Annotated in this window: 48 protein-coding genes (1 of these 48 only partly in view); 31 read left to right on the top strand and 17 right to left on the bottom strand. The window is 73.1% G+C overall.

Going from position 1 to position 57,303, the window contains the following annotated elements:
* Both ACWD4U_RS00240 and ACWD4U_RS00235 read right to left on the bottom strand, forming a co-directional pair.
* On the bottom strand, nt 1–1,149 hold the 5' portion of the coding sequence (locus ACWD4U_RS00240) for an N-6 DNA methylase (RefSeq protein ID WP_363461963.1). It extends 429 nt beyond the left edge of the window; 1,149 of the gene's 1,578 nt are visible here — the first part of the coding sequence; it begins with the start codon at nt 1,147–1,149; its stop codon lies off the left edge, out of view.
* Nucleotides 1,150–1,177: 28 nt separating this feature from the next.
* Complete coding sequence (locus tag ACWD4U_RS00235; protein WP_363461961.1) at nt 1,178–1,837, bottom strand: hypothetical protein; 660 nt, start codon at nt 1,835–1,837, stop codon at nt 1,178–1,180.
* Between the two features lie 381 nt (nt 1,838–2,218).
* On the opposite strand from ACWD4U_RS00235, the gene hutU reads away from it, so the two are divergent.
* From hutU to hutI, 4 genes are all read left to right on the top strand, one after another.
* Nucleotides 2,219–3,874 (top strand): urocanate hydratase, encoded by a 1,656-nt coding sequence (gene hutU / locus ACWD4U_RS00230; protein WP_363461979.1) that lies wholly within the window; start codon nt 2,219–2,221, stop codon nt 3,872–3,874.
* 17 nt (nt 3,875–3,891) lie between these two features.
* The gene (locus ACWD4U_RS00225) at nt 3,892–5,079 is read left to right on the top strand and encodes an allantoate amidohydrolase (protein WP_449787064.1); all 1,188 of its coding nucleotides are present in this window, start codon (nt 3,892–3,894) and stop codon (nt 5,077–5,079) included.
* Nucleotides 5,064–6,416, top strand: coding sequence for a formimidoylglutamate deiminase (locus ACWD4U_RS00220; RefSeq protein ID WP_363459698.1), 1,353 nt, complete (start codon nt 5,064–5,066; stop codon nt 6,414–6,416). The genes ACWD4U_RS00225 and ACWD4U_RS00220 overlap by 16 nt, the downstream gene beginning before the upstream one ends.
* Before the next feature lie 103 nt (nt 6,417–6,519).
* Nucleotides 6,520–7,686 (top strand): imidazolonepropionase, encoded by a 1,167-nt coding sequence (gene hutI / locus ACWD4U_RS00215; protein ID WP_363459697.1) that lies wholly within the window; start codon nt 6,520–6,522, stop codon nt 7,684–7,686.
* Nucleotides 7,687–7,693: 7 nt separating this feature from the next.
* Here the strand turns inward: hutI and ACWD4U_RS00210 are convergent, their stop codons facing one another.
* Entirely contained in the window at nt 7,694–9,202 is a 1,509-nt protein-coding gene (locus tag ACWD4U_RS00210; protein ID WP_363459696.1) for a peptide MFS transporter, read from the bottom strand.
* 318 nt (nt 9,203–9,520) lie between these two features.
* Between ACWD4U_RS00210 and ACWD4U_RS00205 the strand changes: the two genes are divergently transcribed.
* Together ACWD4U_RS00205 and ACWD4U_RS00200 are read left to right on the top strand one after the other, a co-directional pair.
* Nucleotides 9,521–10,195 (top strand): response regulator transcription factor, encoded by a 675-nt coding sequence (locus ACWD4U_RS00205; RefSeq protein ID WP_253797838.1) that lies wholly within the window; start codon nt 9,521–9,523, stop codon nt 10,193–10,195.
* A gap of 13 nt (nt 10,196–10,208) precedes the next feature.
* Nucleotides 10,209–11,447 carry an ATP-binding protein gene (locus tag ACWD4U_RS00200; protein WP_363459695.1) on the top strand — a complete coding sequence of 413 codons (1,239 nt, stop codon included), beginning with the start codon at nt 10,209–10,211 and terminating at the stop codon, nt 11,445–11,447.
* Between the two features lie 7 nt (nt 11,448–11,454).
* Here the strand turns inward: ACWD4U_RS00200 and ACWD4U_RS00195 are convergent, their stop codons facing one another.
* On the bottom strand, nt 11,455–11,952 hold the full coding sequence (locus ACWD4U_RS00195) for a GtrA family protein (protein ID WP_363459694.1): 498 nt from the start codon (nt 11,950–11,952) through the stop codon (nt 11,455–11,457).
* Between the two features lie 151 nt (nt 11,953–12,103).
* Here ACWD4U_RS00195 and ACWD4U_RS00190 point away from each other — a divergent pair, with 151 nt between their 5' ends.
* The 4 genes from ACWD4U_RS00190 to ACWD4U_RS00175 are packed head-to-tail and all read left to right on the top strand — an operon-like array spanning nt 12,104 to nt 15,873.
* Nucleotides 12,104–13,270, top strand: coding sequence for a 5-(carboxyamino)imidazole ribonucleotide synthase (locus ACWD4U_RS00190; RefSeq protein WP_449787063.1), 1,167 nt, complete (start codon nt 12,104–12,106; stop codon nt 13,268–13,270).
* Entirely contained in the window at nt 13,267–13,791 is a 525-nt protein-coding gene (gene purE, locus ACWD4U_RS00185) for a 5-(carboxyamino)imidazole ribonucleotide mutase (RefSeq protein WP_363459693.1), read from the top strand. Before ACWD4U_RS00190 ends, purE begins: the two co-directional genes overlap by 4 nt.
* Nucleotides 13,792–13,804: 13 nt before the next feature.
* Nucleotides 13,805–14,998, top strand: coding sequence for a dipeptidase (locus ACWD4U_RS00180; RefSeq protein WP_363459692.1), 1,194 nt, complete (start codon nt 13,805–13,807; stop codon nt 14,996–14,998).
* A gap of 47 nt (nt 14,999–15,045) precedes the next feature.
* Nucleotides 15,046–15,873 (top strand): MerR family transcriptional regulator, encoded by an 828-nt coding sequence (locus tag ACWD4U_RS00175; RefSeq protein WP_363459691.1) that lies wholly within the window; start codon nt 15,046–15,048, stop codon nt 15,871–15,873.
* Nucleotides 15,874–15,916: 43 nt separating this feature from the next.
* Here ACWD4U_RS00175 and ACWD4U_RS00170 read toward each other — a convergent pair whose 3' ends face one another.
* Nucleotides 15,917–16,339: a CoA-binding protein gene (locus tag ACWD4U_RS00170; RefSeq protein WP_363459690.1), complete on the bottom strand. Its 423-nt coding sequence runs from the start codon at nt 16,337–16,339 to the stop codon at nt 15,917–15,919.
* 28 nt (nt 16,340–16,367) lie between these two features.
* Nucleotides 16,368–17,711 (bottom strand): UDP-glucose dehydrogenase family protein, encoded by a 1,344-nt coding sequence (locus ACWD4U_RS00165; protein ID WP_363459689.1) that lies wholly within the window; start codon nt 17,709–17,711, stop codon nt 16,368–16,370.
* A 172-nt stretch (nt 17,712–17,883) separates the two neighbouring features.
* Between ACWD4U_RS00165 and ACWD4U_RS00160 the strand changes: the two genes are divergently transcribed.
* The gene (locus ACWD4U_RS00160; RefSeq protein WP_363459688.1) at nt 17,884–19,035 is read left to right on the top strand and encodes an LCP family protein; all 1,152 of its coding nucleotides are present in this window, start codon (nt 17,884–17,886) and stop codon (nt 19,033–19,035) included.
* 60 nt (nt 19,036–19,095) lie between these two features.
* Entirely contained in the window at nt 19,096–20,259 is a 1,164-nt protein-coding gene (locus ACWD4U_RS00155) for an acyl-CoA dehydrogenase family protein (RefSeq protein WP_363459687.1), read from the top strand.
* A 60-nt stretch (nt 20,260–20,319) separates the two neighbouring features.
* Here the strand turns inward: ACWD4U_RS00155 and ACWD4U_RS00150 are convergent, their stop codons facing one another.
* Nucleotides 20,320–21,636, bottom strand: coding sequence for an LCP family protein (locus tag ACWD4U_RS00150; RefSeq protein WP_363459686.1), 1,317 nt, complete (start codon nt 21,634–21,636; stop codon nt 20,320–20,322).
* A 399-nt stretch (nt 21,637–22,035) separates the two neighbouring features.
* Between ACWD4U_RS00150 and ssuE the strand changes: the two genes are divergently transcribed.
* The 5 genes from ssuE to ACWD4U_RS00125 all read left to right on the top strand — a co-directional run bounded on the left by ssuE (nt 22,036) and on the right by ACWD4U_RS00125 (nt 28,404).
* Entirely contained in the window at nt 22,036–22,590 is a 555-nt protein-coding gene (gene ssuE, locus ACWD4U_RS00145) for an NADPH-dependent FMN reductase (RefSeq protein ID WP_363459685.1), read from the top strand.
* A 290-nt stretch (nt 22,591–22,880) separates the two neighbouring features.
* Nucleotides 22,881–23,666: an ABC transporter ATP-binding protein gene (locus tag ACWD4U_RS00140; RefSeq protein ID WP_363459684.1), complete on the top strand. Its 786-nt coding sequence runs from the start codon at nt 22,881–22,883 to the stop codon at nt 23,664–23,666.
* Nucleotides 23,667–23,683: 17 nt separating this feature from the next.
* A complete protein-coding gene (locus ACWD4U_RS00135) occupies nt 23,684–26,245 on the top strand; it encodes an ABC transporter permease (protein WP_363459683.1) in 2,562 nt (853 codons plus the stop codon).
* A 101-nt stretch (nt 26,246–26,346) separates the two neighbouring features.
* Nucleotides 26,347–28,263 carry a hypothetical protein gene (locus ACWD4U_RS00130; RefSeq protein ID WP_363459682.1) on the top strand — a complete coding sequence of 639 codons (1,917 nt, stop codon included), beginning with the start codon at nt 26,347–26,349 and terminating at the stop codon, nt 28,261–28,263.
* 6 nt (nt 28,264–28,269) lie between these two features.
* Nucleotides 28,270–28,404 (top strand): hypothetical protein, encoded by a 135-nt coding sequence (locus ACWD4U_RS00125; protein ID WP_363459681.1) that lies wholly within the window; start codon nt 28,270–28,272, stop codon nt 28,402–28,404.
* 34 nt (nt 28,405–28,438) lie between these two features.
* On the opposite strand, the gene ACWD4U_RS00120 is transcribed toward ACWD4U_RS00125, so the two are convergent.
* A complete protein-coding gene (locus tag ACWD4U_RS00120) occupies nt 28,439–29,944 on the bottom strand; it encodes an LCP family protein (RefSeq protein ID WP_363459680.1) in 1,506 nt (501 codons plus the stop codon).
* Nucleotides 29,945–30,048: 104 nt separating this feature from the next.
* Here ACWD4U_RS00120 and ACWD4U_RS00115 point away from each other — a divergent pair, with 104 nt between their 5' ends.
* Both ACWD4U_RS00115 and ACWD4U_RS00110 read left to right on the top strand, forming a co-directional pair.
* The gene (locus ACWD4U_RS00115; protein WP_363459679.1) at nt 30,049–31,080 is read left to right on the top strand and encodes a glycosyltransferase family 2 protein; all 1,032 of its coding nucleotides are present in this window, start codon (nt 30,049–30,051) and stop codon (nt 31,078–31,080) included.
* Nucleotides 31,081–31,145: 65 nt separating this feature from the next.
* Nucleotides 31,146–31,769 carry an acyltransferase gene (locus tag ACWD4U_RS00110; RefSeq protein WP_363459678.1) on the top strand — a complete coding sequence of 208 codons (624 nt, stop codon included), beginning with the start codon at nt 31,146–31,148 and terminating at the stop codon, nt 31,767–31,769.
* A 16-nt stretch (nt 31,770–31,785) separates the two neighbouring features.
* On the opposite strand, the gene ACWD4U_RS00105 is transcribed toward ACWD4U_RS00110, so the two are convergent.
* Nucleotides 31,786–33,486: an LCP family protein gene (locus tag ACWD4U_RS00105; RefSeq protein ID WP_363459677.1), complete on the bottom strand. Its 1,701-nt coding sequence runs from the start codon at nt 33,484–33,486 to the stop codon at nt 31,786–31,788.
* Nucleotides 33,487–33,664: 178 nt separating this feature from the next.
* Nucleotides 33,665–34,459 carry a TIGR03089 family protein gene (locus tag ACWD4U_RS00100; RefSeq protein ID WP_363459676.1) on the bottom strand — a complete coding sequence of 265 codons (795 nt, stop codon included), beginning with the start codon at nt 34,457–34,459 and terminating at the stop codon, nt 33,665–33,667.
* A 116-nt stretch (nt 34,460–34,575) separates the two neighbouring features.
* On the opposite strand from ACWD4U_RS00100, the gene ACWD4U_RS00095 reads away from it, so the two are divergent.
* Nucleotides 34,576–35,499, top strand: coding sequence for a DNA-3-methyladenine glycosylase family protein (locus ACWD4U_RS00095; protein ID WP_363459675.1), 924 nt, complete (start codon nt 34,576–34,578; stop codon nt 35,497–35,499).
* Between the two features lie 185 nt (nt 35,500–35,684).
* Here the strand turns inward: ACWD4U_RS00095 and ACWD4U_RS00090 are convergent, their stop codons facing one another.
* Genes ACWD4U_RS00090 through ACWD4U_RS00080 form a run of 3 tightly spaced genes read right to left on the bottom strand, consistent with a single transcriptional unit; the run spans nt 35,685 to nt 38,584 of the window.
* Nucleotides 35,685–36,983: a coenzyme F420-0:L-glutamate ligase gene (locus ACWD4U_RS00090; RefSeq protein ID WP_363459674.1), complete on the bottom strand. Its 1,299-nt coding sequence runs from the start codon at nt 36,981–36,983 to the stop codon at nt 35,685–35,687.
* Entirely contained in the window at nt 36,980–37,951 is a 972-nt protein-coding gene (cofD, locus tag ACWD4U_RS00085; protein ID WP_363459673.1) for a 2-phospho-L-lactate transferase, read from the bottom strand. The genes ACWD4U_RS00090 and cofD overlap by 4 nt, the downstream gene beginning before the upstream one ends.
* An 18-nt stretch (nt 37,952–37,969) precedes the next feature.
* Nucleotides 37,970–38,584 (bottom strand): cysteine dioxygenase, encoded by a 615-nt coding sequence (locus ACWD4U_RS00080; protein WP_363459672.1) that lies wholly within the window; start codon nt 38,582–38,584, stop codon nt 37,970–37,972.
* Between the two features lie 602 nt (nt 38,585–39,186).
* On the opposite strand from ACWD4U_RS00080, the gene ACWD4U_RS00075 reads away from it, so the two are divergent.
* The 3 genes from ACWD4U_RS00075 (at nt 39,187) to ACWD4U_RS00065 (ending at nt 45,174) form a co-directional block, all read left to right on the top strand.
* A complete protein-coding gene (locus ACWD4U_RS00075; protein ID WP_014136066.1) occupies nt 39,187–39,459 on the top strand; it encodes a WhiB family transcriptional regulator in 273 nt (90 codons plus the stop codon).
* Nucleotides 39,460–39,681: 222 nt separating this feature from the next.
* Nucleotides 39,682–43,566 (top strand): glycosyltransferase family 2 protein, encoded by a 3,885-nt coding sequence (locus ACWD4U_RS00070; protein ID WP_363459671.1) that lies wholly within the window; start codon nt 39,682–39,684, stop codon nt 43,564–43,566.
* A gap of 6 nt (nt 43,567–43,572) precedes the next feature.
* Nucleotides 43,573–45,174, top strand: coding sequence for a DUF5719 family protein (locus ACWD4U_RS00065; protein WP_363459670.1), 1,602 nt, complete (start codon nt 43,573–43,575; stop codon nt 45,172–45,174).
* Between the two features lie 151 nt (nt 45,175–45,325).
* Here the strand turns inward: ACWD4U_RS00065 and ACWD4U_RS00060 are convergent, their stop codons facing one another.
* A complete protein-coding gene (locus ACWD4U_RS00060; RefSeq protein WP_363459669.1) occupies nt 45,326–45,775 on the bottom strand; it encodes a metallopeptidase family protein in 450 nt (149 codons plus the stop codon).
* A gap of 142 nt (nt 45,776–45,917) precedes the next feature.
* Here ACWD4U_RS00060 and ACWD4U_RS00055 point away from each other — a divergent pair, with 142 nt between their 5' ends.
* The 6 genes from ACWD4U_RS00055 (at nt 45,918) to ahcY (ending at nt 51,987) form a co-directional block, all read left to right on the top strand.
* On the top strand, nt 45,918–46,280 hold the full coding sequence (locus tag ACWD4U_RS00055) for a DUF3499 domain-containing protein (RefSeq protein ID WP_363459668.1): 363 nt from the start codon (nt 45,918–45,920) through the stop codon (nt 46,278–46,280).
* Between the two features lie 115 nt (nt 46,281–46,395).
* Nucleotides 46,396–47,781: a phosphomannomutase/phosphoglucomutase gene (locus ACWD4U_RS00050; RefSeq protein WP_363459667.1), complete on the top strand. Its 1,386-nt coding sequence runs from the start codon at nt 46,396–46,398 to the stop codon at nt 47,779–47,781.
* A gap of 128 nt (nt 47,782–47,909) precedes the next feature.
* On the top strand, nt 47,910–48,101 hold the full coding sequence (locus ACWD4U_RS00045) for a Trm112 family protein (RefSeq protein WP_363459666.1): 192 nt from the start codon (nt 47,910–47,912) through the stop codon (nt 48,099–48,101).
* A gap of 44 nt (nt 48,102–48,145) precedes the next feature.
* Nucleotides 48,146–49,312, top strand: a complete 1,167-nt coding sequence (locus ACWD4U_RS00040; protein WP_363459665.1) for an SIS domain-containing protein — start codon at nt 48,146–48,148, stop codon at nt 49,310–49,312.
* Nucleotides 49,313–49,376: 64 nt separating this feature from the next.
* Entirely contained in the window at nt 49,377–50,351 is a 975-nt protein-coding gene (locus ACWD4U_RS00035; RefSeq protein WP_363459664.1) for a cation diffusion facilitator family transporter, read from the top strand.
* A gap of 187 nt (nt 50,352–50,538) precedes the next feature.
* Entirely contained in the window at nt 50,539–51,987 is a 1,449-nt protein-coding gene (ahcY, locus tag ACWD4U_RS00030; protein WP_363459663.1) for an adenosylhomocysteinase, read from the top strand.
* A gap of 54 nt (nt 51,988–52,041) precedes the next feature.
* On the opposite strand, the gene ACWD4U_RS00025 is transcribed toward ahcY, so the two are convergent.
* Both ACWD4U_RS00025 and ACWD4U_RS00020 read right to left on the bottom strand, forming a co-directional pair.
* Nucleotides 52,042–53,157, bottom strand: a complete 1,116-nt coding sequence (locus ACWD4U_RS00025) for a hypothetical protein (protein ID WP_363459662.1) — start codon at nt 53,155–53,157, stop codon at nt 52,042–52,044.
* Nucleotides 53,154–53,666, bottom strand: a complete 513-nt coding sequence (locus ACWD4U_RS00020; protein ID WP_363459661.1) for a SigE family RNA polymerase sigma factor — start codon at nt 53,664–53,666, stop codon at nt 53,154–53,156. The genes ACWD4U_RS00025 and ACWD4U_RS00020 overlap by 4 nt, the downstream gene beginning before the upstream one ends.
* A gap of 102 nt (nt 53,667–53,768) precedes the next feature.
* Between ACWD4U_RS00020 and ACWD4U_RS00015 the strand changes: the two genes are divergently transcribed.
* Nucleotides 53,769–54,389 carry a hypothetical protein gene (locus ACWD4U_RS00015; protein ID WP_363459660.1) on the top strand — a complete coding sequence of 207 codons (621 nt, stop codon included), beginning with the start codon at nt 53,769–53,771 and terminating at the stop codon, nt 54,387–54,389.
* A 13-nt stretch (nt 54,390–54,402) separates the two neighbouring features.
* Here the strand turns inward: ACWD4U_RS00015 and ACWD4U_RS00010 are convergent, their stop codons facing one another.
* Nucleotides 54,403–55,461, bottom strand: coding sequence for an RDD family protein (locus tag ACWD4U_RS00010; RefSeq protein WP_363459659.1), 1,059 nt, complete (start codon nt 55,459–55,461; stop codon nt 54,403–54,405).
* 252 nt (nt 55,462–55,713) lie between these two features.
* Here ACWD4U_RS00010 and ACWD4U_RS00005 point away from each other — a divergent pair, with 252 nt between their 5' ends.
* Entirely contained in the window at nt 55,714–56,718 is a 1,005-nt protein-coding gene (locus ACWD4U_RS00005; RefSeq protein ID WP_363459658.1) for a stage II sporulation protein M, read from the top strand.
* The last annotated feature ends 585 nt before the right edge of the window (nt 56,719–57,303 follow it).

Raw genomic sequence — 57,303 nt, 5'->3', positions numbered from 1 at the left:
GATCGCGCCGGATTCGACCAGGGCCGCCCGGATGTCCCGTTCCCTGCCGGACCGGAAGGCCGCACCGTGCGGCATCACCAGCGCGCCGCGTCCGCCTGGTGCCAGCGACAGCACGACGTGCTGGACCCACGCCAGATCGAGGTTGCGCGCGGGCGGCGGACCGAACGGCCAGCCGCGCTCGACGATCGCCGGGTCGTGCGCCTTGAGACTGAACGGAGGATTGCCGAGCACGACGTCATACCGGTGGGCCGCATCAGGTTCCGGGAGCTCGTTGACCACGGCCACCGAGGCGGGGACGGAGTGGATCGCGAGGTTCAGCTCGCTCGACCGGGCGTCGCTCGGCCGGGTGGTCGCGCCCCGCACCACGGGTGGGGTTCCGAGGGACCTGGCCGCGTCGACCAGCAGTTCACCCGAGCGGCAGTAGGGGTCGTAGAGGCTGGCGGGTGGCGGGCCCTGCGCCAGCACGGCGAGCATGGCCTGCCGGACGGCGGTCGGCGTGTAGAAGCTGCCGCTGCGGGCGCCCTGCTGCGCTGCGGACTCCCGGAGGAGCGCGTCATAGGCGTCCGCGACCTCATGCCCGGGCGTCAGCAGGTTGATGGTCCGTACCGTGTCGTCGAGCACGCTGTCGGGACAGCGCCGGATCAACTGGGCGAGCTGGTCCGGGTCTTCAGCGAGTTCGGCGGTCCATCGCTCGATCACCCGTGCGAGCGGGAGCGGTTCGTCGAGGATCGCCGCCCAGGCGTCCGGCCGACAGGCGCGGAGGTACAGCAGGAACCGCAGCAGCGAGTCGTAGCCGGGGTTCCAGCCGGCCCGGAGGTACCAGGCTCCCGCTTCGCCCAGCAGCTCGGCGACGATGCGCTCGACCTTTCCGGAGTCGGCCGGTGGCTTCCCCGCCGACGCGGCGAACCGGTCCGCGTAGGTGAGGCCGTGGGTCTCGCCGGGGCGGAGCTGGTTGCGCGGCACCACGCGGCCGGAGAGCCACCGGCGGATCTCCTCGGCGTGGAACAGCTCCTCGGTGCCGACCCGGACGGGCTCCGGATAGTCCGGGTGCCGGCGCTGCCAGTTCGTCACCGCCGGGCGTTCCACCCCCGCCCGCTGGGCGATGTCGGCGCGTGAGAGCAGGCCGCCGGTCTCTGCGGGGTCGGTCATCCTGGCCTCCATCGGTGCCGTCGCCGGTTCAGAACCGCGGAGGCCGCAAGCCCCCGCAGGTGTCCTCGCGGGTGCTCAGGACCTCCGGAACGCGGTCCATCGCACGGGCCGCGGCCGCCATGTCCGGGCTGAGGTATTCAAGCAGGCGGTAGATCTTCGCGTGGTCGGCCGCCAGGTGCCGGTGGTGGATCGGCTCGTGGTGCCCGATCCGGTTGCGGAAGAGCTGCATCGAGTAGAAGTCCTCGTGGAGCAGCCGACGGCGACCCGAGTAGTGCGGAAACGCGCGGTGCAGGAACGGCACCCACAGTGCACGGTCGTACGCGGTGCTGAGCAGCGACACCCAGAATCCGAACGAGAGCTCCGCGACGACGTCGTCGGACGAGGTGACCCCGTGCCGGCGACCGCCCTTGCGCCGGGCCTCGTCGATCAGCTTCCGCCCGTTCGGGCTGAGTGGGGCGGCCTCCCACCAGTCGGCTCGACCGAAGCCGGCGCCGAGTCGATCGTGCAAGGCGTTGCGCAGGGTGAGCTCCAAGCAGTGCAGCGGGCCGAGGAACGCCCCGGAGGCTTCGGCGTTCCACCAGTACAGGAGCCGCGCCTGCCCCTCGTCGCCGCCCGTCGCCTTCACGTAGGGCACGAGCCGCTGCTCGGACAGCGCAGTGCGCATCCACCGAGGCAGTGCGTTCGTCACGACGGGTTCCTCCGGTCTGGATTCCTTGTTGCGGTCCACGGGGCCGCTGCTACGCTGGCCGGGTAAGCCCCGGGTCCGCCTCTGCTGAGCATGCCGCCCGGGGCACTGCTTTTTCCTCGGGCTTCTCCTCGGCCGAGTCCGTGCGGTGGACAGGCCGGTGCAGCACCCCGAAGGTCTTCTGACGCCTCATCAGCTTGCGACGACAGTAGGGCACCGCGAGGTGGCCTCGCAAGCGCATTGTGGTGCGCTCGAATCTGTTAACCCCTTCGGGCCCCACTCGCGGGGCCGGAACTCTGGCCAGCCTGGTTCTGTTTGGATATATTCAGTCTGCTTGATCGTGAATGAATTCATCCGCAAGGAGGCTGGGCCATGGCAGAGCAGGTGAGCGGGCCGCGCGAGGTTCGGGCGGCGCGGGGTACCGGGCTGAGTGCGCAGGGCTGGCAGCAGGAGGCCGCCCTGCGGATGCTGATGAACAACCTGGACCCGGAGGTCGCGGAGCACCCGTCGAAGCTGGTGGTCTACGGCGGCACCGGCAAGGCGGCCCGGGACTGGCGGTCGTTCGACGCCATGGTGCGGACGCTGCAGGGGCTGAAGCAGGACGAGACCATGCTGGTGCAGTCCGGCCGGCCGGTCGGCGTGATGCAGACCCACGAGTGGGCGCCGCGCGTGCTGATCGCCAACTCCAACCTGGTCGGGGACTGGGCGAACTGGGAGGAGTTCCGGCGGCTGGAGTCGCTCGGCCTCACCATGTACGGCCAGATGACCGCCGGGTCGTGGATCTACATCGGCACCCAGGGCATCCTGCAGGGCACCTACGAGACCTTCGCGGCCGTCGCCAACAAGCGCTTCAACGGCACGCTCGAGGGCACCATCACCCTCACCGCCGGCCTCGGCGGCATGGGCGGCGCCCAGCCGCTCGCCGTCACCATGAACGGCGGCGTGGCGATCTGCGTCGACTGCGACCCGTCCCGGATCGCCCGCCGGATCGAGCACCGGTACCTGGACGTCGAGGCCACGAACCTCGACCACGCGCTGCAGCTGGCCACCGAGGCCCGCGACAAGCGGCAGCCGCTCTCCATCGGCCTGCTCGGCAACGCCGCCGAGCTGTTCCCGCAGCTGCTCGCGATGGACGCGCCGATCGACATCGTCACCGACCAGACCAGCGCCCACGACCCGCTGAGCTACCTGCCGATCGGCGTCGCCTTCGACGACATGGCCGACTACGCGGCCGCCAAGCCCGCCGAGTTCACCCAGCGCTCGCGCGAGTCGATGGCCCGGCACGTCGAGGCGATGGTCGGCTTCCAGGACCGCGGCGCCGAGGTCTTCGACTACGGCAACTCGATCCGCGGCGAGGCCCAACTGGCGGGCTACGACCGGGCGTTCGCCTTCCCCGGGTTCGTCCCGGCGTACATCCGGCCGCTGTTCTGCGAGGGCAAGGGCCCGTTCCGGTGGGCTGCGCTCTCCGGTGACCCGCAGGACATCCACAAGACCGACAAGGCGGTGCTCGACCTCTTCCCGGAGAACGAGTCGCTGCACCGCTGGATCAAGATGGCCCAGGAGAAGGTGCACTTCCAGGGCCTGCCCGCGCGGATCTGCTGGCTCGGCTACGGCGAGCGCGACAAGGCGGGCGAGCGGTTCAACGACATGGTCGCCTCCGGTGAGCTCTCCGCCCCGATCGTGATCGGCCGCGACCACCTGGACTGCGGCTCGGTCGCCTCCCCGTACCGCGAGACCGAGGCGATGCTCGACGGCTCCGACGCGATCGCCGACTGGCCGCTGCTCAACGCCATGGTCAACGTCGCCTCCGGCGCGTCCTGGGTCTCCATCCACCACGGCGGCGGCGTCGGCATCGGCCGCTCCATCCACGCCGGCCAGGTGACGGTCGCCGACGGCACCGCGCTGGCCGGCGAGAAGATCCGCCGCGTCCTCACCAACGACCCCGGCATGGGCGTCATCCGGCACGTCGACGCCGGCTACGACCGGGCCTCCGAGGTCGCCGACGAGCGGGGCGTGCGCGTGCCGATGGCGGAGCTGTGACCGCCGACTTCGACGCGATGTGGGCGGAGCTGCTCCCCGTGGGCCGCTCCGCCTCCTCCGGCGGCTACCGGCGGCACGCCTGGAACTCCGCCGACACCGAGTGCCGCGCCTGGTTCGAGGACCAGGCGCGGGCCCGGGGGCTGCGGTACGAGACGGACCGCAACGGCAACCAGTGGGCCTGGCTCGGCGACCCGGCCCGCGGGGACGCCGTGGTCACCGGCTCGCACCTGGACTCCGTTCCGGACGGCGGCGCGTACGACGGGCCGCTCGGCGTGGTGTCCTCCTTCGCCGCGCTCGACGAACTGCGTTCCAGGGGCGTCGGGTTCACGCGGCCGCTGGGCATCGTCAACTTCGGCGACGAGGAGGGTGCCCGGTTCGGCGTCGCCTGCGTCGGCAGCCGGCTGGCCACCGGCGTCCTCGACCGGGAGGCCGCGTACGCGCTGCGCGACGCCGACGGGGTGCGGCTGCCGGACGCCATGGAGCGGGCCGGGCGCGACCCGTCGCTGATCGGCGCCGACCCCGAACTGCTCGGCCGGATCGGCGCGTTCGTCGAACTCCACATCGAGCAGGGCCGGTACCTGGCGGAGGACCAGCCGGTCGGCGTGGCGAGCGCGATCTGGCCGCACGGCCGCTGGCGCTTCGACTTCCACGGCGAGGCCAACCACGCCGGCACCACCCGGCTGGTCGACCGCCGCGACCCGATGCTGACCTACGCCACCACCGTCCTCGCCGCCCGCAAGAAGGCCCGGCTGGCCGGCGCGCTCGCCACCTTCGGCAAGGTCGCCGTGGAACCCAACGGCACCAACGCCATCGCCTCGCTGGTCCGCGGCTGGCTGGACTCCCGGGCCGCCGACGAGGCGACGCTCCGTCAGGTGGTCGAGGCCATCGCGCAGGCCGCGACCGAGCGCGGCGAGCGCGACGGGGTGCGGGTCGAGCTGGTCCGGGAGTCGTACACGCCCGTGGTGGACTTCGACGGACCGCTGCGCGACCGCCTCGCCGACCGGCTGAAGGCCCCCGTCCTGCCGACCGGCGCGGGACACGACGCGGGGATCCTGGCGTCCGCCGTCCCGACCGCCATGCTGTTCGTACGGAACCCCAGCGGCGTCTCGCACTCCCCGGCCGAGTACGCCGAGACCCCGGACTGCCACGCCGGAGTCGCCGCCCTCGCCGACGTACTGGAGGACCTCGCATGTCAGCCGTCGTGACGTACTGGGCCGAACACGCCTGGATCCCCCACGTCAACGGCCCCGTGGTCGAACGCGACGTCCTGATCGCCGTCGGGCCCGGCGGACGCATCGCCAAGGTCACCCCCGACAGCGGGCCCTGCCCCGACGGCGCCGTCCGCCTCGCGGGCCTCGCCCTCCCCGGCCAGGCCAACGCCCACTCGCACGCCTTCCACCGCGCCCTGCGCGGCTCCGTCCAGGTCGGCTCGGGGACGTTCTGGACCTGGCGCGACACCATGTACCGGGTCGCCTCCGCGCTCGACCCCGACAGCTACCTGGCGCTGGCCACCGCGGTGTACGCCGAGATGGCGCTGGCGGGCATCACGGCGGTCGGCGAGTTCCACTACCTGCACCACGCGCCCGGCGGCGTCCGGTACGACGCGCCCAACGCGATGGGCGAGGCGCTGATCGAGGCGGCGCTGCGGGCCGGCATCCGGATCACCCTGCTGGACACCTGCTACCTGTCGTCCGGCTTCGGCGCGGAGCCGAACGCGACCCAGCTGCGGTTCTCGGACGGCGACGCCGACGCGTGGGCCGAGCGGGCGTCCGGGCTCTCGCCGGCCGAGCACGCGCGGATCGGGGCGGCGGTGCACTCCGTGCGGGCCGTCCCGGCCGAGCAGCTCGGGACGGTCGCGCACTGGGCCGCCATGCGCAAGGCCCCGCTGCACGTCCACCTGTCCGAGCAGACCGCCGAGAACGACGCCTGCCTGACCGCGCACGGCGTCACCCCGACCCGGCTGCTCGCCGACCACGGCGTGCTCGGGCCGCGCACGTCCGCGGTCCACGCCACGCACCTGACCGACGAGGACATCCGGCTGCTGTCCGACACCTCCACCGCGGTGTGCATGTGCCCGACGACCGAACGGGACCTGGCGGACGGCATCGGCCCGGCCCGGCGACTGGCCTCGGCGGGCTGCCCGATCACCCTCGGCAGCGACAGCCACGCGGTCATCGACCCGTTCGAGGAGGCCAGGGCGCTGGAGCTGGACGAGCGCCTGCGGACCCGGACCCGGGGCCACTGGACCGCGAACGCGCTGCTGCGGGCCGGCACCGAGGACGGCCACGCCTCGCTGGGCTGGCCCGAGGCGGGGCGGCTGGAAGCCGGATCGCTCGCCGACTTCTGCGTGATCGCCCTCGACTCGGTGCGGACCGCCGGACCGCCGGCCGCGCTGGGCGCGGAGACCGCGGTCTTCGCGGCGAGCGCGGCGGACGTCCGGCACCTGGTGGTCGGCGGCCGACACGTCGTCAGGGACGGTGTGCACCAGCTCGTTCCGGACGTGGCGGGAGCGCTCGGCAGTTCGATCGCCGCGCTGCGGTAGCGGCCCCTGACACGCGATCCCGCCGAGGTGCGCTTTCCGCTCCGCGCAACCCCCCGCGCCCCCGGCGGGGTGCGAACCGACTAGTTAAGGATGAAGTCCTCGTATGAGCCTGCTCATTGCCAATGTCGGATCCCTGGTCACCAACGACCCGTCGATCGGCGACGGGTCGCTCGGGCTGCTCGCCGATGCCGCCGTGGTGGTGGAGGGCGAGCGGGTCGTGTGGGTCGGTCCGGCGAAGGACGCTCCGGCGGCCGACGAGCGGGTGGACGCGGAGGGCCGGGCGGTGCTGCCGGGGTTCGTGGACAGCCACTCGCACCTGATGTTCGCGGGGGACCGGACCGCGGAGTTCAACGCGCGGATGTCGGGCCGGCCGTACACCGCGGGCGGGATCCGGACCACGGTGCAGGCGACCCGCGCGGCGAGCGATGCGGAGCTGAACGCCAATCTGACCCGCTACCTGGGCGAGATGGTGCGGCAGGGGACGACCACCGTCGAGGTGAAGTCCGGGTACGGGCTGAGCACGGCGGACGAGGCGCGGTCGCTGCGGATCGCGGCGGGGCACACCGAGGAGACGACGTACCTCGGGGCGCACGTGGTCGGTCCGGAGTTCGCCGACGACCCGGCGGGCTACGTGGAGCTGGTGACCGGGGAGATGCTGGACGCCTGCGCGCCGTACGCGCGCTGGGTGGACGTGTTCTGCGAGCGCGGCGCGTTCGACGGGGAGCAGGCGCGGGCCGTGCTGGAGGCGGGCATGGCCAAGGGGCTGCGGCCGCGGGTGCACGCCAACCAGTTGACCTACGGGCCGGGGGTGCAGCTGGCGGTGGAGCTGGGGGCGGCCTCGGCGGACCACTGCACGCACCTGACCGACGAGGACGTGGCGGCGCTGGCCGGCGGCGAGACGGTGGCGACGCTGCTGCCGGGCGCGGAGTTCTCGACCCGGGCGGAGTACCCGAGTGCGCGGCGGCTGCTGGACGCCGGAGCCCGGGTCGCGTTGTCGACGGACTGCAACCCGGGCTCCAGCTTCACCAGTTCGATGCCGTTCTGCATCGCGGTGGCGGTCCGCGAGATGGGGATGACCCCGGACGAGGCGGTGCACGCCGCCACCGCGGGCGGGGCGCTGGCGCTGCGGCGGACCGATGTGGGTCGGATCGCGCCGGGCGCCCGGGCGGACCTGCTGATGCTGGACGCGCCTTCGCACGTGCACCTGGCCTACCGCCCGGGCGTCCCGCTCACCGCCGCCGTGTGGCAGGGCGGGGTGCGCCGGGTCTGACCAGGGGTCAGCGGACGTCGCCCATCAGCCGGCCGACCCGACCGCGGGCGGCCAGCAGGCCGAGGCCCGCGACGATGGCGAGGGCGCCCTGGACGGCGAAGTACCAGGTGGAGCCGACCACGTCGTCACCGAGCAGGAGCTGGGCCAGGGCGGCCACGCAGTCACCGGCGGTGACGGCGAGGAACCAGATGCCCATCATCTGGGAGGCGTACTTCGCCGGGGCCAGCTTGGTGGTGACCGAGAGTCCGACGGGGGAGAGGGTGAGCTCGCCGACGGTCTGGATCAGGTAGACCACCGCCAGCCACAGCGGGGTGACCTTGGCGCCGCCGGTGGCGGCGGCCATGGCGAGCATCATCACCAGGAAGGACGCGCCGATCATGAGCAGGCCGAAGGCGAACTTGCCGGTGGTGGAGGGGTTGCGGCCGCGGCGCGCGGCGACGTTCCACAGCCAGGCGAAGACCGGGGCCAGCGCCATGATGTACAGCGGGTTCAGCGACTGGAACCAGCTGGACGGGAAGTCGAAGCCGAACAGGCTGCCCGCGGTGTTGCGCTCGGCGAAGACGCTGAGCGTGGAGCCGGACTGGTCGTAGATCATCCAGAAGACCGCGGCGGCGGCGAAGAACCACAGGTAGCCGCTCATCCGCGAGCGCTCCTCGCCGGACAGCGCCCTGTCGCGGCGGATCCGGGCGAAGACCAGCGCGGGGATGGCCAGGCCGGCCAGCGACAGCGGCCAGATCGCCCACGAGATGGTGAAGTGCCCGGTGCCGGCGACCACGCCGTAGAAGACCGCGGCGGCGGCCAGCCACAGGCCGGCCTTGCGCAGCACGGCGTTGCGCTCGGAGGGGGTGATCGGGGAGGTCACCACGCTGGAGCGCGGGCTGAGGTGGCGGGTGCCGAACAGGAACTGGACCAGGCCGAGCGCCATGCCGACACCGGCCAGCGCGAAGCCGAGGTGCCAGTTGACCTGCTGGCCGACAGTGCCGATCACCAGCGGCGCGAGGAAGGCGCCGAGGTTGATGCCCATGTAGAAGATGGTGAAGCCGCCGTCCCGGCGGGCGTCGTTGGGCCCGTCGTAGAGGTGGCCGACCATCGTCGAGATGTTGGCCTTCAGCAGTCCGGAGCCGACCGCGATCAGCACCAGGCCGGCGAAGAACGAGGCGGAGGCGGGCACGGCCAGCAGGAAGTGGCCGACCATGATGACCGCGCCGCCGAGCGCCACCGTGCGGCGGGCGCCGAGCAGCCGGTCGGCGATCCAGCCGCCGGGCAGGGCGAGCAGGTAGACCATGGCGTTGTAGACCGAGTACACGGCGGTGGCGGTCGCCACCTGCATGCCGAGGCCGCCCTCGGCCGCCTTGGCGGACATGTAGACCACCAGCAGCGCGCGCATGCCGTAGAAGCTGAAGCGCTCCCAGGTCTCGGTCATGAAGAGGGTGGCCAGGCCGCGGGGGTGGCCGAGGAAGGTGCGCTCCTGAGCGCCGGTGGGCCGTACCTCGGACTCCAGGGTGGTCGAAGCCATGGGTGTTTCCTTGCCTGTCTTCATCGGGGGTCCGACCACTGTAAGTCGTGAGATCAGCTGATCGCGGAGCGTGAATGGTATTCGGAAGGTAAAGAACAGTGGCCGTTCGCCGTGCAAATCAATGCCAGCAGCGGAACATTACCTGCGAACGCAAGGGTACTGCGAAGAATGTCCATGAAAGCGCAGTTGGCTCCGAAGGTTCCTCTCAAGTCAAGTTGATCACTCTCTGTGAGCCGGTTCACAGCCGCGGGGCCGGGCCCGTCGAGCCCGCGAAACACCCCCTGATCAGCGGCCGTCAGGCGGTCTACCATCGCCCCTATGACCTGTGTGCTGCTGGCCGAGGACGACCCGGCAATCTCCGAACCGCTGGCCCGCGCGCTGCGCCGCGAGGGCTACGAGGTGCTCGTCCGCGAAGACGGTCCGGCCGCCCTGGGCGCCGGACTCAGCGAGGACGTCGACCTGATCGTGCTCGACCTCGGGCTGCCCGAGATGGACGGCCTGGAGGTGTGCCGGCGGCTGCGCGCCGACGGCAAGAGCTTCCCGGTGCTGGTGCTCACCGCCCGCGCCGACGAGGTGGACACCGTGGTCGGCCTGGACGCCGGCGCCGACGACTACGTCACCAAGCCGTTCCGGCTGGCCGAACTGCTGGCCCGGGTCCGGGCCCTGCTGCGGCGCGGCAACGTCGACCAGCTGACCACCGGCGCGCACGGCGTGAAGATCGACATCGAGTCGCACCGCGCCTGGCTCGGCGACGAGGAACTCACCCTCTCCGCCAAGGAGTTCGAGCTGCTGCGGGTCCTGGTGAGGGACGCCGGCCGGGTGGTCACCCGCGAGGAGATCATGCGTCAGGTCTGGGACACCACCTGGTGGACCTCGACCAAGACCCTGGACATGCACATCTCCTGGCTGCGCAAGAAGCTCGGCGACGACGCGGCCAACCCGCGCTACATCGCCACCGTGCGGGGCGTCGGCTTCCGCTTCGAGAAGAACTGAAGGTCCACCCGGCGTGAAGCGCAGGATGATCAACTCACTGCTGGGTGTGGTCCTGGTGGTGGTCGCGGTGTTCTGCGTGCCGCTGGCCCTGATCGAGAAGCAGTCGATCGTCAACGCCGCCCACGACCGGGTGGACGCGGTGGCGGTCCGGGTGCTCGGCCTGGTGGAGAGCCGGCTCGCCGCGGGCGAGCCGGTCACCGGCGAGAACCTCGCCGCGGTGGTCACCGAGGGCTTCTACGTCACCGTGGACATCCCCGGGCAGCCGCTGATCGCGATCGGCCGCCCGGTCACCGAGGACGCGCTGACCGCCACCGAGACCGGCGCCAGCGGCGAGACCGTCACCGTCATGCAGTCCCGCACCGCGCTCGACCACGAGATCGGCAACATGCTGCTGCTGCTCGGCGTGGTCGCGCTGCTCGCCGTCCAGGCGGCCGTGGCGCTCGCGGTCTGGCAGGCCAAGCGCCTCGCCCGGCCGCTCACCGAACTCGCCGAGACCGCCGAACGGCTCGGCTCCGGCGACCCCCGCCCGCAGGGCCGCCGCTACGGGGTGCCCGAACTCGACCGGATCGCCGAGGTGCTGGACACCAGCGCCGAACGGATCGCCCGGATGCTGACCGCCGAACGCCGGCTCGCCGCCGACGCCTCGCACCAGCTGCGCACCCCGCTCACCGCGCTCTCCATGCGGCTGGAGGAGATCACCGCGCTCGCCGAGGACCCGGCCACCGTCCGCGAGGAGGCCACCATCGGCCTGCAGCAGGTCGAGCGGCTCACCGACGTCGTCCAGCGCCTGCTCACCAACCAGCGCGACCCCAACAGCCCCACCGCGGTGACCTTCCCGCTCGACGAGGTGGTCAAGCAGCAGGTCGAGGAGTGGGCGCCGACGCTGCGCGACAGCGGACGGCGGCTGGTCATCGAGGGCCTGCGCGGCGCCCGGGTGATCGGCACCCCCGGCACCGTCTCCCAGGTGCTGGCCACCCTGATCGAGAACTCGCTGATGCACGGCGCCGGCACCATCACCCTGCGGGTGCGGCGCTCCGGCAGCTCGGTGGTGGCCGAGGTGCAGGACGAGGGCGCGGGCGTGCCCAGGGAACTCGGCAACCGGGTCTTCGAACGGGCCGTCAGCGGCCGCAACTCCACCGGCATCGGACTGGCCGTCGCCCGCGACCTCGCGGAAGCCGACGGCGGACGCCTCGAACTGCTGTCGCTGCGCCCGCCGGTGTTCGCGCTCTTCGTCGCCCGCGCGGACGACTGACGCGCCGCTACTTGCCCGCGAGCGCCAGCTCGGGCTCGACCGCCTCGGACTCCTCCAGCTCCGGCAGCGCCTTGAACACCCAGGTGCGGTAGGAGACGAAGCGGAAGACGGTGGCCACCACCAGGCCGAGGACCTTGCCGCCGAGCTTCTCGAACGGCGAGTCCAGGCCGAGCACGTACTGGGTGAAGCCCAGGGTGCCGGTCTCGATCAGCATGCCGATGCCGCTGAACAGCAGGAAGAGCGTGATCTCGCGCTTGCGGGAGGCCGCGTCGCGGTCCTTGTAGAGCCAGTAGCGGTAGCCGAGGTAGTTGGTGGCGATCGCCACCAGGGTCGCCGCGACGTTCGACCGCAGCGACGCCAGGCCGAAGCCGTTGGTGAGGAACCAGAACAGACCGAAGTTGACCACCACGCCGGTGGCGCCGATCAGGGCGAAGCCGAGTGCCTCGGTGGAGAGACCGCGCATCCGCTGGACCAGCGAGGGGCGCGCTTCGGTGCTGCTCGTCATCCGGGCTCTCTCCGTCTGCTCACATGATCGGATAGTGGTGTCGCGGGACTCGGCCCACCAGGCTACCGGCACTTCCTGAGTGCTCCGTCCCGGCCCGGGGCGCACCCCTGGAGCAAACGCCGGTACGAGGCCCCCGACCGGCCCCGATATCCTGGAGCACGTGACAGTAGCGGGCAATGCGAACTTTCCAGTGGTCGGAGTCATCGGCGGTGGGCAGCTCGCCCGCATGATGCACCAGGCGGGCATCCCGCTGGGCATCCGCTTCAAACTCCTCGCCGACTCCCCCGAGGAGTCCGCCGCGCAGGTGGTCGGCACCACCGTGTACGGGGACTACCGCGACCTCGAGACGCTGCGCGCCTTCGCCGCCGACTGCGACGTCGTCACCTTCGACCACGAGCACGTGCCCACCGAGCACCTGCGCGCCCTGCAGGCCGAGGGCGTGGCCGTCCGGCCCGGGCCGGAGGCGCTGGTCAACGCGCAGGACAAGGGCGTGATGCGGGCGAAGCTGGACGCCATCGGCGTGCCCTGCCCCCGGCACCGGCTGGTCGCCGACCCGGCGGACGTCACCGCGTTCGCCGAGGAGGGGGAGGGCTACCCCGTCGTGCTGAAGACGGTGCGCGGCGGCTACGACGGCAAGGGCGTCTGGGTGGTCGCGGACGAGGCCGCGGCGGCCGCGCCGTTCCTGGCCGGCGTGCCGGTGTTGGCCGAGGAGAAGGTCGACTTCGTCCGCGAGCTGGCCGCCAACGTGGTGCGCTCGCCCAGCGGGCAGGCGGTCGCCTACCCGGTGGTGGAGTCCGTCCAGGAGAACGGCATCTGCGCCGAGGTCACCGCCCCCGCGCCCGAGCTGGACCCGGCGCTCTCCGACGAGGCCCAGCAGCTGGCGCTGCGGATCGCCGGGGACCTCGACATCACCGGCCACCTGGCGGTCGAGCTGTTCCAGACCCGGGACGGCCGGATCCTGGTCAACGAGCTGGCCATGCGTCCGCACAACTCCGGCCACTGGACCCAGGACGGCTCCGTCACCTCGCAGTTCGAGAACCACCTGCGGGCCGTCCTCGACCTGCCGCTCGGCGACCCCCGCCCGCGCGCCAGGTGGACCGTGATGGTCAACGTCCTCGGCGGCGACTACCCCGACATGTACCGAGCCTTCCTGCACTGCATGGCCCGCGACCCCGGGCTGCGGATCCACATGTACGGGAAGGACGTGAAGCCCGGCCGCAAGGTCGGCCACGTCAACGTCTTCGGGGACGACCTCGAAGACGTCCGCGAGCGCGCCCGCCACGCGGCCGCCTACCTGCGAGGGACGATCACCGAATGACTGAGCCTCTTGTCGGCATCGTGATGGGCTCCGACTCCGACTGGCCCGTGATGGAGGCCGCCGCGCAGGCCCTCGACGAGTTCGAGATCCCCTACGAGGTCGACGTGGTCTCCGCGCACCGGATGCCGCGCGAGATGGTGTCCTACGGCGAGCGGGCGCACGGCCGCGGCCTGAAGGCGATCATCGCCGGGGCCGGCGGCGCCGCCCACCTGCCCGGCATGCTGGCCTCCGTCACCCCGCTGCCGGTGATCGGCGTGCCGGTGCCGCTGCGCTACCTGGACGGCATGGACAGCCTGCTGTCCATCGTGCAGATGCCCGCGGGCGTGCCGGTGGCCACCGTGTCGGTGGCCGGCGCCCGCAACGCGGGACTGCTGGCGGTCCGGATGCTCGCCGCCTTCGACCCCGAACTGGCCGAGAAGATGGTCGAGTTCCAGGCCGACCTGAACACCCAGGCGACCGAGAAGGGCCGCAAGCTGCGCGCCAAGGTGGCGGGGAGCGACTCCTTCGGCTTCGGCAAGTAGTAGAACGGGGGTCATGACCCCCGAACTGCTCGACCGCGCCCGGTCCGCCCTCCGCGCCGCCCCGGTGGTGGACGGCCACAACGACCTCCCCTGGGCGATGCGCGCCCAGGCCGGCTACGACCTGGAGGCCGTCGACCTGACGGCCGACCAGAGCCACCGGCTGCACACCGACTTCGGCCGCCTGCGGGCGGGCGGGGTCGGTGCGCAGTTCTGGTCGGTCTTCGTGCCGGCCGAACTCGCCGGGGACGGCGCGGTCAGCGCCACCCTGGAGCAGATCGACTTCGTCCGGGCGATGACCGAACGGCACGGCGACCGGCTGCGGCTGGCCCTCACCGCCGACGACCTGGAGGCCGCCCGCGCCGAGGGGCGGATCGCCTCGCTGATGGGCGCCGAGGGCGGACACTCCATCAACTCCTCGCTGGCCACCCTGCGCGCGCTGTACACGCTCGGCGTCCGCTACCTGACGCTCACCCACAACTCCAACGTGCCCTGGGCCGACTCCGCCACCGACCGGCCGGTGCACGGCGGGCTGAGCGCCTTCGGCGAGGAGGTGGTCCGCGAGATGAACCGGCTCGGCATGCTGGTCGACCTCTCGCACGTCTCGGCCGACACCATGCGCGACGCCCTGCGGGTCACCGCCGCCCCGGTGGTCTTCTCGCACTCCTCGGCCCGCGCGGTCTGCGACCACCCGCGCAACATCCCCGACGACGTGCTCGCCCTGCTCGCCGACAACGGCGGCGTGGCGATGGCCACCTTCGTGCCGAAGTTCGTCCTGCCCGCGGCGATCGAGTGGACCCTGGCCGCCGACGCCAACATGCGCGCCAACGGCTTCCACCCGCTGGACACCACCCCCGAGGCGATGGCCGTGCAGCGCGCCCACGAGGCCGCCCACCCGCGCCCGGTGGCCACCGCCGCGACCGTCGCCGACCACCTCGACCACATGCGCGAGGTCGCCGGCATCGACCACCTGGGCATCGGCGGCGACTTCGACGGCACCGCCTTCACCCCGGACGGCCTCGACGACGTCGCCGGCTACCCCAACCTGATCGCCGAACTGCTGCACCGCGGCTGGTCCGAGGCCGACCTGGCCAAGCTCACCTGGCACAACGCGGTGCGGGTGTTGCGCGAGGCGGAGTCCGCCGCCCGCCGCCTGCAGGCCCAGCGCGGCCCCTCGCTGGCCACCCGCGAGGCGTTGGACGGGGCGTGACCGGGCCGTTTGACCTTGACCCTGGGGCAGAGCCGAAGGTCGAGGACGTGGAGGAGGAACGGCTGCTCACCATCGGCGAGTTCGCCCGCCGGGGTCTGCTGTCGCCCAAGGCGCTGCGGCTGTACGACCGGCAGGGACTGCTGCCGCCGGACCGGGTCGACCCGGACACCGGCTACCGGTACTACCGGGCCGGGCGGCTGGCCGCGGCGCGGCTGATCGTCCGGCTGCGCGGCCTGGACATGCCGCTCGCCACGGTCGCCGAGGTGCTGGCCCTGCCGGGCCCGCAGGCGGCCGAGCGGGTCGCCGCGTACTGGGCGGCCGTCGAGCGGCGCACCGCGTCGCAGCGGACGCTGGCCGACCACCTCCGCGTCCAACTCAGCGGACTGGAAGGGATCAACGAGATGTTCGAGATCGAGCAGCGCGAGGTGCCGGAGCAGCTGGTGCTCACCGAACGCCGGCGCGCCTACCCGAAGGACCTGGACGGCTTCATCGGCGGCGCGATCGGCCGACTGTCGGAGGCCGCCGAGGCGTACGGCGGCGTGGTGGGGGCGCCGTTCGTGGTCTACCACGGCGACGTCAACGAGGACAGCGACGGCCCGGTGGAGGTGTGCGTGCCGGTCGACCCGGCGCGCGCCGCCGAGGTGACGGTCGAGCACCGGGTCGAGCCGGCCCACCGCGAGGCGTACACCCGGATCACCAGGGCGCAGGTGGAGTACCCGCAGATCCTCAGCGCCTACGACGCGGTGTGCGCGTGGGCCGAGACGGCGGGCGCCGAGCGGACCGGGCCGGGCCGGGAGGTGTACTTCACCGACTTCATGGCCGCCGCCCCGAACGACCCGGCCTGCGACATCGCCTTCCCGGTCCGCGCGGTCTGACGTCGCGTCACGGCGGCGGCGGTCCGTACGGTCTGACGCCGCCTCACAGCAGCGGCAGCTCGATCGCCGGGCAGCGGTCCATCACCATGTCGAGGCCGGCCGCGCGGGTCCGCTCGCAGGCCGCCTCGTCGATCACGTCGAGCTGGAACCAGACCGCCTTGGCGCCCACCGCCACCGCCTGGTCGGCGACCGCGCCGGCCAGCTCGGAGTTGACGAACACGTCCACCACGTCGACCGGGAACGGGATCTCGGCGAGCGAGGCGTAGCCCTGCTCGCCGAGCACCTCCTCGGCCTTCGGGTGCACCGGCACGATCCGCTTGCCGGCCTTCTGCAACACCCGGGCCACGCCGTACGCGGCCCGCCGGGTGTTCGTGGAGAGGCCGACCACGGCCCAGGTGTCGCCGGAGGAGGTGAGGATCTTCCGGACGACGGCGTCGTCCCCGTAGTCCACGGTGTGGTTGCTCATACCGGGGAGAACGGGGCGGCGCCTTCGGTCATTCCGCGAACGGGCGGCCCATCGCGCGGTAGGTCCAGCCGGCCGCGCGCCAGCGCTCGCCGTCCAGCACGTTGCGGCCGTCCAGCAGTCGGCGCTCGGCGACCACCGCGCCGACCTCGGCCGGGTCGAGCTCGCGGAACTCCTGCCACTCCGTCAGGTGCAGCACCACGTGGGCGCCCTGGACGGCCTCCATCGCGGTGTCGGCGTAGGACAGGCTGGGGAACATCTTGCGGGCGTTGTCCATCGCCTTCGGGTCGTAGACCGTCACCTGGGCGCCCTGGAGCTGTATCTGCCCGGCGACGTTCAGCGCCGGCGAGTCCCGGATGTCGTCCGAGTTCGGCTTGAACGCCGCGCCCAGCACCGCGACCCGGCGGCCCAGGAAGCCGCCGCCGCACTGCTCGCGGGCCAGCTCCACCATCCGCGAGCGGCGCCGCATGTTGATCGAGTCGACCTCGCGCAGGAAGGTCAGCGCCTGGTCGGCGCCCAGCTCCCCGGCCCGGGCCATGAAGGCCCGGATGTCCTTGGGCAGGCAGCCGCCGCCGAAGCCGAGGCCGGCGTTGAGGAACTTGCCGCCGATCCGCTCGTCGTAGGAGAGCGCCTTGCTGAGCTGCACCACGTCGGCGCCGGCGCTCTCGCAGACCTCCGCCATCGCGTTGATGAAGGAGATCTTGGTGGCCAGGAAGGAGTTGGCGGCGGCCTTCACCAGCTCGGCGGTCGGGAAGTCGGTGACCACGAACGGCACGCCCTCGGAGATCGGGGTCGCGTACACCGCGCGCAGCAGCTCCTCGGCGCGCGCGGAGCGCACGCCGACCACCAGCCGGTCCGGGTGCAGGGTGTCGCCCACCGCGAAGCCCTCGCGGAGGAACTCCGGGTTCCAGGCCAGCTCGGCCTCGGCACCGGCCGGGGCGAGCGCGGCCAGCTTCTCCGCCAGCCGGCTGGCGCTGCCCACCGGCACGGTGGACTTGCCGACCACCAGGGTGGGCCGGTCCAGGTGCGGGGCGAGCGACTCCACCGCGGCGTCGACGTAGCTCATGTCGGCGGCGAACTCGCCCTTGCGCTGCGGGGTGTTGACGCAGATGAAGTGGACGTCGCCGAAGGCGGCGACCTCCTCCCACGAGTCGGTGAAGCGCAGCCGGCCGGACGAGCCCTCGTGGCCGGGGACGTGCTTGACCAGCAGCTCGGACAGGCCCGGCTCGTACATCGGCACCCGGCCCGCGGCCAGCGCGGCGATCTTGTCCCGGTCGATGTCCAGTCCGAGGACCTCGAAGCCGAGCTCGGCCATGCAGGCGGCGTGCGTCGCGCCCAGATAGCCGGTGCCGATCACCGTGATGCGGGGAGCCACGTGCGTTCCCTTCGGGTACGGGCCGTTCTGGTTGCCGACGGCCGCAGGCACTGATGGTAGCCGCCCCGCCGCCCTCGCCGAATCCCCCATTTTCCGTGCTCAGCGGAACGTTCGGGGCGGCGATTTCACGGTTTCTCCTCGAAGACCTGTGCGGAAGGTTCACAATGCGCGCATGACTGCCGAGGAGCGGGCCGCCCAGGACGACCAGGAACCCGGCCCGTTGAGCATCTTCGACCGCGACGACGACGCCGACCCCGGTACGGAGGACGACCCCGTCGAGGCCGAGCCGACCGGTGCTCGCCGGCGCGGTCGGCGGCTGCTGGTCTGGACGCTCGCGGTGCTCCTGGTGCTGTTCGGCGCGGGCTTCGGCCTCCTGGTGTGGACCGCCGACCACTACGCCTCCTCGGTGGCCCGGATCCCGAACGCCTTCCCGAGCGTCCCCGCCTCGGCCCAGCCGCCGCCGGTCCCGCACGCCGGGCAGACCTTCCTGCTGGTCGGCCTGGACGCCCGGGCCGACCAGCCCACCACCGGCCAGAACGCCAAGGCCCCGGCCTGGCAGGTCGGCGCGCAGCGCAGCGACACCATGATGCTGATGCACATCTCGGCGGACCGGAAGTCGGTCACGGTGGTCTCGATCCCGCGCGACACCCTGGTGCCGATCCCCGGCCACGGGAAGTCGAAGATCAACGCCGCCTACTCGTGGGGCGGCCCGGCGCTGATGGTGCAGACCGTCCAGGACCTCACCAAGATCCGCATCGACCACGTCGCGGTGATCGACTGGAACGGCTTCCGCGCCCTCACCGACGCGATCGGCGGCGTGGACATCACCATCCCGCGCACCATCGAGGCCAAGGGCGACGCCCGCGAGTGGCTGGCCGGCACCCACCACATGGACGGCGCCGAGGCCCTGCTGTACGTCCGCGAGCGGCACGGCCTGCCCAACGGCGACCTGGACCGCACCAAGCGGCAGCAGAACTTCCTGCGCGCCCTGATGCTGCAGACCATGAACTCCGGCACGCTCTCCAGCCCGGCCAGGCTGACCGGCCTGCTGCAGTCGGTCGGCGACGTGGTCAGCGTGGACGACCGGCTCTCCAACACCGACCTCTACGACCTGGCGTGGAGCCTGCGCGCGGTGCGCCCGGACGGCGTGCACTTCATGAACGCGCCGTTCGGCGGCTTCGACACCGTCGACGGCCAGTCGGTGGTGCTGATGGACGACTCCTCGGCGGTCCTGCTCTGGGAGGCGATGCGGAACGACAAGATGGACGACTACCTCGCCCAACACCGCACCACCGCCGACACGTTGGGCGACAGCGTGCGCTGAGCGGCGCGCGCGATCATAGGATGACCGCCAGTTAACGGTAACTAACCGAGGGGCGGGCACATGGCGGGCAACTCCGGGGCGGACTTCGACCTCTACCGGCTGAGCGAGGAGCACGAGATGCTCCGGGAGTCGGTGCGTTCACTGGCGGAGGCGAAGATCGCCCCGTTCGCGGCCGACGTGGACGAGCAGGCGCGCTTCCCCACCGAGGCACTCGAGGCGCTGCGGGCCAACGACCTGCACGCGGTGCACGTGCCGGAGGAGTACGGCGGCGCGGGGGCGGACGCGCTGGCGACGGTGATCGTGATCGAGGAGCTGGCCCGGGTGTGCGCCACCTCCTCGCTGATCCCGGCGGTGAACAAGCTGGGTTCGCTGCCGGTGCAGCTGTCCGGCTCGGAGGAGCTGAAGACCCGTTACCTGGGCGCGCTGGCCCGCGGCGAGGGCATGTTCTCCTACTGCCTGTCCGAGCCGGAGGCCGGCTCCGACGCGGCGGGGATGAAGACCCGCGCGGTGCGCGACGGCGACTTCTGGGTGCTGAACGGCGTCAAGCGCTGGATCACCAACGCCGGGTTCTCCGAGTTCTACACCGTCATGGCCGTCACCGACCCGGAGCTGCGCTCCAAGGGCATCTCGGCCTTCGTGGTGGAGAAGGGCGACGAGGGCCTGTCGTTCGGTGCCCCCGAGAAGAAGCTCGGCGTCAAGGGCTCGCCCACCCGTGAGGTGTACTTCGACAACGTCCGCATCCCGGCCGACCGGATGATCGGCGCCGAGGGCACCGGCTTCGCCACCGCGATGAAGACCCTCGACCACACCCGCGTCACGATCGCCGCGCAGGCGATCGGCATCGCGCAGGGCGCGCTCGACTACGCCAAGGGCTACGTCAAGGAGCGCAAGCAGTTCGGCAAGGCGATCGCCGAGTTCCAGGGCGTCCAGTTCATGCTCGCCGACATGGCGATGAAGCTGGAGGCCGCCCGGCAGCTCACCTACGCGGCCGCCGCGAAGTCCCAGCGCACCGACTCCGACCTGACCTTCTTCGGCGCGGCGGCGAAGTGCTTCGCCTCCGACGCGGCGATGGAGATCACCACCGACGCGGTGCAGCTGCTCGGCGGCTACGGCTACACCCGCGACTACCCGGTCGAGCGGATGATGCGCGACGCCAAGATCACCCAGATCTACGAGGGCACCAACCAGGTCCAGCGCATCGTCATGGCCCGCAACCTGCCGTAACCGCGGCCCGGATCTCGGCGGGGGTCGCCTCCTTCCGGGCGAACCCCCGCCCGCTGCGGGCTACTTGGTGTCCGGAACGGCCGTGTCGTTCTTCAGGGCGTCGAACACCAGCTTGGACTTGGCCGGGTCCCACTTCACCGCGGACTCGCCGGTCGGGGTGTGGAAGTCCGGGTTGCCGATCGGCACCGTGATGGTCTTGCCGCTCCCGGCGGTCACGCCCTTCATGGCGAGGAACATCGAGCCCAGGTCGGTCAGCCCGGCGTCGTCGTCGACGATCAGGGTGTCCAGGCCGGCCGAGGCCATCGGGTAGAAGGTGAACGGGTTGAGCAGGGTGGCCGGCGAGGCCGCCTGCTTGGCCAGCGCGCCGAGGAACTTCTGCTGGTTGCGCATCCGGCCCAGGTCCTGGTCGGCCATCTGGTGCCGCTGCCGGACGAAGGCCAGCGACTGCGAGCCGGTCAGGGTCTGGCAGCCGGCCTTCAGGTCCAGGCCGGAGTCCTTGTCCTTGATCGGCTGGTCGATGCACATGTCGACGCCGCCGACCGCGTCCACCAGGCCGACGAAGCCCGCGAACCCGATCTCCGCGTAGTGGTCGATCCGCAGGCCGGTGTTGGTCTCCACGGTCTGCACCAGCAGCCGCCCGCCGCCGGTGTTGAAGGCCGCGTTGATCTTCCGGGTGGCGGCCGGCACGGTCTTGCCGCTGCCCGCGGTGTCCTGGTGGGCCGGGATCTGCACCCAGGAGTCGCGCGGGATCGACATCAGGGTGTTCCCGTTGTCGCCGACGTGCAGGATCATCATCGAGTCGCTGCGCTTGCCCTCGGCCGAGCCGGTGTGCAGTTGGTCCTCCTGCGCGTCGGTCAGGCCGTTGCGGCTGTCCGAGCCGACGATCAGCCAGTTGGTGCCCTTGCCCGCCGGCGGACGGCCCTGGTAGTCGGCCAGCACGTTCTCGTGGTTGAGCTTGCCGTCCGCCCAGAAGTACGTCCCGATGCCGGTCGCCAGCAGCGCCCCGACCAGGCCGAGCGCCACCAGCCCGGCGATCTTCTTCCGCGAGCGGCGCTTCGGCGCCGGCCCCGGCGCACCGGCCGGCTCCGGCCCGGAGCCGAACGGCGGCTGACCGGCCGGCGGCTGCCCGAACGGAGGCCGGCCCTGCGGCGGCTGTTGGCCGTACGGCGGCGTACCGCCCGGGCCGTCCTGGCGGTACGGCGGCTGACCGGCCGGCGCACCGTACGCGGGCTGCGCGGGGCGGGACAGCGGGATGCCCGCGCCGCGCGGGTTCAGCGACGGCGGCAGCGGGGGCTCGGCGGGCGCGCCGCCCTGGCCCCGTGCCGCGTCGTCCTGACCGTACGAGCCGCCCCCCGGGCGCTCCTGCCACGTGTTCATGGGGGAAGGATGCCCGAAGCCGGGGCCGCGCAGTGATCCACCGGCCCCCGCGGAGCCCCTTGTGGCCGTTTTGATGCAGGGTGCGGACGCTTCCGCGGACTGTTCACCGGAATGTCGTCCGGACCGCCCGCCGGACGGGTGCGGACCGTCCCGGCGGAGCGGATGTGCCGTGCGGCTCACCAGGCGGGATCGCCTTGACCGGCCGAAACCGGGGGTGCTTCGATGGCGCGCATGGAGCAGCGCGAGGTCCTCACCCGTCGACGGCACGTCGACCACGGCCGGGTGTCCTGCTCGCTGTGTCGCGGCTGACCGCCACCGCCGCGCCTCACCCCGGCGAGCCCGCGCCCTCGCCACCCCCTTCTTCCGGCACCGCCGTGCCGTTCGTCCCGAGGTGACTCCATGGCCGTGATCCTGTCCGTCTCCGGTTCCCCGTCCGCGACCTCCCGCACCACCCGGCTGCTGCGCCACGTCGACGCCCGGCTCGCCGCGCACGGCCACCGGGTGCTGCCGCTCGACGCCCGCGCCCTGCCCGCCGAGGCACTGCTGGCCGCGGACGTCTCCGACCCCGCGATAGCCCGCGCCGTCGAACTCTTCGAGCGGGCCGACGGGGTGGTGATCGGCACCCCGGTCTACAAGGCCGCCTACTCGGGGCTGCTGAAGGTCCTGCTCGACCTGCTCCCGCAGTACGCGCTGCGCGGCAAGACGGTGCTCCCGCTGGCCACCGGCGGCAGCCCCGCGCACGTGCTGGCGGTGGACTACGCGCTCCGGCCGGTGCTCGCCTCGATGGGCGCCGAGCACGTCACCCAGGGCTGGTTCGTGCTCGACCGGCACATCCTGGTGCGCGAGGACGGCGGCACCGAACTGGAGCGGGAGACCGACGTCCTGCTCACCCCGGTGGTGGACGCCTTCGCCGCCGCGCTGGCCCGCCACCCGGAACTCGCCACCACCGCCTGACGTTCCGTCACCGTACGGTCTCCGCCTCGGGGTCCGGACCCTCACTCCGCCCGCGCGGACCCCTAGGGGGGGAGGGCCCGGACCCCGGAGCATTTCCCCGTGACCGGGTTACGACCGGTGGAGGACGACCGCGCGCGCGAGGGCCCCTAGCGTGGAGCCATCCCCTCAGCCCCACCCGTGATGGTGGTGCTGGCACCACCCCGAAGACGGATGCCTGCTGGATTCCGCCACGGGGGGAGCGCCCGGAAGGCTTGGGGGCGACGGGTGGACACCATCACGAGGAGAATCCAGTGACCACGGCAGCGAGCGCCGCGCACACTTCACACATCACCGGGCAGGCCGACGCGGCCGCCCGGGCCCGACTGGTGACCAAGGCGTACGGCGCGGGGGAGACCAGGGTCACCGCCCTGGACGCGGTGAGCGTGGACATCGAGCGCGGCCGGTTCACCGCGATCATGGGTCCTTCAGGCTCCGGCAAGTCGACCCTGATGCACTGTCTGGCCGGCCTCGACACCGTCACCGAGGGGCGGATCTGGATCGGCGACACCGAGATCACCGGGCTGCGCGACAAGCAGCTCACCCGGTTGCGCCGCGACAAGATCGGCTTCATCTTCCAGGCCTTCAACCTGCTGCCCACCCTGTCGGCGCTGGAGAACATCACGCTGCCGATGGACATCGCCGGCCGCAAGCCCGACCAGGCCTGGCTGGAGCAGGTGATCGACACCGTCGGCCTGGCCGGCCGCCTCAAGCACCGCCCCTCCCAGCTCTCCGGCGGCCAGCAGCAGCGCGTCGCGGTGGCCCGCGCGCTGGCCGCCCGCCCCGAGATCATCTTCGGTGACGAGCCCACCGGAAACCTCGACTCCCGGTCCGGCGCCGAGGTGCTCACCTTCCTGCGCCGCTCGGTCGACGAACTCGGCCAGACCATCGTGATGGTGACGCACGACCCGGGCGCCGCCGGGTACGCGGACCGGGTGCTCTTCCTGGCCGACGGCGCGCTCGTCGACGAGATGCACAACCCGACCGCCGACTCCGTCCTCGAGCGCATGCGCCGCTTCGACGGCAAGCGCACCAGCTGAGACGGGAGCGGAATCCGATGCTGCTCAAGACCTCGCTGCGGAGCTTCTTCGCCCACAAGTGGCGCCTAGTGCTCTCCCTGCTCGCCGTGGTGCTCTCGGTCGCCTTCGTGGCCGGCACCCTGGTCTTCTACAACACCGCCACCGGCACCTTCGACCGCCTGTTCGCCGCCACCGCCTCCGACCTGTCGGTGCAGAAGGCCGCCGACGAACTGGCCGACCACCGCGGCTCCGACCAGATCCCCACCATCCCGGTGGAGACCCGGGACAAGCTGGCCGCCGAGCCCGGCGTCAAGGCCGCGCTCGGCCAGGTGATGACCTCCAGCGCCACCCTGGTCGACCCGGCCACCAACAAGGTGGTCGGCCCCACCAGCGGCGCCCCCACCCTCACCGGCAACTGGACCGACACCCCGCGCACCTCGGTCGACATCACCTCCGGGCACGTCCCGCAGGGCTCCGACCAGATCGTGCTGGACGCCGACACCGCCAAGAAGTCCGGCCTCGGCCTCGGCAAGAAGCTCCGCATCATCACCGAGACCGGCAACTACGACTTCACCATCTCCGGCATCGCCACCTTCCGCACCACCAACCCCGGCGCGGCGCTGGCCTTCCTGGACACCCCCACCGCCCAGCGCGTCCTGCTCGGCAGCACCGCCTTCACCTCGGTCGAGGTGTTCGGTGACGGCAGCCGTACCAACGAGCAGCTGAAGACCGCCGCACTGGCCGACCTCGGCAGCGGCTTCCAGGGCAAGACCGCCGCCGAGCAGAAGGACGAGAACAACAAGGACGTCGGCTCCTTCCTCGGCTTCATGAGCTACGCGATGCTCGGCTTCGCGGTGCTCTCGGCCGGCGTCGGCGGCTTCCTGATCTTCAACACCTTCTCCATGCTGGTCACCCAGCGCACCCGCGAGATCGGCCTGCTGCGCGCCATCGGCGGCAGCCGCGCCCAGGTCAACGGCTCGGTGCTGACGGAGGGTCTGCTGCTCGGCGGCATCGGCTCCACCCTCGGCATCGGCGCCGGCCTCGGCCTCGCGGTCGCCCTGATCCAGCTGATGAAGGCCGCCGGCATGAACCTGGACGCCTCCGCGCTGGAGGTCAACTGGGTGGTCCCGGTGGTCTCCTACGCGGTCGGCGTGCCGGTCACCCTGCTCGCCGCCTTCATCCCGGCCCGCCGGGCCGGCAAGATCACGCCGATGGCCGCGCTGCTCGACCACGCCGCCCCGGCCGAGCCGCGGGCCAACCGGATCCGCACCGTGCTCGGCACCCTCATCACCGGGCTCGGCGCCGCCGCCCTGGTGCTGGCCGGCACCGCCGGCAGCGCCTCCGCCGGCGGCCTGCTGATCGGCCTCGGCGTGCTCACCACCCTGGTCGGCGCGGTGGTCCTCGGCCCGCTGCTCGCCGCCGGCCTGATCCGCCTGCTCGGCGGCCTGCTGCCCGCGCTGTTCGGCCCGGCCGGCCGGCTCGCCCAGCGGAACGTGATGCGCAACCCGCGGCGCACCGGCTCCACCGCCGCCGCCCTGATGGTCGGCCTCGCCGTGGTGGTCGGCGCCTCGGTGGTCACCTCCTCGATGGTCACCTCCGCCACCGCGCAGATCGACAAGACCGTCGGCGCCGACTACGTGGTCGACGGCCAGCGGGCCGGCCTCAGCCCGGCTGCGGTCGACGTGGTCAAGCACGCCAAGGGCATCGACCACATCACCGAGCAGCGGAACATCCCGGCCGCCCTCACCACCGCGGACGGCGGGCGCACGCTGACCTCGCTGGCCGCCGTCGACCCCGGCTTCACGCACGACTTCCGGGTCGTCCTCACCGCCGGCCGGATGGAGGACGCACTGGCCGACGGCGGCGTCTCGATCGACCAGAAGTTCGCCGAGGAGCGCAAGCTCGCGCTCGGCGACCGGATCACCGCCGACTACGGCCAGGGCCGCACCCAGCCGCTCAAGGTCGCCAGCATCCGGAAGACCGGCGGACTGTTCGACGGCGCCCTGATCGTCGGCACCGGCACCCTCTCCACCGCCCTCGGCGGCCAACTCCCGCCCGACGCCGGGCTGTACCTCACCGCCGCGGCCGGCTCCGACAAGGCCGCCGTCCTCGCCGACCTGCAGAAGTCCCTGGAGGCCTACCCGCAGCTCAGCATCAAGGACCAGGCCGGCTACAAGGACATGATCAAGTCCAGCGTCAACCAGCTGCTGTACATGGTCTACGGCCTGCTCGGCCTGACGATCGTGGTCGCCGTCCTCGGCGTGGTCAACACCCTGGCCCTGTCGGTCGTCGAGCGCACCCGCGAGATCGGCCTGCTGCGCGCCATCGGCCTCTCCCGTCGCCAGCTGCGCCGCGTGGTCCGGCTCGAATCGGTGGTCATCGCCCTGTTCGGCGCCGTCGTCGGCACCGCCCTCGGCCTGGCCTGGGGCATCACCGCCCGCTCGGTCCTCGCCGACTTCGGCCTCACCGACCTGGCCATCCCCACCGGCACCATCGGCTCCATCCTGGTCGGCTCCGTGGTCATCGGCCTGATCGCCGCCCTCATCCCGGCGTTCCGCGCCGCCCGGATGAACATCCTGGCGGCCATCGCCACCGACTGACGCCCCGTCAATCCGCCCACCGAGCCCGCCCGGAGCCCCCAAGGCCCCGGGCGGGCCCGTTCGTCGACGGCCCCCGCCGCCGGGCTGCGAGAATTCGGGGCATGTCAGACATGGCGTCACCACCGCTGCCCGCCGCGCCCGGACTCACCCTGGCCGCCGCCGACCAGTGGCGGGCCGCCCGGGTGTGGCGGCGGCTGGAGAGCAGATGGCTGGCCCTGCTGCCTGGCGGAACGTTCGTGCTCGCGGCGGCGGCCGACGACCCGCTGCCGCGCAGCTGCGACGTGCTGGACGCCTGCGCGGTGTCGCTCGGCGAGACGGTCGCCGTGGCGCTGGTGCTGGTCGAGGCGCTGGTGCTGCTGGCCCGGCCACGCGGCAGCGCGCTGGTCCCCGCCGTGGTCGGCCTGCTGCTGTGGTTCCTGCCCGACGCGCTGCCCGGCACCGCCGTCCGCCTCGCCGTCACCGGCGCGCACCTGGCGGTCGCGGCCGCACTGCACCGGGTCGCCGCCGGCCGCCGCCGCGCCCGCACCCAGCTCGCCGCGCTGATGGGCCCGCCGGTGCCCTACCCGTGGACCCTGCTCGACCAGGAAGCCCCGCTCGGCCCGGCCGGCCGCCCGACCGCCCGGCGCACCCTCGCCGCCGTGCTCGGCCTGCTCGCCGTCCTCGCCCTCGGCACCGGCCTGTACCGGATGCACGACAGCGACACCCGCTCCGCCACCGCCGACGAGGTCCGAGCCACCGTCCGGGCCGTCCACGACGACGGGCTCAGCGCCACCGTCGACTACCAACTCCCCAGCGGCGGACAGCGGTTCACCACCACCGTGGACATCTGGTGGGACTGGACCCCGGCCGTCGGCGATCGGATCGCCCTGCTCGCCGACGACACCGGCTGGACCCGGGTGGCCGGCGACCCGTACGACCCCACCCCCTGGTGGCTCGCCGCCGGCGCCGGCGGCGCGGCCGCCGCCCTGCTGCTCGGCTCCGCCCACCGCACCGACCGCTCCCGCCGCGCCCCCGCCGACCGCGCCCCCGCACTGCGCGTCCGGGTCCGCCCCGACGGCGGCGGCCACCTGATGGTCCACCCCGTCGACGGCGGAGACCGCGAACCCGGCCTGTGGCGGCTGCCCGCCCGCGGCACCGCCCACTTCGCCCCCGAGGACGAGGACGGCCCCGCCGAGTGGCTCCCCGGCCCGCAGCCCGGCGAGGAACCCGACGCCCGCACCCCCGCCGAAGCCGCCCACGCCCTCGCCCTCGCCGACCGCCCGGTCGACGCCCTGCTCTACCACGGCCCCGACGCCGGACACCGCCAACTCCTCGTCTACGCCCCGCCGGAGCCGTACGCCGCCTGGCACGCCGGACTCTCCGTCGACTACCCCGCCACCTCCCGGCTGCGCCACCGCAAGCGCCGCTACCGCGAGGAGCACCTCGCCGTCCCCGCGCTCGCCGCCCGGATGCTGGAGCAGGACCCCGAGACGGACGGGCCGCCCGAACCGACCCAGGTCCACGGCATGCCCGCGGCGCTGCGCCGGCCGGCGGGACCGCTGGCCGCGCTGCTGCTCGGTGCGGCGGTCACCCTGCTGGGCACGGACGGGCTGCTGGACGGCCTGGTGAAGCCGCTGCTGCTGTCCCCCCTGGTGGTCGCCGCCACCGGCGCGTTCGGCTGGCAGCTCGCCGTCGACCGCGACGGCATCGCCCTGGCCGGGGCGCTCACCGTCCACCGCATCCCCTGGCAGCACCTCACCGCCGCCGCCGTCCACCGCGGACGCTTCACCCTGCAGACCACCGACAGCCGCCAACTCGGCTTCACCGCATGGCCCGGCCAAGCCCTCCACAGCCACCTCGGCGGCCCCTACAGCCCCGCAGCCGCCGCCCGCACCATCACCCTCCTCACCCACCGCCCCGAACGCCGCCCCCGCACCCTGCTCGGTGCCGACGCCATCGGTGGGACCTTGCTGCTCAACCGGCTGGCGTTGGTGGGCTACCTGGCCTTTGTGGTGGGGAGGTACGCCTTCGGCGGGTGAATGCGGATGAACGGGAGCCTCGAATGCCGCCGCCGCATCCTGCTCGGTGCCGACGCCGTGGGCGGGACCTTGCTGCTCAACCGGCTGGCGCTGGCGGGCTACGTGGCTTTCGTGGTGGGGAGGTACGCCATCGGCGGGTAGGACGGCCGCGGCAGGCGCCTCGGGGTCGTGCCCCTCAGGACGGACAGGTGATCTCGGTGCCGGTCTCCGCGGTGACCGCTGGGGCGGGGGCGGCCGTCGCGGGTGCGGGCCTGGCGGGGGAGGGGCTGCTGCCGGCGAGGCCGTGGTAGCCGGTGCCCGCGACGACCTGGAACGTGGCGCCCAGGTTCGGCGCGGCCACCAGCTCGGCATCGGGAAGCGCCGCGGCCAGCGTCTTCGCGGACTCGTCCCACCGCGGGTCGTACCGGATCACGGTCCGCGCGGCGGCCGCCCCGCCGCCGGGGGCGTTGGACGGGGTGCCGGTGGTGGCGAAGCCGGCCTTGCGGAGGTCGGCGTCGACCCGGAAGCCGAGCCCCTGGACGCCCGCGCCGTTCAGCACCTGGACCCGGACCTCCCCCGGAGGAATCGTTCCGGCAACCGCGGCGGCCGTGACGGCCGGGGAAGGAGCGGCCGCCGTGAGCGGTCGCCCGCCCCGCACCGCGTCGAACAGCGCCTTGGCGCCCTTCTCGTCCCACCGCACCGTCGACCCCCACCCCGGCACCTGGTGGTCCAGGTCGGCGAGCGGGACCGTCGTGAAGTCCGCGTTGGCCGCCGAGAGGTCCTTCAACCGGGTGGCGAAGTCGAGGAGTTCGGCGTTGCCCAGGTCCTTGTCGACCTTGACCGAGCGGAGCACGGTGTCCAGCACGCCGGTGAGCTTGGCCGGGTTGAGCAGGGTGTCGCCGGAGCCGGCCTGGTGCAGCAGCTGGGCGATGAACTTCTGCTGGCGGTGCATCCGGCCTAGGTCCGCCGAGCCGTCGACGTGCCGGGCCCGGACGTAGCGCAGGGCGCCCGCGCCGTCGAGGCGGGTGGTGCCGGCGGGCAGGTCGAGGCCCGAGTAGTCGTCCTTGAGCGGCTTGGGAGTGCAGACCGAGACGCCGCCGAGCGCGTCCACGGTGGAGACGAAGGCGAGGAAGTTCACCTGGACGTAGTGGTCGATCCGCAGGCCGGTGTTCTGCTCGACGGTGCGCACGGCGAGCGGCGCCCCGCCCATCCCGTAGGCGGCGTTGATCTTCCCCTTGGCCGCCGGGACCTGCCTGCCGGTGGCCTGGTCCTGGTGCGCGGGGATGTCGACGTAGGAGTCGCGGGGGATGGAGACCACGGTGGCCCGGCCGCGGTCGGCGGAGAGCTGGACGATCATCATGGTGTCGGTGCAGTGGCAGGACTCCCCGCCGGCGTGCAGCACGTCCTTGAGGGTGGCCTCGGGGATGCCCTCCCGGTCGTCCGTTCCGACCACCAGGAAGGTGGTGGCACCGTCGTCGGCCGGGCGGTCCGAACCGCCGCCGATCGCGTCGACCCGGCCGATCGAGGAGCCGACGCCGTGCAGCACCGCCCAGCCGGCGCACGAGGTGGCCAGGATGGAGAACGAGACGGTGCCCGCCGCCCACCGGCCCCAGCGGCGGCCCTTCGCCTGCGAACCCCGCCGGTCCGGCGTCCGCGGCCGGGGTGGTGCGGACAGGCGGTCGGACGGGTGCTGGGTGGGCATCTTCCGGATGGTAGGCGGGCGGGCCGCGGTCGCCCGGTCGGCGCGCCGAACGGGTGCCGACCCCGTCTGACAAGGGGCGGGCCGCGCCGGTACGCTCGGGCACGATGAACACCAAGGCTGCTGAGGAGCTGCCGGCGGTCTCCGTGATCATGCCGGTGCTCAACGAGGAACGTCACCTCCGCACCGCCGTCCGCCGAATCCTGGAACAGGAGTACGGCGGCGAGTTGGAGGTGGTGATCGCGCTCGGTCCGTCCACCGACGAGACCGACCGGATCGCCGCCGAACTGGTCGCCGAGGACCCCCGGGTGCGCACCGTCCCGAACCCGACGGGCCGCACCCCGGCGGGGTTGAACGCGGCGATCCGGGCCAGCCGCCACCCGATCGTGGTGCGGGTGGACGGGCACGGCCTGCTCACCCCGGGCTACATCACCACCGCGGTCCGGCTGCTGGAGGAGATGGGCGCGGCCAACGTCGGCGGCATCATGCACGCCGAGGGCGAGACCGAGTGGGAGCGCGCGGTGGCCGCCGCGATGACCTCCAAGATCGGCGTCGGCAACGCGGCGTTCCACACCGGCGGCCTGGCCGGCCCGGCCGACACCGTCTACCTGGGCGCGTTCCGCCGCGAGGTGCTGGCCGAACAGGGCGGCTACAACGAGGAGTTCATCCGCGCCCAGGACTGGGAGCTGAACTACCGGATCCGGCAGAACGGCGGCCTGGTCTGGTTCACCCCGCAGCTGCGGGTGACCTACCGGCCGCGCCCGAGCCTGCGCGCGCTGGCCAAGCAGTACAAGGACTACGGCCGCTGGCGCCGGGTGGTGACCCGCTACCACCGCGGCTCGGTCAACCTGCGCTACCTGGCCCCGCCGGCCGCGTTCTGCGGCGTGCTCGGCGGCCTGCTGCTCGGCCTGCTCAGCCCGCTCTTCCTGCTGCTGCCCTCCGCCTACCTGCTGGCGATCTTCGGCGGCAGCCTGGTCGAGGGCCGCGGCCTGTCCGGGCGGGCCCGGCTGCTGCTGCCGGTGGCACTGGCCACCATGCACCTCAGCTGGGGCTTCGGCTTCCTCACCTCCCCGCGCCGGCTGGCCCGCCGGGTGATCGACAGCAAGCCCCCGGCGCCGATCGACCCCGTCACGGCCTGAGCGGTCGTCAGGGACGGTCCCCGGAACACCGGACGGGGGCCGTCCGCCCGCGCTAGGGTCCGGCCATGACCAGCGCCCCCCTGCCCCAGCCCGCCCGGATCGAGGCCACCGCGGACGTCGACCCGCGGGCGGTGATCGGCTCCGGCAGCACCGTCTGGCACCTCGCCCAGGTCCGCGAGGACGCCGAGATCGGCGCCGAGTGCATCATCGGCCGCGGCGCCTACGTCGGCCCGGGGGTGCGGATCGGCGACCGCGTCAAGCTGCAGAACCACGCGCTGGTGTACGAGCCCGCGGTGCTGGAGGACGGCGTCTTCGTCGGCCCGGCGGCGGTGCTCACCAACGACCTGTACCCGCGCTCGGTCGACCCGGACGGCAAACTGAAGCGCGGCGACGACTGGCACGCCCGTGGGGTGACGCTCCGTCAGGGCTGCTCGATCGGCGGCCGGGCGGTGCTGGTCGCCGGGGTGACGGTGGGCCGCTGGGCGCTGGTCGCGGCCGGTGCGGTGGTGCACCGGGACGTCCCGGACTTCGCCCTGGTCGCCGGGGTGCCCGCGCGCCGGATCAAGTGGGTCGGCCGGGCGGGCGAACCGCTGGAGCCGGCCGGCCCGGACGCCTGGCGCTGCCCGCGCACCGGCGAGCGCTACACCGAGACCGCGGGCCGCCTCGTCCCGGACGCCGAACTCGGCTGAGCGGCCGGACCGCCGGCTACTTGGCGCAGACGGCGGTGTCGTCGGCCTGCACCCGCTGCAGGTCCTTGGGGGCCTCGGTCGGGACGGCCGAGGGCTGCCCGGCGGTCCCGTTCGCGTAGTCGGCGCCCAGCACCACCAGCAGGCCGTCCTTGGCACCCAGCTTGGCGCTCTGCTGCACCGCCGTCGCGGGCAGCCCGAGGGCCGCGGCCACCGCCGCCGCCTGGTCCGCCTTCCCGGCCGGGTAGGAGACCGACGTGGCCGCCGCGGCATCGGCGTTGCTGCCCGTCGCGGCCAGCGCGAAGCCCTTGCCCTGCAGCGCGGTGACGGCCTTGCCGGCCTGCCCGGACGCCCCGCTGCCGTTGCGCACGGTGACCTTCACGCTCTTCGCGTCCACCTGCGGCACCGGTGCGGCCGGCGCGGAGGAGGACGGCGCCGCCTCCGGGGTGCTCGGCGCGGCGCCCGCCGGCTGCTCGACCGTGGTGAGCGAGCGGTCGGCGGCGATCATCCCGAACAACTGCTGGGCGTCGCCCGGCTTGAGGATCAGCCGGTTGTTGTCGGCCGGGTCGTCCAGCACCGGCACCGTGGTGAAGGTGATGTTCTTGGTGTTCACCCGGGACAGGTCCAGCGCCAGGTCCTTCAGCCCGTTGACCCCGCCGATCCCGTCGTCGATGGTGAGCGACTTGGTGGCGGCGTCCGCCAGGTTCCACAGCTTGGTCGGGCTGGTCAGGGTGTCACTGCTCTTCATCTTGCGGATCATCGAGCTGATGAACTGCTGCTGCAGCGGAATCCGCGTCAGGTCGCCGCCCAGGCCCACCGCGTGGCGGGTGCGGACGAAGGCCAGCGCCTCCTCGCCCTGCACCACGTGCCGGCCCGCCGACATCTTCAGGTGCGAGTCCGGGTCGTTGATCTCCTTCGCGGCGCACACCTCGACACCGCCGACCGCGGTCGAAAGCGTCTTCACCGCCTCGAAGTTGACCATCATGAAGTGGTCGACCCGGATCCCGGTCAGCTTCTCCACGGTCTTCCAGGTGCAGCCCGGGTCGCGGCCGTCCTGCCCCAGGCTGGTGTTGAACATCGCCCGCGCCGAGCCGGGGATCTTCTTGTCGCCGGTCTGGCACTCCGGGATCGGCACCATCAGGTCGCGCGGGATCGACATCACCGTCGCGTTGGAGCGGTCCTTCGAGACGTGGAACAGCAGCGTGGTGTCGGCGTGGCCGGTCGAGCCCTCGTCGCCGTACTCCCGGCCCAGGCCGACGCGGCTGTCGGTGCCGATCACCAGGATGTTCATCGCGTCGCCGGCGGCCTTCGGGCGCTCCGCCTCGTCGCCGATCTGGACCTTCACCGAGGCGATGTTCCGGTTGAAGTGCTGGTACGCGTAGAACGCGCCGCCACAGCCCGCCACCAGCACCAGGCCGGTCGCGCCCGCGGTCCACTTCAGCGCCCGCCGGCCGCGCTTCGCCTTCCCGCCGCGCCCGCCCTTCGCCCCGCGCCGCCGGGCGGCCCGGCCGCCCACCGCACTGGCCCCGGCCCCGGCCGGGTTCGCGGCGGCCCGGACCCGCGTCGCGCGCGGCTGCGGCTCGGCAGCCTTCGGCACGCCCGCGGTCAGGTCGAGGCGGAACTCGCCGGTCTCCGGGTCGCGCACCCACTGGTCCGCGGGGTCGACTCCGGGCGGGATCGAGTTCGCCGAGTCGCCCCGGTTCCGGTGTCCGCTGTTCATCCCGGACACCCTAGACGAGCCCGGGCCATGATCCGGGCGGGATGTGATGCCCGTCACGGTGTGACCCCGGCCGGAACGGGAACGGCGGGCCCCACCCGGTCCACCGGACCGAGCGGCACCCGCCGTCGTTCCCCACTTCCATCGCTCCAGCACTACCCGGCACCGCGGGCCGCTGGAGTCAGCCGAGACGCAGAGTCACCCGTTCGGAGTCGATCCGCTGCTGCCACTGATCATCCGTCAACTTCTCGGAGTTCCGGCACAGCACCACCGAGGCGCCCGCCGCCAGCGGCGCCAGCAGCCCCGCCTCCAGCCCCGCCCAGTCGTCGTACGACAGCGTCGACAGCACCCGGCTGCCGCTGTCCAGGCCGAGCCGCGCCGCACCCTCGCGGGCCAGCGCCACCGCCTGCTCACCCGTCAGCTTCAGTGCCAGGCCGTCCACCGCGGTCTCCAGCGCCGCCGCCTGCGGGTCCACCGGCGAGTACGGGGCGAACCGGTCGCCCTGCCCCGGCACCTCCGCCGCGTAGTCCAGGAACCCGTCCGGCCGCTGCGGGAACCGCCCGCCCAGCGGGCGCAGCGCCAGCGCCACCCGCTCCCCGGCGCACTCCTGCGCCGCCGCGAGTCCGTCCGGACCCGACACCACCAGGTCGGCGTCGGCCGGGTCACCGCCCGGTACGGCCACCACGCCGACCGACCAGCAGGCCACCAGCCACACGGCGCTCTGCCAGTGCGCGGGCAGCAGCAGTGCGGCCCGGTCCTCCGGGGCGGCGTTCAACTCGTCCTGCAACAGGTTGGCGGTCTTCGCCACCCAGTTGTCGAAGGTCTTCGCCGACAACTCCACCCGTTCACCGGTCGAGTCGTCGTAGAAGGTCACCAGAGGGCGGGACGGATCGGCATCGGCCCCGGCGCGCAGGTAGGCGTGCAGCAGCTCGGCGGGCGTGCGGGCGTCGGCAGCGAAAGGCGCAGTCGCAGTCATGGTGCGGTCCAGCCTAAGGCCTGCCCCCACCTCGACGGGAGGGTGCCCGGCCCTGCCGCGCCATCGCGGCGCGTTAGGCTCGCAAGGTCCCGACCCGCGCCCCGAGGAACGCCGCGATGTCCGCAGAGGCCCCCGAAACCCGGCAGTGGCGCCCCGGCTACCCGCTCGACCTCGGCCGCACCCTCTTCCCCCTGCAACGCGGCACCGGCGACCCCGCGTTCCGGCGCACCCCCGACCACTCCTACTGGCGCGCCTCCCGCACCCCCGACGGCCCCGGCACCCTCCGCCTGACCCCCTCCTCCGACACCCTCACCGGCACCGCCTGGGGCCCCGGCGCCGGCTGGCTGCTGGACCGCCTCCCCGCGCTGCTCGGCGCGGACGACGACCCGGCCGGCTTGGTGCTGCCGCCCGGCCCGCTGCGCGAAGCCCAACGCTCCTGCCCCGGACTGCGGTTGACCCGCACCGGCCTGGTCATGGAGTCGCTGGTTCCCGCCATCCTCGAACAGAAGGTCACCACCGGCGAGGCCTACCGCGCCTGGCGCACCCTGCTCCGCGACTACGGCACCCCCGCGCCCGGGCCCGCGGCGGACCTCGGCATGCGAGTGGCGCCGAGCGCCCGCGAGTGGTCCCTGATCCCCAGCTGGGAATGGCACAAGGCCGGTGTCGACCCCAAGCGCTCGGCCACCGTGGTCCGCGCGACGCGGCTGGCCGCGCGCCTCGAAGAAGCCTCCGCAATGCCCTCCGCCGAAGCCTTCGCCCGCCTCACCGCCGTCCCCGGCATCGGCGTCTGGACCGCCGCGGAGACCCTGCAGCGCTCCAACGGTGACGCCGACGCGGTCTCCGTCGGCGACTTCCACCTCCCCAACATCGTCGGCTGGGCCCTCGCCGGACGGCCCCGGAGCGACGACGCCCAGATGCTCACGCTGCTGGAGCCCTACCGCCCCCACCGCCACCGCCTCTGCCGCATCCTCCCCCTCACGGGCGCCCGCCCCCCGAAGTACGGCCCCCGCCTCACCCCGAACGACCACCGGGGGCGGTAACGGGGTTGTTTTTCAGGGGCTCGGGGAACGGCGAGGCGAGTGCCTGGCGGTCTCAGTCCGGCTGGGGGCCTTGGAGACCTCCATGCGCCCAGACCTCGCAGCGCCCCGGAACCCCGACCGCCACACACCCCCGCCGTTCCCCGGGCCCCTGGCTTCGCCAGCGACCCGGGCCCCTGGTGGTGCAACTACAGGACCGTCAGAAAGTCATCCGGGTCCCGTGGCTGACGTTCCTTCGGGGCGTCCGCCGGGCGGCCGATGGCGATGGCGCCCATGGGGTCCCAGTGCGGGGGGAGGGAGAGGACGTCGCGGACGGTGTCGCGGCAGAACATCGTGGAGGAGACCCATGCGGAGCCGTAGCCCTCGCCGGTGAGGGTGACCAGGAGGTTCTGGACGGCGGCGCCGATCGCGACGGTGAACATCTCGCGTTCCGCGCCGGCGCGCCGACTGTCGGGGTAGGCGTGCGAGCCGTCCATCACCAGGCAGGGGATGACCAGGGTGGGGGCGGCGCGCAGCACCTCGCCGCGGGCGGTGCGCCGGGCGATCCGTTCCGCGGACCAGCCGTCGAGTTCGCGCAGGTCGCGCCGCCAGGCGTCGAGCATGGCGTCCAGCAGGCGGGTGCGGAGGTCGGGGGACTCCAGGTGGACGAACCGCCAGGGGGTGGTGTGGTGCGGGGCGGGGGCGGTGACGGCGGCGGCGACCGCGCGGCGGACGGCGTCGGGGTCCACCGGTTCGGCGGTGAAGTGGCGGACGGTGCGCCGCAGCGTGACCGCCTCGCGGACGGCCTCGGAGGTGCCGAGGCGGAACATGTCGTCCGCGGCGGGCCGGATCAGCGGGCGGGTGCCGTCGCCGTCCTCGGCGGTGACCAGGTGCGGCAGGCCGCGGATCACGGCGACCGGGACGCCGGTGGCCTTGCCCTTCACCAGGTCGGCGGCGGCGGCGAGTTCGTCGGCGGTGGCGGTGACGGTGAGGACCAGTTCGTTGCCGTGGCTGTCGGTGCGGCCGCGGTGGTCGTCCAGGACGGGGAGGCCGGCGGCGCCGATCGCCACGTCGGTGAGGCCGTTGCGCCAGGGGCGCCCGAAGGTGTCGCTGATCACGACCGCGAGCCGTCGGCCGGTCAACTCCTGCAGGCGGGCGCGGAGTCGGCGGGCCGAGGCGTCCGGGTCCTCGGGCAGTAGCAGCAGGGTGCCCGGCGCGGTGTTGGAGGCGTCGACCCCGGCGGCGGCCATCACCAGGCCGTTGCGGTTCTCCACGATCCGGGCCCGGCCGCGGCGGGCCACCAGCCGGACCGTCTCGGCGTCGATCGCGGCGTCCCGGTCGACGCCGTGCAGCACCCGGCCCTCGGCCTTGCTGACGATCTTCGAGGTGACCACCAGGATGTCGCCGTCCTGGTACTCGCCCGCCTTGGCGAGGAGTTCCGCGAGGTCCGCGCCGGGCTCGACCTCCGGCAGCCCGTCGACCGGAACGACCGTCAGCTCGGTGCTCACTTGCGCACCGCCGCGGCCAACTCGAGTGCCGCGCGCGCCATCTCGGCGCTCGCGTCGACGTCGCGCATCAGCAGCGGCACGGCGCGGCAGGCGATGCCGGCGGCCTCCACCTCGGCGACGGCGCCGGCGTCCGAGGTGTCGACCAGCCAGCCGTCCAGCAGGCCGCCGGCCGTGCGGGCGCCGTAGTGGCGGGCGACCGCGAGGGCGCTGGTCTCCACGCCGACCGCAGCCAGCACCTTGTCGGCCATGCCGCGGACCGGGGCGCCGCCGACGATGGGGGAGAGGCCGACCACCGGGGCGGGGGTGGCGGCGAGGGCCTCGCGGATGCCGGGCACGGCGAGGATGGTGCCGATCGAGACCACCGGGTTGGACGGCGGCAGGATGACCACGTCGGCCTCGGCGATCGCCTCCAGCACGCCGGGGGCGGGCTTGGCGCTCTCCGCGCCGACCGGGATGATCGCCTCGGCGGGCACCGCCGCGTGCAGCCGCACCCAGTACTCCTGGAAGTGCACCACCCGCGGCCCGTCGGCGTCGGTGATCCGGACGTGGGTCTCCACCCGGTCGTCGCTCATCGGCAGCAGCCGCACCCCGGGCTGCCAGCGCACGCAGAGCGCCTCGGTGACGGCGCTCAACGGGTAGCCGGCGGCGAGCATCTGGCTGCGGACGATGTGGGTGGCGAAGTCCCGGTCGCCGAGCCCGAACCACTCGGGCCCGACGCCGTACGCCTTCATCTCGTCCTTGACCGACCAGGTCTCGTCCGCCCGGCCCCAGCCCTGCTCCTCGTGGATCCCGCCGCCGAGGGTGTACATCACGGTGTCCAGGTCCGGACAGACCTTCAAACCGAACAGGTGGATGTCGTCGCCGGTGTTCCCCACCACGGTGATCTCGTCACCGGGATCGACCGCCGCCCGCAAGCCGCGCAGAAACCGCGCCCCACCGATTCCACCTGCCAGTGCCGTCATTCGCATGGCCTCATCCTGCCAGCGCTACGACTCCTGGAGCTGCCGCCGCCCGGTCGGGGCCGGGTACTGGTTCATCTCGACCAGACCGGGCGTGTACAGGTGGAGTGAAACCGCGGGCTCCAGTGCTGCGTTGACCATGTCGTGGAGGTAGCCCGGAGAGAACACCCGAAGGCCGCCGGGGGCGAGCACGCGCGAGCCCTCGCCGCCGGCGGTCAGCGAGCGTTCGGTCAGTTCGCCCTGAAGGACCGTCATCACGCCGGAGGACCGGCCGTGGTCGTGGAGGCCGCTGCCCTGGCCGGGCACCCAGCTGAGCAGCCAGACCTCGTAGCCGGGGCCGGTCTCCAGCCGGGCGTACCAGCGGGTCAGCGGGTCGTAGCGGACCAGCGGCTCCCAGCGGGCGCGGTCGGCGGCGATCTCCCGGACCAGCCGGGCGTAGCCGGCCACCGTGGTGGGGTGCGCGGGCAGGTCGGTGCGGGCCAGGTGCGGGAAGGCGAGCGGGTCGCCGGCGATGGAGACGTCGCTCAGGCCGTCGGTCCAACGGGGCCGGGCGGCCACGGGGTTGCCGGCGACGGAGTCGGTCGCGGGGGAGTGGTGGAGCTTGCGGTCGCGGTTGCGCTTGCGGAGGCGGGGCATTCGCACGGCGGTGTCGTCCTCGGGTTCGGCTTCGGGCTGGGATCAGCCGATTCCGCGAGAGCGATCAGGGGGGACTGTCGCGCGGTCGGCCTCTGTTCCGGGGCGGCGCGCGGTGGGACGCGTGCGCCTAGATACAGCGGAGACAGCGGCGACAACACGAGGAGTTCGCGGCAGCACCGAGGAGCGCCTGGCGGCGCGACGGGGCGGCGAACTGTGACATGCGGGCAAGCAGACCGCACCTGGGCCGTCGGTGTCAAGGCGCAGGTGAGGACAATCGGGGCAGACCTGGCCTGAACCACCGGATGGGGTGATAAATCACCCTCTATGTTTCGATGTGAAGATCGCCGGGAAGGCAGGCCGTGAGATCGCCGGGCCCGATGAGGCCGCCGCCTGACGGCAGGTCAGGGACCAGGCAGGATGTCCGGGTTGTCCGGATATGTACACTATTCGTAGTGGCTTGGTTCCGGGGAGTGAATCCTTGGCCCAATACCAGACCTCGGCTTGACTGGGCCAGAGTGACGCAACTGTAATTTCTCTCGTGTCGTTCCGCCGCACCGGCAACGGCAACACCACGGGGACGCCAAGAGGGGCAGAGGAGGCGCGCCAGAATGAGCGAGCTCTTTGAGCTGTTGATCGGTGAGGGCATCGAGGAAGACGAAGAGGAACTCGGCTGGCAGGAGCGGGCGCTGTGCGCCCAGACCGACCCCGAGTCGTTCTTCCCCGAGAAGGGCGGGTCCACCCGGGAGGCCAAGAAGGTCTGCCTGGCGTGTGAGGTCCGGGCCGAGTGCCTCGAGTACGCGCTCGCCAACGACGAGCGGTTCGGCATCTGGGGCGGGCTCTCCGAGCGGGAGCGCCGACGCCTCAAGAAGAGCGCGGTCTGAGCATCCCCGCGGACCGCGCGGGACATCCCCGCGGAGCACGTCCGGTGCCGGCGCCCCACCTCCCCGAGGTGGGGCGCTTTCGCTTCGCCGCACACCGGCGGGGGCCGCCGCGATACCCGCTGCACCGTCTCTTCACACACACCCGGGACAACCCGGCCACCCGGAGCCGTTAGTGTGGTGCGTCATCTGCCGTCAAACCCGAACCGGTGGTCCGCGCACCCGATGACTGTTTACAGCCACCAGAGCGGCTTCTCCGCTGCCAGGCCGCCCGCCTACCCGCGCCATCTGGTCACCGCGGTGATCGTTTCGCACGACGGCGCCCGCTGGCTGCCCCAGGCGCTCGCGGGTCTGCTCGGCCAGGACCGGCAGGTGCAGCGCATCCTCGCGGTGGACACCGGCTCCACCGACACCTCCCCGCAACTGCTCGCCGACACCCTCGGCGACTGGCTGCCGGAGAGCGGCCCGCAGATCCTCGGCCGCCGGGTCGGCTTCGGCCGCGCCGTCGGCGAAGCCGTCTTCAACTCGGCGCCGCTGCGCCCCGAAGACCTCTCCTACAGCCTCGACCCGTCCGGCTACGACCCGGTCACCGGCGGCTGGGACGACTTCGGCGACCCGCTCGGCGCCGAGGACGACCTCGGCCGCGGCGGACCGCGCGAGACCCAGCCGGTCGAGTGGCTCTGGCTGCTGCACGACGACTGCGAACCGCAGACCGACGCCCTGCGCCGACTGCTCCAGGTCGCCGACTCCACCCCGAGCGCCGCCGTGGTCGGCCCCAAGCTCCGTTCCTGGTACGACCGCCGGCAGCTGCTGGAGGTCGGCGTGACGATCGCCCGCTCCGGCCGCCGCTGGACCGGGCTCGACCGCCGCGAGCAGGACCAGGGCCAGCACGACCAGGTCCGCCCCGTGCTCGCCGTCTCCACCGCCGGCATGCTGGTCCGGCGCGACGTCTTCGAGGAACTCGGCGGCTTCGACCGGGCGCTGCCGCTGATGCGCGACGACACCGACTTCTGCTGGCGGGTCAACGCCGCCGGCCACCGCGTGGTGGTCGCCCCCGACGCGGTGCTCCGGCACGCCGAGGCCGCCAGCCGCGAACGGCGCGCCATCGACTGCGGCTCCGCCCACCCGCACCGGGTCGACAAGGCCGGCGCGGTCTACACGCTGCTCGCCAACTCCAAGGGCGTGCTGTTCCCGTACACGCTGCTGCGGCTGATCCTCGGCACCCTGCTGCGGGTCGTGGTCAACCTGGTCGGCAAGGACCCCAAGCAGGCCTACGACGAGGTGGCCGGCCTCGGCCACGAACTGCTGCGACTGCCGCGCCTGTTGACCGCCCGCGCGCGCCGCCGCCGGACCCGCTCGGTCGACTCGCTGGACGACCGCACGCTGTTCCCCGCACCCGGCGCCACCGCCCGCCTGGCCATCGAGAACGTCATCGGCTCGCTCGGCATCGGCGGCGGCGACGACTCCGGCGCCGGCCGGCACGGCTCGGCCGAGTCCGGACCCGGCGACGACGACACCGACGACCTGGTGGTCGAGCAGTTCGCGCTGATCAAGAAGTTGGCCCGGCGCCCGGCCCCCGTGCTGTTCGCCGCGGTGCTGGTCTTCGCGCTCGCCGCCGGCCGCAACCTGATCGGCTCCGGCTGGCTCGAGGGCGGCGCCCTGCTGCCCGCCACCGACGGCGCCGGCGGACTGTGGCGGATGTACGCCGACGCCTGGCACCCCGTCGGCACCGGCTCCACCGCCACCGCACCGCCCTACCTCGGCGTCCTCGCGGTGCTCTCCTGGGTGTTCCTCGGCCACGCCGACTTCGCGCTCACCCTCATCGTGCTGCTCTCGGTGCCGCTGGCCGCGGTCAGCGCCTACCTGGTCTCCCGGCCGCTGATCGAGTCGAAGCTGGTCCGCGCCTGGGCCAGCGCCACCTACGCGCTGCTGCCCGCCGCCACCGGCGCCCTCGCCCAGGGCCGGATCGGCACCGCCGTACTCGCCGTGCTGCTGCCGCCGCTGGCCCGCGCCGCCGCGATCACCGCCGGCCTCGGCATCCGCAAGGAGACCGCCGCCAAGGGCGCCCGCCCCGGTTGGCGGTCCGCCTGGATGACCGTGCTGATGCTCACCGTCTGCACCGCGTTCGTCCCGCTCACCTGGGCCATCGCCCTCCCGCTCTGCCTCGCCGCCCTCGCCCACGCGGTGCTGCGCGGCGGCGCGTTCGGCTCCGGCGGCCAGGCGCTGCGGCTGCTCGGCCTGCGCATCGCGGTGATCCTCGGCGCGCCCGTCGTGGTGCTCGCCCCCTGGTCGCTGCACGTCCTCGCGCACCCCTCCCGGCTGCTGCTGGAGGCCGGCGTCGCCGGGTTCAACGGGCCCGCCGCCGACCCGCTCGGCCTGATCCTGGTCAACCCCGGCGGCGCCGGCGTCCCCCCGATCTGGCTCTCCGCCGGCGTGGTGCTCGCCGCGCTCGCCGCCCTGCTGCGCGCCGACCGGCGCCGCGCGGTGCTCGCCGCCTGGGGCGCCGCCGCCGCCGGTCTGGTCTTCTCGGTCGCGGTGGCCGGCACCTCGGTGACCCCCGCCTCCGGCGGACCCGCCACCGCCGCCTGGGCCGGCCCGGCCACCCTGCTGGCCGGCGTCGCCCTGCTCGCCGCCGCCGCGATCGGCGCCGACGGCGCCAACGCCCGCGTCTCCGGCATCGCCTTCGGCTGGCGGCAGCCGGTCGCCGCACTGGTCGTCGCCTCCGCCGTGCTCGCCCCGCTGGGCACCGCCGCCTGGTGGGCGATCCACGGCGCCGACGGCCCGCTGCACCGCACCGCCGAGGCCCAGGTCCCGGCGTTCATCGCGGAGGCCGCCGACACCACCGACCGCGCCCGCACCCTGATGATCACCGGCGACGCCGCGGGCACCGCGGTGAGCTACGCGCTGGTCCGCGGCGCCGGCCTGACGACCGGTCAGGCCGAGGGCACCGTGGACGCCGCCGCCGACCAGAAGCTCGCCCAGCTCACCGGCAAGCTGCTGGCCGGCTCCGGCGGCGACCAGGCCGGCACCCTGGCCGGGTACGGCGTCGGCTACGTCGAGGTGAAGGACCCGCTGATCGCCAAGGTCCGCGACGTCCTGGACACCACGCCCGGCCTGACCCGGCTCAGCCTCGACAACGGCGTCGCGCTCTGGCAGGTGACCGCGATCCCCGGCGCCCGGGCGCAGATCACCAGCCCCGGCACCGTGCCGATCACCGTCCCGGCCGGCGTCCACGACATCTGGACCACCATCCCGGACGGCCCCGAGGGCCGGCAGCTGCGGCTCGCCGAACAGGCCGCCCCGCAGTGGCAGGCCACCCTCGACGGCACCCCGCTCAAGGCGGTCACCGTCGACGGCTGGGCCCAGGGCTTCCAACTCCCCGCCAAGGGCGGCCGACTGGACGTCACCCGGACCAGCAGCCTGGCCCACACCGGCTGGGCGTGGGGCCAGCTCCTGCTCGGCGTGGTGGTCCTGGTCCTCGCGCTGCCCGGCCGCCGCAACCACAACGACGACGACCTGCCCGAAGAGGTGGTCGCCGCCCAGGCGCTGGCCGCCGCCGCGCAGGCCCAGGCCCCCGCCCCCGGCAGCCGCCGGGCCCGCCGGCTCGCCGAACGCGGCGAGGGCGAGGGCGACGGCGAGCAGGCCCCCGCCGAGCCCGGCGTCTACGCCGGTGCCATCCCGCAGCAGCCCACCGGCGAACCCGACGGCGGCTACCAGGCCGACCCCGAGCCGTTCGCCGACCCGTACCAGACCGACACCTACCAGGCGGACCCGTACCAGGCCGACCCGTACCAGCAGCCCGCCTACCAGGGCGACGGCTACGGCTACGACCAGTCCGGCTGGGACCCGAACGGCCAGCAGCAGCCGGTCGGCGCGCCCTACCAGGGCGACGGCTACGACCAGTACGGCCAGCAGTACGGCTACGAGACGCCCGCCCAGGGCTGGACCGACCCGTACGCGGCGGGCTACCCGCAGCAGCAGCAGGAGCAGCAGCAGCCCTGGCTGCCCGGCCAGCAGCAGACCGACCAGACCGAAGGCTGGGGATACCCCCAGCACGACCCCAACGACCCCTACGGCGGCCACCCGCAGCAGCCCGGGACGGGGAGCTGACCCGCGATGAAGAAGCCCACCCTGAAAGCCCCCAAGCTCAAGGCGCCCGACCTGAGCAGCGTCGCCGGCGGCAGCCGCACCGGCCAGTCCCTGCTCGCCGGGGCCGCCATCCTCGCGGTGGTGTTCGGCGTCGCCGAACTCCGCTCACCGGTCACCCCGACGACGGGCGCCACCGGCAAGCTCACCAGCACCCAGGTCGAACGCACCGCGCTGGTCTGCCCGCCCCCGCTGCAGGGCGCGGTCGGCTCCACCACGCTCACCCTGTTCACCCCGCCCGGCGGCACCGCCCAGGGCGGCACCGGCGTGCTCAACGACGTCACCCCGCAGAGCGTGGTCGCCGCCCAGGCCCCCGCCCAGCCGGCCACCGCCCCGTCCGGCACCGCCTCCGGCGCCCCGGCCGCCGCCGACGCCCGGGTCACCCTGGCCAAGCCGGGCGTCCCGACCGCCGGCCCCGCCGCCAACAACGACACCGCCCCCGGCACCTTCGCGGTCGGCACCGGCGCCCTCGCCCCGGGCTTCACGGTCACCCAGACCACCAGCTCCGAGCAGGGCTCCCCGGCGCTCTCCGGCGCCCGCTGCACCCCCACCGGCACCAGCTTCTGGTTCTCCGGCGCCAGCACCGCCGGCGACCGGGTCGACTACGTCACCCTGGTCAACGCCGACACCCTGCCCGCCGTCGTCGACCTGCGCCTCTACGGCGACAAGGGCCTGATCGACAACGAGCTCGCCACCGGCATCGCGGTCGCCCCCGGCACCTCCCAGCAGATCCTGCTCAGCGGCCTCTCCAAGGGCCAGGTCAACGACCTCGCCGTCCACGTGGTCGCCCGCAGCGGACGCGTCGGCGCCGGCCTGCACGCCCGCGACGGCGGCAAGGGCAGCGACTGGCTGGAGCCCTCCGCCGACCCCGCCGCCACGGTCACCGTGCCCGGCGTCCCCGCCGACCTCACCGCCGCGCACCTGGTGGTCGCCACCGACTCCGCCGACGACGCCGACCTCAAGGTCCAACTCTCCGGCAAGAACGGCTGGTTCACCCCCGCCGACCACGAGACCCTGCACGTCAAGGCCGGCATGACCGCCACCCTCGACTTCGACGTCTCCAAGCTCGCCCACGAGGGTGCCACCGCGGTCCGCCTCACCCCCACCGACCCCGCCCACGCCACCCCCGTGGTGGCCGGCCTGCGGGTCGACCGCAACAACAAGGGCAAGAACGAGGCCGCGTGGCTGGCCGGCGCCGCCCCCGTCGGCACCCGCGCCTCCATCGCCGACAACCGGGCCGGGCAGACCGCCCTGATGCTCACCGCCACCGACACCGACGCCAAGGTCAAGGTCACCTCCTCGGCCGGCAGCAACGGCGGCACCCCCGCCACCAAGGACGTCGACATCCCCGCCGGCACCACCGTCACCGTCGACGGCATCGACCCCGCCGGCGTCAACGGCCCCTACGCCCTCACCGTCGAAACCACCACCGGCGGCCCCGTCGTAGCCGCCCGCCAACTCACCATCCCCGCCCGCGACTACCCCGCCTTCACCACCCAGCAACTCCGCGACGACCGCGCCACCGTCCAGGTCCCCCAAGCCGCAGGCGACCCCGGAGTGGTCCTGAAGTAGGGGGGGCGAAGCCCCCAGGGGCCCGGGGAACGGCGGGGGTGCGTGGCTGTCGGGGTATCGGGGCGCTGCCAGGTCTGGGCGCATAGACGTCTCCGAAGACCCCCCGCCAAGCTCAGACCACCAGACACTCGCCTCGCAGTTCCCCGAGCCCCTACCCGTCCTCGCCGTACCGCGGATCAATCGCATCCGGCGACAGCCCCAACAGCTCCGCCACCTGCTCGATCAGGATCTCGTGCACCAGCGCCGCCCGGTCCTCCTTGGACTTGGCGCGGATCTCCACCGGCCGCCGGTAGACCAGGATCCTGGCGCGGCGCCCGGTCACGGCGGGAATCACCCGGCCGAGCGGGACGCCGTCGGGCTCGGGCTCACCCTTGGCGGGCACCGGGACCTCCAGGACGGCGAACTCCACGTCCTCCAGCTGGGGCCAGCGCCGGACCAGGCGCTCCATCGACTCCCGGACGTAGTCGTCGAAGAGCTCGGAGCGGGTCAGCGAGATGGGCACCTGCGGCGGTGCCAGCGGCCCGCGCAGGCCGCGGCCGTGCCGGTCGCGGTGCTTGCGGCGGCCGGGACCGGGCGGGGACGAGGGTGTCGAGCTGTCCATAGCAGTGTCGAGCGTAGTCCCTGGATGCCCGGAAGTGGACCACTCGGGCACGGCGCGTGACGGCTCCGAGACCCGCGGGGAGACACACGCGGAGGGGGCGGGTCTTCGCGGGCCGGTCGGGAGTGCGGTACCGTCCACCCTCGTGAGCTCTGTACGTCGTTGTTCGCGGACCGCGTGCGGCCGTCCGGCCGTGGCGACGCTGACGTACGTCTACGCGGACTCCACCGCGGTGCTCGGCCCGCTGGCGACCTACGCGGAGCCGCACTGCTACGACCTGTGCGCCGAGCACGCCGAGCGGCTGACCGCGCCGCGCGGGTGGGAGGTGGTCCGGCTGGTCGCCGAGGCGGGGCCGCTGCGGCGCAGCAGCGACGACCTGGAGGCGCTGGCCAACGCGGTGCGCGAGGCGGCCCGTCCGCAGGAGCGGACACCCCGTCAGGGCCCGCAGACGGACGGCGAGTCGGGCCGTCGGGGCCACCTGCGGGTGCTGCGCTCGCCGGAGAGCTGAGACCGGTCCGCGGGTGCACGGCACCGGCGCTTCGCCGTGGCCGGGTACGCTGCCCCTCTACCGCCGGGCGGACGCATCGTCCGGGGCAGCTCGCAGCACACACACGGGAGCATTCGTGCGGGACCTGAAGCAGCTTGTGAAGGCGTACGACGTCCGGGGCGTCGTCCCGGACCAGTGGGACGAGTCGCTGGCGTACGCGTTCGGCGCGGCGTTCGTCGAGGTGGTCGGCGGCGCGGCGGTCGTGGTGGGTCACGACATGCGGCCGTCCTCGCCCTCGCTGTCCCGCGCGTTCGCCGAGGGCGCGGCCTCCCGCGGCGCGGACGTGGTGGAGATCGGGCTGTGCTCGACCGACCAGCTGTACTACGCGAGCGGCAGCCTGGACCTGCCCGGCGCGATGTTCACCGCCTCGCACAACCCGGCCGAGTACAACGGCATCAAGCTGTGCCGGTCGGGCGCGGCCCCGGTCGGCCAGGACACCGGCCTGGCGGATATCCGCGAGCTGGTGGAGTCGTGGCTGGACGAGGACGGCGCGGTGCACGTCCCGGTCGTCGACGCCACCCCGGGCGCGCTGAGCGCCAAGGAGACCCTGGACGGCTACGCGGCGCACCTGCGCGGCCTGGTCGACCTGACGGCCATCCGGCCGCTGAAGGTCGCGGTGGACGCCGGCAACGGCATGGGCGGCCACACCGTGCCGACGGTGTTCGCGGGCCTGCCGCTGGACGTCGTCCCGATGTACTTCGAGCTGGACGGCACCTTCCCGAACCACGAGGCCAACCCGCTGGACCCGAAGAACCTGGTCGACCTGCAGGCCAAGGTCCGCGAGGTCGGCGCCGACCTGGGCCTGGCGTTCGACGGCGACGCCGACCGCTGCTTCGTGATCGACGAGAACGGCGACCCGGTCTCGCCGTCCGCGATCACCGCGCTGGTCGCCGAGCGGGAGGTCGCCCGCGCGAAGGCGAACGGCGAGGCCGAGCCGACGATCATCCACAACCTGATCACCTCCTGGACGGTGCCCGAGGTGGTCCGCGAGCTGGGCGCCGTCCCGGTGCGCACCCGGGTCGGCCACTCCTTCATCAAGCAGGAGATGGCGGTCACCGACGCGGTGTTCGGCGGCGAGCACTCCGCGCACTACTACTTCCGCGACTTCTGGCGCGCCGACACCGGCATGCTCGCCGCGATGCACGTGCTGGCCGCGCTCGGCGGGCAGCAGGAGCCGCTCTCCGCGCTGACCAAGCAGTACAACCGGTACGCCGCCTCCGGCGAGATCAACTCCACCGTCGCCGACCAGCACGCCGCCACCGAGCGGGTGCGGGCCGCCTACGCGGGCCTGGAGGGCGTCACCGTGGACGAGCTGGACGGCCTGACCGTGGCCGGCCAGGACTGGTGGTTCAACCTGCGCGCCTCGAACACCGAGCCGCTGCTGCGCCTGAACGCCGAGGCGAAGGACCCGGCGAAGATGGCCGAGGTGCGGGACGGCGTGCTCGCGATCGTGCGGGCCTGACCCCGCTGGTCAGCCTGGCGCTGACGTTTCGGGTGCCCCGGCCGGTAGGGTTGCCACCGGCCGGGGTACTGCTGTGTCACCGGCCTGACAATCCACCACGACCGCCGCACCGACCGGAGCCGACCGTCATGAGCCTGCCGTCCTTCCTTCTGGAGATCCTGGTCTGCCCGGAGTGCCGTTCGCCGCTGGCCGAGGTGCGCGAGGGCTCCGAGGAGGCCGAGCACGAGCTGCGCTGCACCGGCGAGGGCTGCGGCCTGGTGTACCCGGTGCGCGACGGCATCCCGGTGCTGCTGGTCGACGAGGCCCGCCGCCCCTCCTGAACCCCCGTCAGCCGCTTCCCCGCAGTTGTTGGAGGCCAGCCGCCATGTTCGACGACACCCTGATCGACGACCCGGCCGCCCTGCAGCGCGCCGACCGCCGGCACGAGCTGCTCGCCCTGGCCGGGGCGGGCGCCCGGATCCGGATCGCCCTGCGGCTGGCCGACGCGGCCGGGGTCAACGGGCTGCGCCCGGACGGCCGTCCACGGGCGGTGCTGGTCGCCGGACACGGCAGCGCGCTGACCGCCGCGGCGGTGCTGGCCGCGCTGGCGGTGCCGAGCTGCCAGGTGTGGCCGCTGCCGCCGGCCGACGCCCGTCCGGCGGCGCCCGCGTTCACCGACGGCGAGTCCTGGCTGCTGCCGGGCTGGGCCGGTCCGCTGGACCTGGTGGTGCTGGCCAGCGCCGGCGGCCGGGAGGGCGGGCTGATCAACCTGGCCGAGCAGGCGTACGCCCGGGGCTGCGCGATCGCGGTGATCTCCCCGGAGGGGTCGGAACTGGCCGAGGCCGCGGAGCAGGTCCGCGGCCTGCCGCTGCCGTTCACACCGAGCGAGGTCGAGCCGGAGGGCTCGGACGCCGAACCCGACCTGCCCGCCGAGGACCCGGCCGCGCTGTGGGCCTTCCTCGCTCCGCTGCTGAAGCTGGCCGACCGGATCGGCCTGGTCCAGCTCGCCCCCGGTTCGCTGGAGGCCGCCGCCGACCGGCTGGACGAGGTGGCGGTGCGCTGCCGCCCGGACGCCCAGGCGTACGACAACCCGGCGAAGTCGCTGGCCAGCCGGCTGGCGGAGACCGTTCCGCTGCTGTGGTCGGACGGCGCGGTGGCCGCGGCGGTGGGGGAGCGGTTCGCGGCGGCGCTGGCCGACCGGGCCGGGCTGCCCGCGCTGACCGGCCGGCTGCCGCAGGCGCTGACCGCCCACCGCGGCATGTTCGCGGGCCGGTTGGGCGCCGGGGCCGACCCCGACGACTTCTTCCGCGACCGGGTGGACGAGCCGGTGCCGCTCCAGCTGCAGGTGCTGATGCTGCGTCACACCCCGGGCGTCGAGGAACTGGAGGAGCCGGGCTGGCCGGTGGCCCGGGCCCGGCGGCTGGCCGAGGCGCACGAGGTGCGGGTCACCGATCACGCCTCCAGCCTGGAGGACCCGCTGCAGGCACTGGCCGAACTGATCGGCCTGACCGACTTCGCGGCGGTCTACCTGGGCCTCGCCACCGAGAACTGACGCGATATCGTCCCCTGGTCAACCAAGGCCCGGCAAAGTCCGGGCCCGGAGGGAAGGACAGGGGTTGAGCACCGAAGGCGGTACCAAGGCCCTGGTCGCGGCACTGGCCGCGAACCTGGGCATCGCGGTCAGCAAGTTCGTGGCGTTCGCGTTCTCCGGATCGTCCTCGATGCTCGCCGAGGGCGTGCACTCGCTGGCCGACTCCGGCAACCAGGTGCTGCTGCTGGTCGGCGGCAAGCGCGCCCAGCGCGAGGCGACCCCCCAGCACCCGTTCGGCTACGGGCGCGAGCGGTACGTCTACGGCTTCCTGGTCTCGATCGTGCTGTTCAGCGTCGGCGGCATGTTCGCGATCTACGAGGGCTACGAGAAGATCGTCCACCCGCACGAGCTGGAGAACTGGTACTGGCCGGTCGGCGTGCTGGTCCTCGCCATACTGCTGGAGGGCTTCTCCTTCCTCACCGCCTACCGCGAGGCGTCCAAGGACAAGGGCCGGCACGGCTGGGCCGCGTACATCCGCCGGGCCAAGGCGCCCGAGCTGCCGGTGGTGCTGCTGGAGGACACCGGCGCGCTGATCGGCCTGGTGCTGGCGCTGATCGGCGTCGGCGTGACCGCCGCCACCGGGAACGGCGTCTGGGACGGCGCGGGCACGGTGTCGATCGGCGTGCTGCTGGTGGTGATCGCGCTGGTGCTGGCGCTGGAGACCAAGTCGCTGCTGATCGGCGAGTCCGCCGACGTCGACGTGGTGGAGGCGATCCGCGCGGCGCTGGTCGACCACGACACGGTGACCGACGTCATCCACATGCGGACCCTGCACGTCGGCCCGGAGGAACTGCTGGTCGCGGCCAAGATCGGGGTCAACGCGGAGGACAGCGCCGCGGTGGTCGCCCAGGCGATCGACCTGGCCGAGGCCCGGATCCGCCGCGCCGTGCCGATCGCCCGGGCGATCTACCTGGAGCCGGACATCTACTCGGAGGAGAAGGCCCTGGCCGGCCCCGACGCCGACGCCACTCCGGGCGGTCCCGGCCCGAAGGCCCACTGACCGGGGGCCGGGCGGTGTAGATTCGTCAGCAGTGCCAAACGTCGCTGCTGATGGCGGTCGATCGGAGTCCGGCTCCGGTCGAGGGAGAGAGGTCCTCCGACGGATTGTGCCGCAGCAGAGGGCCGCCCACCGCGTCCCCCTGCCGCTCAGCACACCCGTAACCAGGCCCACGCAGCGAGGAGTTCGCATGTCGAACCTGCCCACCGGCGACTTCAAGGTCGCCGACCTCTCCCTGGCCCCGTTCGGCCGCAAGGAGATCCAGCTCGCCGAGCACGAGATGCCCGGCCTGATGTCGATCCGCGCCGAGTACGCCGCCACCCAGCCGCTCGCGGGCGCCCGCATCACCGGCTCGCTGCACATGACCGTGCAGACCGCCGTGCTGATCGAGACCCTCACCGCGCTGGGCGCCGAGGTCCGCTGGTGCTCCTGCAACATCTTCTCCACCCAGGACCACGCCGCCGCCGCCATCGCGGTCGGCCCGGAGGGCACCCCGGAGAACCCGCAGGGCATCCCGGTGTTCGCCTGGAAGGGCGAGACGCTGGAGGAGTACTGGTGGTGCACCGAGCAGGCGCTGACCTGGCCCGACGGCCAGACCCCGAACATGATCCTGGACGACGGCGGTGACGCCACCCTCCTGATCCACAAGGGCGTCGAGTTCGAGAAGGCCGGCGAGGCCCCGGACCCGTCCACCGCCGACAACGACGAGTACCGGATCATCCTCGAGCTGCTCAACCGCACGCTCACCGAGTCCCCGGCCAAGTGGACCGAGGTCGCCGCCACCATCAAGGGCGTCACCGAGGAGACCACCACCGGCGTCCACCGCCTGTACGAGATGCACCGCGACGGCAAGCTGCTGTTCCCGGCGATCAACGTCAACGACTCGGTGACCAAGTCGAAGTTCGACAACAAGTACGGCTGCCGCCACTCGCTGATCGACGGCATCAACCGCGCCACCGACGTCCTGATCGGCGGCAAGGTCGCCGTGGTCTGCGGCTACGGCGACGTCGGCAAGGGCTGCGCCGAGTCGCTGCGCGGCCAGGGCGCCCGGGTCATCGTCACCGAGATCGACCCGATCTGCGCGCTGCAGGCCGCGATGGACGGCTACCAGGTCACCACCCTGGACGAGGTCGTCGAGATCGCCGACATCTTCGTCACCACCACCGGCAACAAGGACATCATCCTGGCCTCCCACATGGAGCGGATGAAGCACCAGGCCATCGTCGGCAACATCGGCCACTTCGACAACGAGATCGACATGGCCGGCCTCGCCAAGCTGCCGGGCGTCGTGAAGACCGAGGTCAAGCCGCAGGTCCACGAGTGGCGCAAGGCCGACGGCAAGACCATCATCGTGCTCTCCGAGGGCCGCCTGCTGAACCTCGGCAACGCGACCGGCCACCCGTCCTTCGTGATGTCCAACTCCTTCGCGAACCAGACCATCGCGCAGATCGAGCTGTTCACCAAGACCGAGCAGTACCCGATCGGCGTCTACGTGCTCCCCAAGCACCTGGACGAGAAGGTCGCCCGCCTCCACCTCGACGCCCTCGGCGTCAAGCTCACCACCCTCACCAAGGACCAGGCCGACTACATCGGCGTCCCGGTCGAGGGCCCGTACAAGGCGGAGCAGTACCGCTACTGACACACCGTCGACGGCGCCCGGCACCCCCGCGAGGGGGTGCCGGGCGCCGTCGCGCTACGGCAGCACCTCGGTGGTCCAGGCGTTCGGGTCCGCGCCGTGCCCGACCACTCGGGGCAGCCAGGCGTTCGGGTCGCCGGCCTTGCCGTCCGGCGGCTCCAGGGCCATGGCGCACCACTTCAGTCCCCCGCCCGAGGAGCACGCCTGCGGGTGGGACCCCGCGCTCGGGTCCGTGGACGGCGAGCCGGCGCCCGGATTCGGCCCGTCCGGGGTGACGTAGACCGACACGTAGTGCGACCCCTGCTCCTGGAAGCCCAGCGACGCCGTCCACCAGCCGCCGCCGTTGCGCGGTGCCGTGATGCTCGCCGCGACGAGCACTGCCGACGGAGGCAGCGAGGCCATCGACGCCGGCATCGGCACCGCGTACGCGCCGACCAGCACCCCGGCCGCGATCCGCAGCGGCACCGCCTGGCGGTCGGCGTCCTCCAGGCCCTCGGTGTCCAGCTCCGCCCAGCGTCCGTCGGCCAGCCTGAACCGCAGGACATCCGTCGCCCTCGGCCAGCCGTCCGGGCGGTCCTTCTGCAACCAGTAGGCCTCCCGCCCGTTCACCTGCGGCGCGGCCACCCGCACCCCGTGCGATCCGTCCGCGAACGTCGGCGCCTCGTCCGGGTTCACCCCGGCCGGGAACACCTGCAAGGAATAGTGCTGCGTCGAGTGCCCGGGGCCCGTGCTCGCCGTGGTCTGCACCCCGACCCTGGTCGCGCTGAACTCCACCTCGGCCACCGCGTCCGGCAGCCAGCCGAACCGAGCCTGCACGGTCAGTGCCGCCCGGCCGATCGTCGGCACCGCGGCGGCCGGGCCGGTCGGCGTCGGATCCGGAAGCGCCGTGAACGGGGCGGTCGGTGACGAGTGCGTCGAGTTCGGCGCCACCGGGCCGATCGGCGCGGAGCCCGTGGCCGACCCGCGGTGCAGCACCGCGAACGACCCCGAGGCGACCACCACCGCCGCCACCGCGCCGAGCACCGTCCACCGACGCTGTCGCACCGCTGACCGACCGCGCCGCACCGCCCGCAGCGGGTCCACCGACGAGGGCGGCGCCGACCGTTCCGCGGACGCCACGTACTCGGCCATCCGCACCGTCAGTTCCTCCGCCTGCCGCTGATCGTCCGTCACACCTCGGCCCTCCCCATCGGACGCAGCCACGCCGATCGCCGCAGCGTCGCCAGCGCCCGCGAACTCTGACTCTTCACATTGCCGCTGGAACACCCCAGCTCGGCAGCGGTCTGTTCGACCGTCAGATCGCAGAAGTAGCGCAGCACCACCGTGGCCCGCTGCCGCGGCGGCAGCGCCGCCAGGGCCTCCCGCACGTCCAGCGACAGCGCCAGGTCCGCACCGCCCGCCACCACCGCGGCTCCGGGCTCCGCGGACGGACGGGTCCGCCGCCACCACCCGGTCCGCTGCTCGGACAGGAAGGTGTTGACCAGCACCGTCCGGGCGTACCCGTCCCGGTTCTCCGCCCGGCCCACCCGACCCCAGTGCACGTACAGCTTGGTGATGCTCTCCTGGACCAGGTCGTCCGCACGATGCCAGTCCGCGCACAGCAGGTACGCGACCTTCCGCAACCAGACCGTCCTGGAGGCCACGAACGCGGTGAACTCCTCGTCCCGCGTCTGCTCCGCCATCCGGTCCCCCCTCCCCATGACCGGTGACGCGGTCGCGCCACCGCCCCCCTGATGCGGCCGACCCGCGGAAGGGTTGCACACCGCGTTCCGTAGGCTTCACCCATGCCGAACGGCCGCTACTCCCTCCACGACCCGCACGACGGAACCCCGCTCGGCGAGGAACGCTTCAGCTGCGCCCCCGGCCCGGCCGGCTGGCGCTACGTCGCCAAGAGCTACCACCCCGACGGCACCGTCCTCGGCACCACCGACCTCACCCTCGACCAGCGCGGCCGCCCGCTACGGATGGAACTCCGGGCCGGCGGCTGGCAGGTCCGCGGCGGCGCGCTCGACGGCGTCAGCTGGGTGCGCACCGCCGCCGACGACCCCGACCCCGCGCACGCCGTCGAGGGCCACGACCGCGCCCACGCCTTCACCGGCGACTCCCCGGCCTTCCTGCTCGCCACCGCCCGGCTGCTCGACCTCGCCCCCGGCGCGAGCACCCGGATCCGCCTGGTCTCCTTCACCGGCAGCGCCCTCGCCCCGCGCACCCTCGACCAGTCCTGGCAGCTCCACGCCGTCGAGCAGCACCCCACCGACACCGGCCCGCTCCCCGTCGAGCACTACCGGGTCACCGACCTGGACACCGGCGAGGTCCGCGAGCTCCACCTCACCGGCGACGTCCTGCTCGCCGCCCCCGGCATCGAACTCGAAGAGCTCGACACCCCGCCCAACGCCCGCCGCTGACCCGCGGACGCCATCAGGCCGGCGGCGCGAACCCGCCCCCGGCCGGCGGCTGCTGCGCCGGGACCGGCTGCTGCCCGGGTGCCTGCGGCTGCACCGGGATCGCCACCTGCGGAGGCTGCACGGGTGCCTGCGGCTGCGGGTACCCGAGCACCCGCACCGGCGGCTGCGGCTGCGGAGCCCCGGCCGGCGGCAGGTACGGGGGCGGCACCTGACCGGGCGCCGCCTGCTGAGCCTGGAACGCCTGCGACGCCTGAGCCGTTTGGCCGGCCTGCTGCGCAGCGGCGTACTGCGCGGCCGCGTACCGGGCCGCCGCCGCGCTCTGCCGCTCCCACTCCCGCCGCTGCCGTTCCATCAGCACCGCACCCAGGTACATCACCGGCGGCGTCCCCACCGGCACCGACCGGCCGGTGCGCTCGCACAGGTCCCCGGCCAGTCGCTCGGCCAGCCCCTGCGCCACCTGCGGGTCCAACTCGTTCAAGCGGCCCAGCAGTTGACGCATCGCCAGCCACAGCCCGTCCGGCACCGCCGACAGGTCCATCGCGGCCAGGTCCGCGCCCAGCGCGTGCATCACCTGCGGCGGCACCGGCGGCACCGCCCCGTGGTCCTGGGCGCTGCGCGGCAGTCGCTCCCGGATCACCAGGGTCCCCGCGAAGATGTCGCCCAGCCGCTTGCCCTGCTCGTTGAAGAGCGAGACGAACACCGCCGGCATCGCCAGGAAGCCGAAGTCCACGATCCCCACCAACCCGCGCACCAGCGCGTGCCGGAACCGGATCGGCCCGCCGTCCGCCCGGACCACCCGCAGCCCGAACACCACCTTGCCCAGCGACCGCCCGTGCGACAGCGTCTCGATCAGGATCGGCAGCAGGGTCAGGAAGAACACCAGGGTGGTCAGCGACACCGCCGCCACCGCCGCCGCCTCCAGCCGAGACAGCAGCAGCGAGAGCGCGAACAACGTGACCAGGTACCCGATCCCGTAGACGACCCCGTCCAACGCCCGCGCCAGCCCCCGCGACGGCAACCGCGCCGTCCGCAGCCCCAGGACGACCGCCTCGCCGGTCACCAACTCGCTCACAGCACCCACCCGCTCCGTTCCGCGGCCCGCCGACCGGCACCCTGCCGCGCGACCCGACCCCCGCATCCGTTCCGGATCCGTCCAGGCCGCAAAGATACGACCGCCCGCCGCGACCCGGAACCCCGGTCCCGTCCGCGCACCCCTGTTCCGGAATCCCCTGCCGGGTCGCCCGCCCGCTCTGGCAAGCTAGCCCGGGCTGCGCACCGCACCGGTGCCCGCCACCCGTCCCACCGCGCACCCGGAGAGAGCCGCATGGACCTGGACGTCTTCGTCGCCGCCCACCAGGCGGAGTGGCACCGTCTGGAGGTCCTGGCCGGACGCCGACGCCTCACCGGCGAGGAGGCCGACGAGCTGATCGCGCTCTACCAGCGCGCCACCAGCCACCTCGCCCAGGTCCAGTCGACCGCCCCGCACCCCGGCCTCGAAGGCCGCCTCACCACCCTGGTGGTCCGCGGCCGCAACGCCGTGGCCGGTGCTCGCAGCTCCTCCTGGCGCGACGCGGCCCGCTACTTCACCACCAGCTTCCCCGCCACCCTCTACCGCGCCCGCCGCTGGTGGCTCACCGTCATGGCGGTCTCGCTCGTCCTCAGCGCCGTCATGGCCTGGTGGATCGGCACCCACGCCGAGATCCGCGAAGCGCTCATCCCGCCCGCCGAACTCCACGAACTCACCAAGCCCGGCGGCGAGTACGAGACCTACTACACCGAGCACCCCTCCGCGAACTTCGCCGCCAAGGTGTGGACCAACAACGCCTGGGTCGCCGTCCAGTGCCTGGTCTCGGCCGTCCTGCTCGGCATCCCCGTGCTCTTCATCCTGTTCAGCAACGTGGTCAACCTCGCCGCCGGCCTCGGCCTGATGGCCTCCGCCGGCCGCCTCGACCTCTTCCTCGGCCTGCTCATCCCGCACGGCCTGCTCGAACTCACCGCCGTCTTCGTCGCCGCCGGCCTCAGCCTCCGCCTCGGCTGGACCGTCATCGACCCCGGCCCCCGCACCCGCGCCGCCGCCCTCGCCGAAGAGGGCCGCTCCGTCATCGGCGCCGCGATCGGCCTGGCCGGCGTCCTCCTGGTCACCGGCATCATCGAGGGCTTCGTCAGCGGCTCCGCCCTCCCCACCTGGCTCCGCATCACCATCGGCGTCACCGTCGAGGTCCTCTTCTTCCTCTACGCCCTGGTCCTCGGCCGCCACGCCGCCGCCCGCGGCGAGATCGGCGACGTCGAAGCCGCCGACCGCACCGACCTCCAGCCGATGGCCGCCTGACCGGCGTGGCGTCACGAGTGCCCCGCCAAACCTGGTAGCCTGATGATCAACCCCAGGGACCATTGACGTGGTTCCGGTGGGCGAGTAGATTTGAACGGTTGGGAGCGACTGGACATCCGGTCGGCCCGAGCGTAGTGTCTACGACACCGCCGAAGACGAGGCAGCGCGTCCGCAAGGATGCTGGCCCGGTTCCGGCATAATCCCGAAGCAGAGCAGTGCAGAGCTTTTGATAAGGTCTGCGGCGAAGGTGAAGGAAATCCCACACCAGCGGGAAATCGGAGTGAAAAACCTCTGATAAGCTGGGAACACGAAAGAACGAAGCGCCCGGAGGGTCGGTCGGAAGGCCGCCTGAAGGAAGTGTCCGTTCCTTGAGAACTCAACAGCGTGCCAAAAGTCAACGCCAGATATGTTGACATCCCCGGCCTCGAAGTCTTTCGGGGTTGGAGATTCCTTTTGAAGTAAAACACTAGCGAGGACGCAGTGCGCAGGGCCGCCTTATTCCGGTGGTTGCTGTGCCGCTCTTTCGTGGAAGCATTCACGGAGAGTTTGATCCTGGCTCAGGACGAACGCTGGCGGCGTGCTTAA

Source organism: Kitasatospora sp. NPDC002522 (assembly GCF_053595195.1).
This window is presented reverse-complemented; position numbering and strand designations above follow the sequence as displayed.

Coding starts and splice junctions, on each gene's coding strand:
- ACWD4U_RS00210 (WP_363459696.1), bottom strand. CDS start 9,202: ATGGCTTCGACCACCCTGGAGTCCGAGGTACGGCCCACCGGCGCTCAG.
- ACWD4U_RS00155 (WP_363459687.1), top strand. CDS start 19,096: ATGGCGGGCAACTCCGGGGCGGACTTCGACCTCTACCGGCTGAGCGAG.
- ACWD4U_RS00005 (WP_363459658.1), top strand. CDS start 55,714: ATGGACCTGGACGTCTTCGTCGCCGCCCACCAGGCGGAGTGGCACCGT.
- ACWD4U_RS00015 (WP_363459660.1), top strand. CDS start 53,769: ATGCCGAACGGCCGCTACTCCCTCCACGACCCGCACGACGGAACCCCG.
- ACWD4U_RS00120 (WP_363459680.1), bottom strand. CDS start 29,944: ATGCCCACCCAGCACCCGTCCGACCGCCTGTCCGCACCACCCCGGCCG.
- ACWD4U_RS00045 (WP_363459666.1), top strand. CDS start 47,910: ATGAGCCTGCCGTCCTTCCTTCTGGAGATCCTGGTCTGCCCGGAGTGC.
- ACWD4U_RS00100 (WP_363459676.1), bottom strand. CDS start 34,459: ATGACTGCGACTGCGCCTTTCGCTGCCGACGCCCGCACGCCCGCCGAG.
- ACWD4U_RS00020 (WP_363459661.1), bottom strand. CDS start 53,666: ATGGCGGAGCAGACGCGGGACGAGGAGTTCACCGCGTTCGTGGCCTCC.
- ACWD4U_RS00095 (WP_363459675.1), top strand. CDS start 34,576: ATGTCCGCAGAGGCCCCCGAAACCCGGCAGTGGCGCCCCGGCTACCCG.
- purE (WP_363459693.1), top strand. CDS start 13,267: ATGACTGAGCCTCTTGTCGGCATCGTGATGGGCTCCGACTCCGACTGG.
- ACWD4U_RS00180 (WP_363459692.1), top strand. CDS start 13,805: ATGACCCCCGAACTGCTCGACCGCGCCCGGTCCGCCCTCCGCGCCGCC.
- ACWD4U_RS00105 (WP_363459677.1), bottom strand. CDS start 33,486: ATGAACAGCGGACACCGGAACCGGGGCGACTCGGCGAACTCGATCCCG.
- ACWD4U_RS00135 (WP_363459683.1), top strand. CDS start 23,684: ATGCTGCTCAAGACCTCGCTGCGGAGCTTCTTCGCCCACAAGTGGCGC.
- ACWD4U_RS00125 (WP_363459681.1), top strand. CDS start 28,270: ATGAACGGGAGCCTCGAATGCCGCCGCCGCATCCTGCTCGGTGCCGAC.
- ACWD4U_RS00040 (WP_363459665.1), top strand. CDS start 48,146: ATGTTCGACGACACCCTGATCGACGACCCGGCCGCCCTGCAGCGCGCC.
- ACWD4U_RS00110 (WP_363459678.1), top strand. CDS start 31,146: ATGACCAGCGCCCCCCTGCCCCAGCCCGCCCGGATCGAGGCCACCGCG.
- ACWD4U_RS00065 (WP_363459670.1), top strand. CDS start 43,573: ATGAAGAAGCCCACCCTGAAAGCCCCCAAGCTCAAGGCGCCCGACCTG.
- ACWD4U_RS00225 (WP_449787064.1), top strand. CDS start 3,892: ATGTGGGCGGAGCTGCTCCCCGTGGGCCGCTCCGCCTCCTCCGGCGGC.
- ACWD4U_RS00170 (WP_363459690.1), bottom strand. CDS start 16,339: ATGAGCAACCACACCGTGGACTACGGGGACGACGCCGTCGTCCGGAAG.
- ACWD4U_RS00060 (WP_363459669.1), bottom strand. CDS start 45,775: ATGGACAGCTCGACACCCTCGTCCCCGCCCGGTCCCGGCCGCCGCAAG.
- ACWD4U_RS00150 (WP_363459686.1), bottom strand. CDS start 21,636: ATGAACACGTGGCAGGAGCGCCCGGGGGGCGGCTCGTACGGTCAGGAC.
- ACWD4U_RS00220 (WP_363459698.1), top strand. CDS start 5,064: ATGTCAGCCGTCGTGACGTACTGGGCCGAACACGCCTGGATCCCCCAC.
- ACWD4U_RS00115 (WP_363459679.1), top strand. CDS start 30,049: ATGAACACCAAGGCTGCTGAGGAGCTGCCGGCGGTCTCCGTGATCATG.
- cofD (WP_363459673.1), bottom strand. CDS start 37,951: ATGCGAATGACGGCACTGGCAGGTGGAATCGGTGGGGCGCGGTTTCTG.
- ACWD4U_RS00205 (WP_253797838.1), top strand. CDS start 9,521: ATGACCTGTGTGCTGCTGGCCGAGGACGACCCGGCAATCTCCGAACCG.
- hutI (WP_363459697.1), top strand. CDS start 6,520: ATGAGCCTGCTCATTGCCAATGTCGGATCCCTGGTCACCAACGACCCG.
- ACWD4U_RS00130 (WP_363459682.1), top strand. CDS start 26,347: ATGTCAGACATGGCGTCACCACCGCTGCCCGCCGCGCCCGGACTCACC.
- ssuE (WP_363459685.1), top strand. CDS start 22,036: ATGGCCGTGATCCTGTCCGTCTCCGGTTCCCCGTCCGCGACCTCCCGC.
- ACWD4U_RS00075 (WP_014136066.1), top strand. CDS start 39,187: ATGAGCGAGCTCTTTGAGCTGTTGATCGGTGAGGGCATCGAGGAAGAC.
- ACWD4U_RS00195 (WP_363459694.1), bottom strand. CDS start 11,952: ATGACGAGCAGCACCGAAGCGCGCCCCTCGCTGGTCCAGCGGATGCGC.
- ahcY (WP_363459663.1), top strand. CDS start 50,539: ATGTCGAACCTGCCCACCGGCGACTTCAAGGTCGCCGACCTCTCCCTG.
- ACWD4U_RS00070 (WP_363459671.1), top strand. CDS start 39,682: ATGACTGTTTACAGCCACCAGAGCGGCTTCTCCGCTGCCAGGCCGCCC.
- ACWD4U_RS00160 (WP_363459688.1), top strand. CDS start 17,884: ATGACTGCCGAGGAGCGGGCCGCCCAGGACGACCAGGAACCCGGCCCG.